This is a genomic window from Phormidium tenue FACHB-1050 (genome assembly GCF_014696925.1).
Taxonomy (GTDB): Bacteria; Cyanobacteriota; Cyanobacteriia; order Pseudanabaenales; family Pseudanabaenaceae; genus Pseudanabaena.
Genome location: NZ_JACJQY010000030.1, coordinates 1 through 57671, shown reverse-complemented (window position 1 = coordinate 57671; position 57671 = coordinate 1). Strand labels below are relative to the sequence as shown.

The 57671-nt window shown below is 41.7% G+C and carries 36 protein-coding genes (1 of these 36 running past the window's edge); 18 read left to right on the top strand and 18 right to left on the bottom strand.

Features of this window, described 5'->3' with window-relative positions; genetic code table 11:
• Positions 1-520 carry the 3' portion of a phosphoribosylanthranilate isomerase gene (locus H6G05_RS16910; RefSeq protein ID WP_190579600.1) on the top strand. The gene continues 194 nt to the left of window position 1, outside the view, so the window shows 520 of its 714 coding nt (coding positions 195-714); its start codon lies beyond the left edge, outside the window; the stop codon is at positions 518-520.
• A gap of 103 nt (positions 521-623) precedes the next feature.
• Here H6G05_RS16910 and H6G05_RS16905 read toward each other — a convergent pair whose 3' ends face one another.
• Positions 624-2090 carry a cryptochrome/photolyase family protein gene (locus H6G05_RS16905; RefSeq protein ID WP_190579599.1) on the bottom strand — a complete coding sequence of 489 codons (1467 nt, stop codon included), beginning with the start codon at positions 2088-2090 and terminating at the stop codon, positions 624-626.
• A gap of 124 nt (positions 2091-2214) precedes the next feature.
• Here H6G05_RS16905 and H6G05_RS16900 point away from each other — a divergent pair, with 124 nt between their 5' ends.
• On the top strand, positions 2215-2412 hold the full coding sequence (locus tag H6G05_RS16900; RefSeq protein WP_190579597.1) for a hypothetical protein: 198 nt from the start codon (positions 2215-2217) through the stop codon (positions 2410-2412).
• 201 nt (positions 2413-2613) lie between these two features.
• Here H6G05_RS16900 and H6G05_RS16895 read toward each other — a convergent pair whose 3' ends face one another.
• Entirely contained in the window at positions 2614-4428 is a 1815-nt protein-coding gene (locus H6G05_RS16895; protein WP_190579595.1) for a SpoIIE family protein phosphatase, read from the bottom strand.
• Between the two features lie 338 nt (positions 4429-4766).
• On the opposite strand from H6G05_RS16895, the gene H6G05_RS16890 reads away from it, so the two are divergent.
• From H6G05_RS16890 to H6G05_RS16875, 4 genes are all read left to right on the top strand, one after another.
• On the top strand, positions 4767-7301 hold the full coding sequence (locus H6G05_RS16890; RefSeq protein ID WP_190579592.1) for a glycogen/starch/alpha-glucan phosphorylase: 2535 nt from the start codon (positions 4767-4769) through the stop codon (positions 7299-7301).
• 263 nt (positions 7302-7564) lie between these two features.
• Positions 7565-10837 carry a PAS domain S-box protein gene (locus H6G05_RS16885; RefSeq protein ID WP_190579590.1) on the top strand — a complete coding sequence of 1091 codons (3273 nt, stop codon included), beginning with the start codon at positions 7565-7567 and terminating at the stop codon, positions 10835-10837.
• Between the two features lie 26 nt (positions 10838-10863).
• The gene (locus tag H6G05_RS16880) at positions 10864-11010 is read left to right on the top strand and encodes a hypothetical protein (RefSeq protein WP_190579589.1); all 147 of its coding nucleotides are present in this window, start codon (positions 10864-10866) and stop codon (positions 11008-11010) included.
• A gap of 92 nt (positions 11011-11102) precedes the next feature.
• Positions 11103-12116, top strand: a complete 1014-nt coding sequence (locus H6G05_RS16875) for a 2-hydroxyacid dehydrogenase (protein ID WP_190579587.1) — start codon at positions 11103-11105, stop codon at positions 12114-12116.
• 192 nt (positions 12117-12308) lie between these two features.
• On the opposite strand, the gene H6G05_RS16870 is transcribed toward H6G05_RS16875, so the two are convergent.
• From H6G05_RS16870 to ureE, 3 genes are all read right to left on the bottom strand, one after another.
• A complete protein-coding gene (locus tag H6G05_RS16870) occupies positions 12309-13157 on the bottom strand; it encodes a diguanylate cyclase (RefSeq protein ID WP_190579585.1) in 849 nt (282 codons plus the stop codon).
• A gap of 252 nt (positions 13158-13409) precedes the next feature.
• Complete coding sequence (locus H6G05_RS16865; protein ID WP_190579583.1) at positions 13410-14141, bottom strand: urease accessory protein UreF; 732 nt, start codon at positions 14139-14141, stop codon at positions 13410-13412.
• On the bottom strand, positions 14131-14598 hold the full coding sequence (gene ureE, locus H6G05_RS16860) for an urease accessory protein UreE (RefSeq protein WP_190579581.1): 468 nt from the start codon (positions 14596-14598) through the stop codon (positions 14131-14133). The genes H6G05_RS16865 and ureE overlap by 11 nt, the downstream gene beginning before the upstream one ends.
• Before the next feature lie 79 nt (positions 14599-14677).
• On the opposite strand from ureE, the gene ureG reads away from it, so the two are divergent.
• From ureG to H6G05_RS16840, 4 genes are all read left to right on the top strand, one after another.
• The gene (gene ureG, locus H6G05_RS16855; protein WP_190579579.1) at positions 14678-15271 is read left to right on the top strand and encodes an urease accessory protein UreG; all 594 of its coding nucleotides are present in this window, start codon (positions 14678-14680) and stop codon (positions 15269-15271) included.
• A gap of 269 nt (positions 15272-15540) precedes the next feature.
• The gene (locus H6G05_RS16850; RefSeq protein WP_190579577.1) at positions 15541-15990 is read left to right on the top strand and encodes an Hsp20/alpha crystallin family protein; all 450 of its coding nucleotides are present in this window, start codon (positions 15541-15543) and stop codon (positions 15988-15990) included.
• 262 nt (positions 15991-16252) lie between these two features.
• Positions 16253-17734, top strand: coding sequence for a glycosyl hydrolase family 57 (locus tag H6G05_RS16845; RefSeq protein ID WP_408962481.1), 1482 nt, complete (start codon positions 16253-16255; stop codon positions 17732-17734).
• A 298-nt stretch (positions 17735-18032) separates the two neighbouring features.
• Positions 18033-18914, top strand: a complete 882-nt coding sequence (locus tag H6G05_RS16840) for a bestrophin family protein (protein WP_190579573.1) — start codon at positions 18033-18035, stop codon at positions 18912-18914.
• A 241-nt stretch (positions 18915-19155) separates the two neighbouring features.
• Here H6G05_RS16840 and H6G05_RS16835 read toward each other — a convergent pair whose 3' ends face one another.
• The gene (locus H6G05_RS16835) at positions 19156-19551 is read right to left on the bottom strand and encodes a hypothetical protein (RefSeq protein WP_190579571.1); all 396 of its coding nucleotides are present in this window, start codon (positions 19549-19551) and stop codon (positions 19156-19158) included.
• Positions 19552-20016: 465 nt separating this feature from the next.
• On the opposite strand from H6G05_RS16835, the gene tatC reads away from it, so the two are divergent.
• Complete coding sequence (gene tatC / locus H6G05_RS16830) at positions 20017-20841, top strand: twin-arginine translocase subunit TatC (RefSeq protein ID WP_190579569.1); 825 nt, start codon at positions 20017-20019, stop codon at positions 20839-20841.
• Positions 20842-20893: 52 nt separating this feature from the next.
• Positions 20894-22504 (top strand): citramalate synthase, encoded by a 1611-nt coding sequence (gene cimA, locus H6G05_RS16825; RefSeq protein WP_190579567.1) that lies wholly within the window; start codon positions 20894-20896, stop codon positions 22502-22504.
• 197 nt (positions 22505-22701) lie between these two features.
• Here the strand turns inward: cimA and H6G05_RS16820 are convergent, their stop codons facing one another.
• From H6G05_RS16820 to H6G05_RS16790, 7 genes are all read right to left on the bottom strand, one after another.
• Positions 22702-25206 carry a CHAT domain-containing protein gene (locus H6G05_RS16820; RefSeq protein ID WP_190579565.1) on the bottom strand — a complete coding sequence of 835 codons (2505 nt, stop codon included), beginning with the start codon at positions 25204-25206 and terminating at the stop codon, positions 22702-22704.
• A gap of 155 nt (positions 25207-25361) precedes the next feature.
• Positions 25362-29771 carry a two-partner secretion domain-containing protein gene (locus tag H6G05_RS16815; protein ID WP_190579564.1) on the bottom strand — a complete coding sequence of 1470 codons (4410 nt, stop codon included), beginning with the start codon at positions 29769-29771 and terminating at the stop codon, positions 25362-25364.
• Between the two features lie 143 nt (positions 29772-29914).
• Positions 29915-35056 carry a beta strand repeat-containing protein gene (locus H6G05_RS16810; RefSeq protein WP_190579562.1) on the bottom strand — a complete coding sequence of 1714 codons (5142 nt, stop codon included), beginning with the start codon at positions 35054-35056 and terminating at the stop codon, positions 29915-29917.
• Between the two features lie 86 nt (positions 35057-35142).
• Positions 35143-36927 carry a ShlB/FhaC/HecB family hemolysin secretion/activation protein gene (locus H6G05_RS16805; protein WP_190579560.1) on the bottom strand — a complete coding sequence of 595 codons (1785 nt, stop codon included), beginning with the start codon at positions 36925-36927 and terminating at the stop codon, positions 35143-35145.
• 333 nt (positions 36928-37260) lie between these two features.
• The gene (locus H6G05_RS16800) at positions 37261-37791 is read right to left on the bottom strand and encodes a hypothetical protein (RefSeq protein WP_190579558.1); all 531 of its coding nucleotides are present in this window, start codon (positions 37789-37791) and stop codon (positions 37261-37263) included.
• A gap of 147 nt (positions 37792-37938) precedes the next feature.
• Positions 37939-38550, bottom strand: coding sequence for a LexA family protein (locus tag H6G05_RS16795; protein ID WP_322096383.1), 612 nt, complete (start codon positions 38548-38550; stop codon positions 37939-37941).
• A 303-nt stretch (positions 38551-38853) separates the two neighbouring features.
• Positions 38854-39012 carry a hypothetical protein gene (locus H6G05_RS16790; RefSeq protein ID WP_190579556.1) on the bottom strand — a complete coding sequence of 53 codons (159 nt, stop codon included), beginning with the start codon at positions 39010-39012 and terminating at the stop codon, positions 38854-38856.
• 321 nt (positions 39013-39333) lie between these two features.
• Here H6G05_RS16790 and H6G05_RS16785 point away from each other — a divergent pair, with 321 nt between their 5' ends.
• Together H6G05_RS16785 and H6G05_RS16780 are read left to right on the top strand one after the other, a co-directional pair.
• Positions 39334-40500 (top strand): alpha/beta fold hydrolase, encoded by a 1167-nt coding sequence (locus tag H6G05_RS16785; protein ID WP_190579554.1) that lies wholly within the window; start codon positions 39334-39336, stop codon positions 40498-40500.
• A 219-nt stretch (positions 40501-40719) separates the two neighbouring features.
• The gene (locus tag H6G05_RS16780; RefSeq protein WP_190579551.1) at positions 40720-41130 is read left to right on the top strand and encodes a nuclear transport factor 2 family protein; all 411 of its coding nucleotides are present in this window, start codon (positions 40720-40722) and stop codon (positions 41128-41130) included.
• A 30-nt stretch (positions 41131-41160) separates the two neighbouring features.
• On the opposite strand, the gene H6G05_RS16775 is transcribed toward H6G05_RS16780, so the two are convergent.
• Complete coding sequence (locus H6G05_RS16775) at positions 41161-43593, bottom strand: CHASE2 domain-containing protein (RefSeq protein ID WP_190579550.1); 2433 nt, start codon at positions 43591-43593, stop codon at positions 41161-41163.
• A 320-nt stretch (positions 43594-43913) separates the two neighbouring features.
• Positions 43914-45662 carry a ShlB/FhaC/HecB family hemolysin secretion/activation protein gene (locus tag H6G05_RS16770; RefSeq protein WP_322096382.1) on the bottom strand — a complete coding sequence of 583 codons (1749 nt, stop codon included), beginning with the start codon at positions 45660-45662 and terminating at the stop codon, positions 43914-43916.
• A 294-nt stretch (positions 45663-45956) separates the two neighbouring features.
• Between H6G05_RS16770 and H6G05_RS16765 the strand changes: the two genes are divergently transcribed.
• The 4 genes from H6G05_RS16765 (at position 45957) to H6G05_RS16750 (ending at position 55645) form a co-directional block, all read left to right on the top strand.
• Positions 45957-49808 (top strand): two-partner secretion domain-containing protein, encoded by a 3852-nt coding sequence (locus H6G05_RS16765; RefSeq protein ID WP_190579545.1) that lies wholly within the window; start codon positions 45957-45959, stop codon positions 49806-49808.
• An 88-nt stretch (positions 49809-49896) separates the two neighbouring features.
• The gene (locus H6G05_RS16760) at positions 49897-52518 is read left to right on the top strand and encodes a CHAT domain-containing protein (protein ID WP_190579543.1); all 2622 of its coding nucleotides are present in this window, start codon (positions 49897-49899) and stop codon (positions 52516-52518) included.
• Positions 52519-53107: 589 nt separating this feature from the next.
• Positions 53108-53857, top strand: a complete 750-nt coding sequence (locus H6G05_RS16755) for a DUF928 domain-containing protein (protein WP_190579541.1) — start codon at positions 53108-53110, stop codon at positions 53855-53857.
• A gap of 126 nt (positions 53858-53983) precedes the next feature.
• Positions 53984-55645, top strand: a complete 1662-nt coding sequence (locus H6G05_RS16750; RefSeq protein ID WP_190579540.1) for an ATP-binding response regulator — start codon at positions 53984-53986, stop codon at positions 55643-55645.
• Positions 55646-55684: 39 nt separating this feature from the next.
• On the opposite strand, the gene H6G05_RS16745 is transcribed toward H6G05_RS16750, so the two are convergent.
• From H6G05_RS16745 to H6G05_RS16735, 3 genes are read right to left on the bottom strand one after another with little or no spacing between them, the layout of a single operon-like run.
• Complete coding sequence (locus H6G05_RS16745; protein WP_190579538.1) at positions 55685-56545, bottom strand: class I SAM-dependent methyltransferase family protein; 861 nt, start codon at positions 56543-56545, stop codon at positions 55685-55687.
• 44 nt (positions 56546-56589) lie between these two features.
• Positions 56590-57243, bottom strand: a complete 654-nt coding sequence (locus H6G05_RS16740; protein ID WP_190579536.1) for a lysophospholipid acyltransferase family protein — start codon at positions 57241-57243, stop codon at positions 56590-56592.
• Positions 57240-57563, bottom strand: a complete 324-nt coding sequence (locus tag H6G05_RS16735; RefSeq protein WP_322096384.1) for a phosphatidate cytidylyltransferase — start codon at positions 57561-57563, stop codon at positions 57240-57242. The genes H6G05_RS16740 and H6G05_RS16735 overlap by 4 nt, the downstream gene beginning before the upstream one ends.
• Positions 57564-57671 lie beyond the last annotated feature (108 nt).

Sequence of the window (57671 nt, the reverse complement as noted above, 5' to 3'; positions counted from 1 at the left end):
GCTAGATTTGATTGGCGTATTTCTCAATGCAAGTTTTAGTGAAATTTGTGAAACAGTTACGCAAGCTGGACTGAATGCTGTGCAACTCCATGGTGATGAATCTCCAGAATTTTGTACTGAGATGCGATCGCATCTCAACATTATTAAACCGAAAATCAAGCTGATTAAAGCATTGCGAGTCAAGGATCAAGCTGGTTTAGAGCAAGCACATCTTTTTAGTAATGTTGTGGATGCAATTTTACTTGATGCTTACGATCCACATATGGCAGGAGGCACTGGCAAAACTCTTGATTGGCAGATGTTGCGCGATTTCCGCCCAGCTTGTGACTGGTGGTTAGCAGGAGGCTTATCACCTGAAAATGTTGCCGAGGCGATCGCTTTGGTAAAACCACATGGTTTAGATGTATCAAGTGGGGTCGAACGGACTGCTGGGGATAAAGATTTGTCGAAAGTTGAGAAGTTTATTCAAAGATGTATTGGCGATCGCACAGCATTAGCCCACCACTCAAGTGCTGGCTAAAAGCCCAAGTCTGCTGAAGCAGACTAAAAAATAATTTTTCATAACCCGTTTCAACGGGTTTTAGCTTTTAGCCAGCACTTGAGTGCAGGGCTTGAGTGCGAGCTTAGGGGCTAGCTTTGCAATCTTTATAGAGCTGCTTAAACTTTTGCTGTTGAATGCTGTGATCGACTATTGGCAAAGGGTAATCGCGTTTTTTACACTGATGCGGCGGAATGTTACCACTTAAAAGTTCGGCAGTCGTTAAGCCTTGCAGTTCAGGTAACCAGCGCAAAATATACTCACCTTCAGGATCATACTTACGGGCTTGCGAAGCAGGATTGAAGATTCTTAAGGGCTTTGGGTCCATGCCACTAGAGGCACTCCATTGCCAACCACCGTTATTTGCCGCCAGATCGCCATCTAGTAATTTCTGCATAAAATAGCGTTCGCCCCATTGCCAATTAATAATCAAATCTTTGGTTAGAAAACTAGCAACGATCATCCGACAACGGTTATGCATCCAGCCTGTTTGGTTAAGCTGACGCATGGCAGCATCGACAATCGGATAGCCTGTGCGCCCCTCACACCAAGCCACAAATTTTTCCTCATCATCATCCCAAGGAAAATTTCGCATCTGAGGACGATAGGCTCCCGTTTCTAGTTCAGGGAAGTAAAACAGCACATGCTGATAGAATTCGCGCCATGCAAGTTCTTGTTTCCATGTGGTGATCCCCGTGGCTTCCTCTTCACTACGGACAAGCTGCTCAGCCACGATCGCCTTTTCCCAAACCCTTCTAATCCCCACAGTTCCAAACCGCAAATGTGGGCTAAGAGTCGATGTACCCGCATGGGCAGGAAAATCCCGTTCAGTTTGATAGCGCAAGATCCCATTGCCATCACAAAAAGCTTCTAAAAGTTCTATAGCTGCGGCTTCACCAGCTTTTGGCAAAGTAATGTCATTGATAAATTTAAGTTCGCGCAAACTTGGTAAAGAAATTACAGGTAAATTCTCATAACTCGCTAAACCCGTCAATTTCTGAGGTGCATCAAAGGGTTTAGGCTTTAGTTTCGCCTGCCAATTGCGCCAAAAAGGAGTGTAAACCTTATAAGGTTCACCCGCTTGGGTCGCGATCGCATCGGGAGCAATCAAACCAATATCAATAAAACTCTGAACTTTAATTCCTAATTCTTGCAGAGCATTTGTTGCTTCGCGATCGCGTTTAATGGCAAAGGGTTCGACATCTTGATTAAAAAAGACATGACTTGCCTTAACCGCCTTGGCTAATTCACAAATCGAATTAACAGGCTGACCAAGCATGAATAACAAATCACTGCCTAATCGCCGATAGTTAGCTTGCAACTCCCGCAAACAACCCAGCATAAAGTCAACCTTGCTCCCCTCCGTTACTCCATCATCAAGAATATCAGGGTCAAAAATAAACACCCCCAGCACGATCCCCCGATCGCCTACTTGCGCGATCGCCTCACTCAGCGCAGGATTGTCATCAATTCGCAAATCCCGTCGATGCCATACCAAAGCGATCGGGTTTTGGGCGATCGGATTACCCAAATTACTGGCTGTTTTAGGCATAAATATCAATGTCTTTAAAAATATCTAAAAATTTTTCTATATGAGTCAGTTTAGCAAAAGCTTAGTGGAGCTTGGCTTTTGCTAAACTGAGGGAAGCGCAAAACGCTACACGCGCTCAAAATTCATGGTTGGGAAATTAGAGATTAGCCTATTTGAAGATGGCAAATACCTTAACTCCTCTGTTAGTAAAGCTTTCCCATCAGTGCCAGTCATAGAAGGAATTTCTCTATTTTTAGAAAAAAGTAAGGATCTGCCGATGAGTGCATTGCGACGAGAGTTTCGACAATGGCTACAAACATTATCCATAACTAAGCATAATTAAAACCTAGAAAGCTTTCCCGCCCGCGTAGCGGGCGGGAAAGCTTTCTAGGTTTTAATTATGGTGAGCTACTTAATTGCAAAGCATAACCCGTAAAGTTGCGCCCCTTCGGGGCGCAACTTTACGGGTTTTAGTAATTTATTTTGTAAAGTTATCTATAAATCTAAGCTACAAGTAGCGGCGCGAAGCGCCGCTACTTGTAGCTTAGATTTTACGTTTCATAACCATAAAAGTAATGTCATCATATACTTTGTGGGAGCCGATAAATTCACGGACATCTTTAATTACAATTTCTCTAATTTGATCAACAGGTTTTTTATGGACTTCACTGATTAATTGAATTAATCGTTTTAGCCCATAATGTTGTTTACTTTGGTTCTCAGCTTCAGGAATACCATCGGTATATAACAAGACTATATCTCCCAAATCCAAGTGGATTTCTAACTCAAAGATAAATTCAGTAATCTCATTAGTTAAGCCAATTGGAAAACCTAGAGAGTCTGTGTCAATAATTTCTACTTCACCATTTGATCTAATTACAATCACACTTTCGTGCTGCCCACTTAGATAAAGTTTATTATCATGATAATCCATAAGAATTAGACTTAAACTCTTATCGCAATTCATACGTTGCAGATTTTCATAAATAGTTTGATTAACCGTAGATAAAAATTTAACAGAATTCCCTTCTCCATTAATTAGTAAAGTACGGATCGCAGTTTGCACCATGATCATGATTACGCCACTTTCTAAGCCATGTCCTGTAACATCCCCAATCCCAATTTTGATTCGCCCATTGCGCTGTAAAACATCATAATAGTCGCCGCCCACTTCATCCGCAGGCTCCATAAATCCAACTATATCTAATTCTTTGATACTATTTAATTCTTTTGCTCTTGGTAAGATCATCTCTTGTAGCTTGCGAGTAACTGCTAACTCGGAACTCATCCGATAATTTTCTACAGTTAATCGTTGATTTAGAGAATTAATTTCTTGATTAGCTTCTATTAGTTCTTTGGTACGCTCATCAATGATATCTTCTAGATTCTTGTTGACTTGATCCAACTGAGTATAAGCTTTATCTTTGAGAATAACTTGTTCTTGTAGTTTTTCTGATGCTCGATTATTTTCAGCAACTAAGGCTAAGACAGCAATTGTAGTAATTAGCATTACCCCCATAAATAATTGCAAGAATATGAGAGAGTTACTCTCTTGAGAAACCTTATAAAAAACCCCAAATTTATAGGCAGTACTTATAGACGCAGCCATCGCGACTACCATTGTAATTAAGGTTGTAATTTTTGAGCCAAATCGAAAAGCCGACCATAGCAATGGTGGCAATAAAAAATACTCAATTGGTTGATTTTCTATCAGTACTAAATAGAAGGTTATTGCTAGTATTAACAAACATAAGATTAGTTCTTTCTTGTTAAATTTATTGTCAGGATTATCATTAAATTTTATACTTGATTGCTTGTTCCACCATGCACAAATCAAAGGCGCAAATAGTAATACCCCGATCGCATCGCCAACCCACCATCCCCATGTAACACTCCAATAGATATTCCACGGAATTAATCCTACCAAAGCTACTATTAATGATCCCAATAAAGCCTGTAGAACAGTGCCACTGAAAATAGCCGTAATACAAAACAAGACAAAATATTTAACATATCCGAAAAGATCATTTGTCTTGTTAAAATTTAGTACTAAAGTAGTAGATATTAGACTTCCTATTGTAGGTACAATTCCTGCACAAATCGCAAAAAGAAAAGGAACTTTAGAAGTAAGAAAACTATTTAAAGCTGCTCCCAAAAATATTCCTACCCATCGCGATCGCCCCCTTGACAATAAAGCTCCAACCGCAAGCCCAGCAGGGGGCCATACTGGAGAACCTAGCTGAGACTGTGGTAATTTCAAAACTAATGCACTTAATGCAAAATAACCCAATGCAATAATTAAGTTATCAATCCACCAAGCAGTGCTGATTGTTTTTTTAGTCTTTAGCAATAATTTCATTAGGTCACAATGTCAAATTTTTCTGATAGCACCCCCAAATGCTTTTGGGATGTTTGCTGCTCAAAATGTACTGTTTTAAGCACTAGTACTATGTTGATTGGGACTGCGATCTGGTGCAGCTATTCCCTATAATCTCCAAAAGATAAGGAGGTAAATTTTTCATAAAAAATTGAGCTAATGTCAGGAAACCGTAAATATTATGCCCATCAAACATAAATTATCAGTTAATAAATGACCAACAACTCAAAGTTTATGCTTGGATAGGACAGGGGCATTACCCTCAGCCTTAGGGTCAGCAGAACGGCAATAAGACAAAGTAACCATTCAGGAATAATTCTATGCAAACAAATGTTGCTAATCAAACCAGCAATATTACGGTAGAAGACGATCGCACAGGTTTAAGTATCGAAACCCTCAAGCGTGCCTTTGCCGACAACCTGTTCTACATACAAGGCAAACTCTCTATTCTCGCCAACTTCACCGACTATTACATGGCGTTGTCGTACACCACACGCGATCGCCTATTGCAACGTTGGCTGCAAACACTCAAGGTTTACCACGAGCAAGACATCAAGACTGTTTACTACCTGTCAGCCGAGTTTTTGATGGGGCGACATCTTGGTAATAGCTTGATCAACCTTGATCTCTACGAGTCGATCGAACAAGCCGTCAAAGAGTCAGGGCTAGACCTTACCGAAGTACTAGAGCAAGAACCCGATCCCGGACTTGGTAACGGCGGTCTCGGTCGTCTAGCGGCTTGCTTCCTTGACTCCCTTGCCACCTTAGAAATTCCTGCTATGGGCTATGGCATTCGCTACGAATTTGGGATTTTCAATCAATCAATTCAACATGGCTGGCAGGTAGAAATCCCTGACAAATGGTTAAAATGCGGCAACCCTTGGGAAGTCGTGCGCTACGAATCCACTGTCCAAGTTAAATTTGGTGGACATACTGAGGTCTACAACGATGATCGCGGTCGTCCTCATACCCGTTGGATTCCTAGTTTCACCGTTGAAGGTATTCCCCACGACACCCCTGTCCCTGGTTATCAAACTAATACCGTCAATACTCTTCGACTATGGAAAGCCGAAGCAGGCGAAGACTTTAACTTCCAAGCCTTTAACTCTGGCGACTATGATGGCGCAGTAGCTACCAAGATCAAATCAGAGACTATCTCCAAAGTTCTTTACCCCAACGACAACACCCCCCAAGGTCGTCAGTTGCGATTAGAGCAGCAGTTCTTCTTCGTTTCTTGTTCCCTCCAAGACATCATTCGTCGTCACCTCAAAAAATACGGTCGTCTAGATAACCTCGCTGATCATGCTGCGGTTCAGCTGAATGACACCCACCCTGCGATCAGCATTGCCGAAATGATGCGTTTGCTGGTAGATGATCATCAAATGTTCTGGGATGAAGCATGGCGAATTACTCAAAGCACCTTTGCTTACACCAACCATACCCTCATGCCTGAAGCGCTCGAAAAATGGGGAGTTCCCCTATTTGAGAGCTTGTTGCCTCGTCATTTGGAAATCATTTACGAAATCAATCACCGGTTCTTGCAAGATGTGCAAACTTGGTTCCCAGATGATAATGAATTGCTATTACGCCTATCGATCATCGAGGAAGGCGGCGGCAAGAAAGTACGGATGGCAAATCTCGCTACTATTGGCAGTCACGCAGTCAATGGTGTGGCTGCTCTGCATACCGAATTGCTAAAGCAAGATGTCTTAAGAGATTTCTATAAACTTTGGCCAGAGAAATTTAACAACAAAACTAATGGTGTCACCCCACGCCGTTGGGTATTGTTAGCCAATCCTACCTTCTCAGAATTGATTACCGAAAAAATCGGTGGTAGTTGGCTGAAACATCTTGACGAACTTCGCAAACTCGAAACCTTTATTGACGATCCAGAATTTCGCGATCGCTGGCGACAAATCAAGCAAGCCAACAAGCAAAAACTTGCTGATTACATCTTGGCTCACAATAGTGTAGAAGTTGATGTCAACTCGATTTTTGATATTCAAGTGAAGCGCATCCATGAGTACAAGCGTCAACATCTTGACCTCTTGCACATCATTGGACTTTATCTACGGATTAAGCAAAATCCAAATATCAAGATGACTCCCCGCACCTTTATTTTTGGAGGCAAAGCGGCTCCTGGATATTTCATGGCGAAGTTGATCATCAAAGCGATTAATGCTGTCGCCGATGTTGTCAATCGCGATCCTGATGTCCATGGACGGATTAAGGTTGTCTTCCTAGCTAACTTCAGTGCTTCCCTTGGACAACTAATTTATCCAGCTGCTGACCTGTCGGAGCAAATCTCCACCGCAGGTAAAGAAGCTTCGGGTACTGGCAACATGAAGTTCACCATGAACGGCGCGTTGACAATTGGGACTTTAGATGGAGCCAATATTGAAATTCGTGAAGAAGTTGGCGATGATAATTTCTTCCTCTTCGGTCTGACGGCGGCGGAAGTCGAGAAGATGAAGTATGAAGGTTACAATCCTCGTGACTACTACGACAGCAATGAAGAACTTCGCACCGTACTCGATCGCCTAGCGATGGGATATTTCTCTCCTGGTGAGAAGGACTTGTTCAAGCCTTTGGTTGACTCACTCTTACATCATGATGACTATATGTTGTTGGCTGATTATCAAGCCTATTCAGATTGTCAGGCTAAGGTTAGTGATGCTTACCAAGATATCGAACGCTGGACAACGATGAGTATTCTCAACGTCGCTCGTTCTGGAAAGTTCTCTTCTGATCGCACGATCAAAGAATACTGTGATGATATCTGGAATGTGAAACCAGTTAAGGTTGAATTGGAACCCTATGATCCTGCAAGGGCGACTCTCAATGTTGGTGGTTAATTCTAAAATCTAGACAATAATCGTAGGGGCAATTTATGAACAGCCTCTACGATTGCTTTATCCCAATTCCCAAAAGTGCGGCTACACTTTTGGGAATTAAAACCAAACCCAGTAAGGGTTTTCAAAACACAAAATGGCGTAGCCATTTTGTGTTTTGGTATTACTTTTTATAGCGGGTTTCATTTTGCTGTAGGCAAAATAAAACCCGCTATAATTTTAGAAAAAGTATGGGTACAGTTTTGTGAATTAAAAAGTCAAATTCAATGAAAAAGCAGTCTCATTTAGTATCTGGGCAGATTTCTCCAGAAGATTGGGACAACACACCAACTAGTGTCAAGCAACTGGTGGATGCACTTACTGCCAATGTGTCCTTGTTAATCAGTGAAAGCCGTCTGCTCCAATTTTTAGATGCGACACCGATGGGAATAGCTGTCTATGACGCAACAGGACAACTAATTTATATCAATAATATAGGGCGATCGCTACTTGGTACTAATCGCTACGCAGAATCTGAAACTGATCGCCTTGCAGAGTTTTTCCAAATATATCGTTCTGGCTCTGAAGAACCCTATCCGATTGAAGATTTACTCAGTAGTCTCGCCTTGTCAGGAGAAACCATTCAAGTTAGTGATTTAGAAATACATCGTCTTGATCGGGTAGTGCCTTTAGAAGTGACAGCTACACCTATTTGGGATCAGCAGGGACAGGTTATTTATGCGATCGCCACTTTTCAGGATATAAGCGATCGCCTAAATAATGAAGCCAAACGCAATCAAGCTGAGGTAGCCTTACAAGAGAGTGAACTCAAGCTACGCAATCTCACCGATGCGATACCAGGTGCTGTTTACCAATTTCGACTCAGCCCTGAAGGGGAATTCAGTATGCCATTCGTGAGTCAGGGCATTCAAGAATTAGCAGGGATTTCTCCAGAACATGCTATTAACGATATCCAAGTCATTTGGGACTTGATTTTTCCTGAAGACTGGGAATTATTACAGCAATCCATTGCTATTTCAGCTCAGACTTTAGAACCTTGGGATTTTGAATTTCGCATTCAAACTGCTAATGAAAAAATTAAGTGGGTTTTAGGAAAGTCCATTCCTCATCAGGAAGAAAGTGGGGCAATTATTTGGAATGGAATTTTGACAGATATTAGCGATCGTAAACAAGCCTCAGGCTTGTTAGAAAAAAGTGAGCAGAGATTTCGCAATCTATTTGAGTCTACCCCAAAAATCTCAGTCCAAGGTTACAACCGTGAACGTCAAGTAATTTACTGGAATGATGCAAGTGAACATCTTTATGGTTATACCAAGGCCGAGGCAATCGGTCAGCAACTTGAGGATCTGGTTATTCCTCTAGAAATGCGACAAGGTTTAATTGATGCAATTCAAAATTGGCTTATAAATGGGCAACTTATTCCAGCCGATGAACTGAACTTAATTCGTAAAGATGGTTCCAGAGTAACAGTTTATTCTAGTTACTTAATGTTGACTAACACTGAAGGAGAACAGGAACTCTATTGTTTAGATATTGACCTGAGTGAGCAAAAACAAACCGAAGAAAATCTACGGCAAGCTGTTGCCATCAATCAAGCCTTGATCGATGCAATTCCCGATCTCATTTTACGTGTGAGCCGTGATGGTTTCTATGTGGATGCAATTGCCTCTGATGAGATTGAGTTTGCAGTTTCCCCAGCACAAATGCTTGGTAAAAATATATTAGATGTGCTTGATCCAGAAATCTCACAACAGCGAATGTATTATATCGAACAAGCTTTTCAGACTGGAGAAATTCAACTCCATGAATACCAAATTTTGCTCAATGGCGAAATTCATTACGAGGAGGCTCGGATTGTTGTCTGTGGAGACAATGAAGCCACGATCCTGATTCGTGATATTAGCGATCGCAAGAAACTGGAACAGGAGTTAACCTACAGCCACGATCTACGAGAACTACTTTTTAATGAATCCACCGATGCACTGTTCTTACTCGATAGTAAGACTTCGCTCATATTTGACTGTAATCAGCAAGCCATCGAACTATTTGAAGCAGATCATAAAAACCAGTTACTTAACATTGTGGGTGGCAAACTTCACAAGCATACTCTCACCGCAAAGGAAATTGCATGGATTAATCAAGAAGTTAACCAAAAAGGATTTTGCCAGTTAGAGTTGGAATATGTCACTTTCAAAGGACATGAATTTTGGGGAGATCTTTTGCTTAAGAGAATTAATTTTGGAGAACGACATTTTAGTCTGGCTCGCATAGCTAATATTACCATTCGTAAACATGCTGAAATAGAACTACTCAAAGCTAAAGAAGCGGCCGAAGAAGCTACTAGAGCCAAAAGTGCATTTTTGGCTAATATGAGTCATGAAATTCGTACTCCTATGAATGGTGTGTTAGGAATGGTGCAACTGCTGGAAACTACGGAGCTAGATCAAGAACAAGTGAATTTTGTGAAAACAATCAAAGATAGTGGGGACTCGCTCTTAAACATAATTAACGATATTCTCGACTTCTCGAAAATTGAATCGGGAATGTTAGTCATAGAAGAATGGGAATTCAACTTAGAAGAGCTAATTAGTCGGGTTTGCCAACTCTTAAATAGTCAAGCGATCGCTAAGCAAATTAGCCTCCAATATGCGATCTTCCCTGATGTTCCGACTACGGTTTGTAGCGATCGCTTCCGTCTGCGGCAAATTTTGCTAAATCTCATTGGTAACGCCATTAAATTCACTCAAAGCGGTGCGGTGACAGTTTCCATCACTTCATCAAGTACTCCATCAAGCAACAAAAACATACTAAAGTTTGCGATCGCGGATACAGGTATTGGCATTCAGGGCGATCAGATCGACCAATTATTTCAACCATTTACTCAAGCTGATGTCTCCATCAACCGCAAATATGGGGGCACGGGACTGGGCTTAGCTATCAGTAAGCGCCTTGTGGAATTGTTGGGTGGTACGATTTGGGTAGAAAGTTTTGGTCGAATTGGTGGCAATCCAAGCCTAGATTGGAGTTCGGAGTCATCCACCGAATATTCAACCCAAGGTTCAATATTCCATTTTACGATCGCTATCTCAACTTCTGAAATCGAGAAAGATGAGATCGAAAAGATACAAATATCTCCAACCGCCCCTCTTGCGATCACCCCCAAATTAGCGGAAAAATTCCCCTTACAAATTTTATTAGTGGAAGATAACTCATTTAACCAGCTAATTGCCACCACCGTCCTTGAAAGATTAGGTTATCAAATAGATTTAGCGAAAAATGGTGTAGAAGCTTTACAAGCAGTTCAAACTAATGACTATGACTTAATCCTCATGGATATCCAAATGCCTGAAATGGATGGATTAATGGCAACAAAATTGATTCGTCAAAACCCTGAAAATTCTCACCTGCGGATCGTTGCCATGACAGCCAATGTACTGCCCGAAGATCGACAAGCCTGTTTTGATGCGGGTATGGATGATTACATCAGTAAACCTATTGACATCCAAGAAATTATTCAGCTAGTTTCAAGTCTAAAATAATCTATAACTGCGACGCTCTGCGTAACATGAGTTTAGCCAGTACAAACCCAAAACCAGAAGATGAGTTGCGGCGCTTCGCGCCGCAACTCATCTTCTGGTTTTATATCCTAATCAAACCTTGCATTGCTATAGAACTTAAGGTGATCGCCGAAGGGATTGAAACTACACAATAACTATAAGACTTACGCAAAAATTGATTAACCAGTGATAAAGTCTCACTAAGTGAGACTTTATCACTGGTAGAAAAACTTCTCTCAAGTTAATTATGAAAATCGCCTTTTTTAATACCAAATCCTACGATCGCCAATCGTTTAATACGGCGAACAAACAGCACCAACATGAAATAATTTTTTTTGAATGTCATCTCAGTCATGAGACTGTTTCCCTAGCCGCAGGATATTCTGCTGTCTGCATTTTCATTAATGATTACCTTGATGCTGAGATGTTAGAGAAGTTGGCTCAAGGTGGTACAAAATTAATTGCTTTGCGATCGGCGGGATTTAACCATGTGGATTTGGCTGCTGCATCACATTTAGGACTGGCGATTGTGCGTGTTCCCGCTTATTCTCCCTATGCAGTGGCCGAACATGCTGTTGCTTTAATTTTATCGCTCAATCGTAAAGTCCATCGCGCCTATAACCGTGTTAGAGAAGGTAATTTTTCCATTGAAGGATTGCTTGGTTTCGATCTACATGGGGCAACGGTTGGGGTAATTGGGACTGGTCGGATTGGGGCGATTTTTGCCCAGATTATGCGGGGATTTGGTTGTAAATTAATCGGCTATGATGCTTATCAGAATTCTGCTTGCTTAGAAATGGGAATGACCTATGTGCAAATAACCGAACTATTTGCCCAGTCAGATATTATTTCGCTCCATTGTCCACTGACACCTGACTCCCATCATTTGGTTAATGCGGAAGCGATCGCTCAGATGAAAACTGGCACAATGTTAATTAATACTAGTCGGGGTGGTTTGATTGATACTCAAGCCGCGATCGATGGGCTGAAATCAGGTGCAATCGGCTATCTCGGTATTGATGTATACGAGCAAGAAGCAGATTTGTTTTTTGAAGATTTATCCAATGAAGTTATTCAAGATGATACATTTCAACGCTTGTTAACTTTCCCCAATGTGATTGTGACGGGACATCAGGCTTTCTTTACCAGTCATGCTTTAGCTAATATTGCTGAAACCACACTCGCCAATATTACTGAATTTGAGCAAAATGGAAGTTGTCTAAATGAAGTCAAGATCGAACAGGCGATCGCCTCAAAATAAACTACAGCAAAGCAAGTTTTGCTTAGGACATAAAACCCCAGAATCGAGTGGCGGCGCGAAGCGCCGCCACTCGATTCTGAGGTTTTGGTTTGTACTAGCTAACTCTTTTTTTGCTATAGCTGTCGCCATTTAAACCCAAATAGTTTGAGGCGGTGCGAAGCGCCGCCTCAAACTATTTGGGTTTGGATATGGTTAATAGTTACTACTATATACAGCGCGATCGCGTCCTTGATTTTTGGCTAGATATAAACCCTTGTCCGCCGATTCAATGATGCTTCTTGGATGTACACTCCTCTCAGGCATAGCTGTAGATATACCAATACTGACGGAAACTCGATCTTTGACAAAAGAGGCTTCGTGGGGAATACGTAACTCGCCAATAGCATGACAAATTTCTTCAGCAATAAAGGTAGCCCCTTCTTTGAGAGTATTTGGCAAAATCACCGCAAACTCCTCACCACCATAGCGAGCTGCAAGATCGGCAGGACGACGAATACAAGCCTCGATCGCCTTGGCTACTGTCCGCAAGCAATCATCTCCCGCAGGATGTCCATAGCGATCATTATAGCGCTTAAAAAAATCTACATCGCACAATAACACAGATAGTGGTAGATGCTCTCTAGCTAAGCGTTGCCATTCTATTTCTAATCTTTGGTCAAAGGCTCGTCTATTCGCAATCTGGGTCAAACCGTCGATAGTAACTTCGCGGGCTAGGGATAAAGCTCGGTCGTAAAGCAGAGCTTCAATCGTGTCACTATGGGATGTGGTAGTATCCAGAATGATCTCCAGATCATTCATTTCACTAGAAAGTCGATCTAAAAGCAATCTCAAAGCAGTCTCTGTCTGTTGACGATCAATTATTTCCGTTTGCAGACGATGATTAGCTTGTGTTAGTTGTTCTCCTTGCGTAATTTTTGCATCTAAATGCTCTCTTAAAATAATATTCTGAGCTCGCAATAACTGTATTTCTTGCTCCAAACGCTCAACCTTAGCCAAGAAAAGGTGGTCAGTAGTAACTAGTTGGGGGTTTTCAGTTTCCATACTTTTCTAATCGATTGGCTTTAGCAATTCTAGAACAGCTTTAAAAAATTGCCAAATTTACACTATAGCTGTCGCCCAATGTATTAGGACATAAAGCCCAAAAGTGAATGGTGGCGAGTTGCAGGGCTATTAACTTTTGAGCTTGGTCTTTTTCTAAACATGGTTGACGACAGCTATACATAAGTTAATAAACCACTAATAATTTATTAAAACTGTTGTTTTACAACAGTTTTAATAAATTTCAGGCAATCATCAGCTACGAAATAATCGCGAATATTGAGTTTCGTGATTAGCACAAGCTAAACTCGCACCCCAGCCACACCATTCCAATTCGTCGTCTAAACGTTTTAAGGCTAATTGAGAACTACGAAGAATATCAGAACTAAGCCTGAATATGACTTGTTGCCCTGTGGTTTGTCCAAATGGAACCGATCTAACCGCAGCACTAACTAGATTAGATAGCCAACTATAAAGATAGCCAACTGTTGTATTACTAGCATCAATTCCTAAACTTGCAGCCACAATTCCAAAGGCGATCGCATAGTTACAACCTTGCCCTAGAGAATTCTCTTTAGCAGTTGGCAAAAGTTCATTGATCGATTTATTGATCGCTAATTGATCTTCTTGGTGATCTGGGAGTTGCCGCCATAACTTCATTAAAGACTGACCCATTTGCCAACTGGCAAGACGGACTTCTTCAGTTTCTCTAGTGGCAGACAGCCAATTATTCCAGTAGTTTAACGCGGTGATGTTGTCAGACATTAAGGCTTGATGAGCGCGTAGGGCGATCGCGGCTTCGTTAGTCACAAATCCAAAATGCATCTCTCTTTGTAACCAATCACACAGATCTGACTCAGTTTGAATAGTGCCATTGCTGCAAAGATATTCAATTCCTTCAGAATAGCTGTAAGCACCCACTGGCAAAGCTGGGCTAGTGAGCTGCAATAGTCGCAATAATTGATAAGAATCTGGATTAATGATCATGGTGATGATAAGCCCCTGACTCAGGCTGAAAAGGTTGAGTTTCGTGAGTTACGGTCAATCCCATATGTAAAACCATGTCTTCTAAAACTGAATCAGGTAATAGACGCAGATAGGTTTCCGTAATTTCTAATGAAATATGACGATTACCTAGATGATAGGCTGCTCTTAAAAATTCAAGGGGATGCTTAGCCGTGACCGTCACTACCGACTCAGGCTTAGCAACAACAATGGCGATCGCTTGACTATGCTCATCGGCGAGAATGTCCCCTTCTCTAAGTACTGTACCTCTTGGAAGCTGCAAATTAATCTCTTCTCCTTCAACAGTCATAAATCGGTGACGGCTGCGGGTTCTATCTTCAGCAATGAGTGCAAGTGTTAAGAGAGAATTTTGATCAACCAATTGCTTTCCGTCTGTTGATAAATCTGTTCTCGATAAACGTTGTGTAACAATGTGCATTGGCTAAAATTACAGTAAAGTAGAGACGACGCAAAGCGTCGTTTCTACTTTACCCTATATATAAGCAGGATAAATCCCAATGTCACCATTTCGTGTCGGAGTTGCTGGCCCAGTTGGGTCTGGAAAAACTGCCCTTGTTGATTCCCTTTGTAAATCGATGCGATCGCATTTCCAGATTGCCGTTGTCACCAATGACATTTATACGCAAGAAGATGCTCAATTTTTAGTTCGTAGTGAGGCTCTATCCCGCGATCGTATTGTGGGAGTTGAGACGGGTGGTTGCCCTCATACCGCTATTCGCGAAGATGCTTCGATGAATCTGGCGGCGATCGAGCAGTTAGAACTTCGCTTTACCGATTTAGATTTACTATTTGTAGAGAGCGGCGGTGATAATCTCGCTTCTACTTTTAGCCCTGAACTTGTAGATTTAACGCTTTACGTGATTGATGTTGCCGCAGGTGACAAAATCCCTCGCAAAGGTGGTCCTGGAATTACTAAATCTGATTTGTTAGTAATTAATAAGATTGACCTTGCCCCCTATGTTGGTGCAGATCTAGGTGTCATGGATCGTGATGCCCGTAAGATGCGCGGTGAGAAACCCTTTGTATTTAGTAATCTCAAAACCCAAGAAGGATTAGACAAAATTACAGAATTTATTATCAAAAAAATGTAAGTTTAGTGACAAATCAAAACCCAAGAAGTGAGGGGCGGCGCTTCGCGCCGCCCCTCACTTCTTGGGTTTTATGTCCTAATCCCAAAGCACAAACATATGTAGGGAGAACCACACTTAAAAAGTGTGGTTCTCCTGCTCCTCATAGCTTTGCAGCTATTTCATAATAATTCTGTGAACGAAAGCGAAGTACAAAACATCAAATTCTTTATCTACTTCCTAACGTTCATTGTTAACTCATTGTTGTTTTGAAATAGCTCAAGGTGATATTTATGTTAGTACGTTGGCAACCTTTCCAAGAAATGGAAGAAGTACGTCGTCAATTTGATCGCTTATTCCGCGAGTTTGCACCATTAGAGCAAGAAACATCACAAGGTGGATGGGTTCCTGCTAGTGAACTACGCGACGATGGTGACCACTTAACTCTGAGACTCTCACTTCCTGAAATCGAAGCCAAAGATCTCGATATCCAAGTAACCAAGGATTCCCTCTCAATTTCTGGCGAGCGTCATCTTCAACGTAAAGAAGAATCTGAAAAAGGCTACTACTGGAGTGAAATGAGCTATGGCAAATTCCGCCGAGTCTTTGCCTTACCTGTAGCGATCGAAAATGAACAAGTAAAAGCCGAATACACCAATGGCATCCTTACACTGACTTTGCCTAAAGCTAATGAAGTCAAAGCTTTTAAAGTCAACGTTGCTGCTGAGTTACCTGCTTCCTAATTAATGCCAAAGCACAAAATGGCTATGTCATTTTGTGCTTTTAAAGCCCTTAGTGGGGCTGGTTTTTATAGCTATCGCCAAGTTTATGAGGACATAAAACCCAAGAAGAGAATGGCGGCGTGAAGCGCCGCCATTCTCTTCACACAATCGACGGCAGCTATAATTCCCAAGTGCTGTCAGAATGTAATATAGCGGATTGGAGATTAGTCTGGACTAATCTCTAATCTGCTATAACTTTAATATTGAGGTTTTACAAGTTTTGATTACAACTACTCCGTCAAGCTTTGTTGCCTCTGATTTCCCCGCTATTTGCGGAAATGAAGACGTAATTCAACGTGCCGTCCAAGATGATGCACCTGTATTTTTAAACGATAATAATCTGCGCCTTGAAGAGATTCCCGCAGCCTTTGCCTGTGCATTACATATGCACCAACCGACGATTCCCGCAGGTGCAAATGGAGAGCTAATTTGTAACCTGCAAAATATGTTTGAACATCAGGGCGAAGGTGATAACCACAACGCTTCGGTATTTGCATGGTGCTATAGCCGCATGGGAGAATTTATCCCGCAATTAGTGGCGCAAGGCAGCAATCCTCGGATTATGTTGGACTATTCAGGAAATTTGCTCTGGGGATTGCAGCAGATGCAACGCCATGACATTTTGGACAATCTCAAACGCATTACCTGCGATCGCGAATATCAGCCCTATGTGGAATGGCTCGGTACAATGTGGAGTCATGCGGTAATTCCATCGACACCAATTCCTGACATAAAACTACATATTCAAGCATGGCAAAGTCATTTTGCTTCTATTTTTGGCATTGATGCTCTGAAGCGCGTTAAAGGTTTCTCACCACCTGAGATGCATCTTCCCAATCATCCCGATACACTCTATGAATATATAAAGGCTCTCAAAGAATGCGGCTATCGATGGCTAATGGTTCAGGAACATTCCGTAGAAAGTCTTGATGGCTCAGGACTAACTCAAGATCAGAAATATTTGCCTAATCGTTTAGTAGCGATGAATTCCACTGGCGAATCGATTAGTATCACTGCTTTGATTAAAACCCAAGGCTCAGATACGAAACTAGTCGCCCAAATGCAACCTTATCATGAGGCAAAAGGTCGGAGCAGACAGATGCTTGGTAATATTTCTGTACCTTCGCTAGTTACGCAAATTGCCGATGGTGAGAATGGCGGCGTGATGATGAATGAATTCCCTCGAGACTATCCGTTGGTATGGGATCAACTGAAGAATAATGGTCGTGGCAGTTCGGGAGTGGTGGGCTTAAATGGAACAGAGTATCTGGAGATGATTGAGGCGGCTGGAGTCAGTCCCCTTGACTACCCGACGATTCAAGCAGTGCAACAGCACAAGGTTTGGAATAAGCTTGATCAAAGTGGCGATCGCCATAATTTGAGTACAGCCGCCGTTGAGCAAGCAATCACTGAACTTAAAGCAAGTGACCATCAATTCCATATGGATGGCGCTTCATGGACAAATAGCATGAGTTGGGTGCATGGCTATGAAAACGTGTTGGAACCGATGAATAAACTCAGTGCCAAATTCCATGAAAAATATGATGCGCTTGTAGCCCAAGATCCTTCAGTTACTAAGCGATCGGACTATCAGCAGGCTCTACTTTACAATCTTTTAGTCCAAACTAGCTGCTTCCGTTATTGGGGACAGGGAACTTGGACAGACTATGCCCGCGAACTCTATCGACGTGGTGAAGCTTTGTAATTTATCGCGCTTAAGCCCAAACCAAGAAGATTCTTAAAAGTTTTGCTTCGCAAAACTTTTAAGAATCTTCTTGTGGTTCGATTGATCGGTAATTACTGTGAAGTTGTTACTATAGCGATCGCCAGTCTTGTTAGGACATCAAACCCCCAAAAAGCAAGAGGCGGCGTGAAGCGCTGTCTCTTGCTTTTTGGGGGTTTGATTGGTTTTAATACAAGTGACTAAAGCTATAAGTGCCAACTTTAAATTACAAAGCATTATACAATTCTTGAAGCCATCAACTTTCACGACTACCAAGATTATGACTTTGAAATGGTTCAATCTTGCATTTAAGCTTCAAGGATCTGTCGCTCCGATTATTTTACCAAGAGTTCTAATTTTTGCGGGATTTGCCTTCTTCGTGTCTCTGTTTCATTATTACGAGCCACAGATATCGCTCAAAGTTTTTGGTGATTTGACCAATAATGTTGTCTTTAATCTGGTTTTAGGATTGCTTTTGGTGTTTCGGACAAATGCTGCCTACGATCGCTATTGGGAAGGGCGCAAAGCATGGGGGACTTTGGTGGTGAATATTCGCAATTTAGCGAGATTAATGCAGATATCGACTAATTGTAGTGAAGGGGAAAAACTACAAAAAGAAAAATCGATCAAGTTATTAGCGGCTTTTGCGATCGCTACAAAACTTCATCTGCGAAGTGAAGCCATTGAGCAGGATTTGGATGAAATTCTTACTGAAAAGGAAATTATCGAATTACGGAACGCTAAACATGTTCCTCTAGAATTGACTCTTTGGTTAGGGGACTATTTGCAAAAACAAGTCCAAAGCGATCGCATTGACACTAATTATTTTGTAACTATGAATGGGCATCTTAATGCTTTGGTAGAAGGGCTAACCAGTTGTGAACGCATTCTTAAGACCCCTCTCCCACCTGCCTATTGCATCTATTTAAAGCGCTTGATTTTGATTTACTGCCTGGGGTTGCCGTTCCATCTCGTGACTGAGATCGATTGGCTAGCAGCGATCGCGGTAGGGTTAGTGAGTTTTATCTTATTAGGTGTAGAACAAATTGGTAACGAAATCGAAAATCCCTTTGGGCATGATTTTAACGATTTGCCAATTGATGAGATTTGTACAAGTGTCTCCGCAAATGTCGAACAAGCGATCGCTTATTCTCTCAAATAGAAAGAGGGATTTGCGCTTTTTTAACCCAAATAGGACTTACGCAAAAACGCCTTAAAATCCTCATTTTATCGTAGGGGAAATTCATGAATTTCCCCTACTCGGTCTTTTGCGTAAGCCCTACCAAAATGAAAAGTGGCAGCGCTTCGCGCTGCCACTTTTCATTTTGAGAAAGAGTTAATGACGCTCGAATTCCCACAAAAAAGAAAGTTGCAAAGCAACTTTCTTTTTTGTGGGAATTTAGTTAATTTTCGCCTTTAATGCGATTGATAGCTTCAAACATCTGACTATCAGAGACTATCTGCTGACGTTGGTTAAGCTTAAACTCTTCAACGCGATCGCCCATTGTTTTCTCTGCCGTGGTTCCTATATCTTCTGAGGGCTGCCAATTAAACAAGCGGTCTAAACCTTCTAGGGGTGCAAACGAGACGTTGTTCTCTGTAAACCTTAATAACTGCATACTGCCCCCACCAACCGTAGGCGCATTAGTCTGTCTCATGTCCATGAGAATTTGCTGAGCAGGTGACAAGCCGCTAGGCTGACTAGCACCAATAGTCACTTGAGCGTTAATACTTACTGCATCTAAGGAAAATACAGAACCAGCGATCGCCAATAATCCTAAAACTTTGTATGAAGCCATTTACTTACCCTGAAATTTCACATGGTGTATTTCAACATGAAACATTTCTTTAACCCCATCATTAAATCTAACATTCTTGTTATTTAGACACCGCTAAATGTCAGAAAGTTCACATAAATTAAGCCTAAATATAGCTGTCGCCATTCTTGTTAGGACATAAAACCCAAATAGTGTGAGGCGGCGCGAAGCGCCACCTCACACTATTTGGGTTTTGATCTGTCCTGATACAGGTGGCTATAGCTATAAAAAGGATAAGTTAAAGTTCTTAACATCAAATCCCTCAGAGTCTTAGCAAAAGATGAGTGGCGGCGCTTCGCGCCGTCACTCATCTTTTGCATTGCTATATCAGTCTCAAAACGCCAAAGTCGGATTTGGTTGCTATAGTATCGATAGGCTTCGATTATTTGATAAGTTTGTTAAGCAATCGGGTTAAGCAATCGACAAGTAGATTTTAGTAACGACACCATGCTAGAGACGGTAAGTGAAGCAGAGCAACCACAGGATTTGTCCACAGAACCTATTGAGGACGTAAATGAGTCTGCGATCGCAATTGTTGATCCCTCTGTCGATGAGGAGGAGCTTGATGCAATCGATGATGTTGAGATGTCGCTATTCGATCATCTTGAAGAGTTTCGATCTCGCATTTTCTATGCCTTAATCGCCGTGATTGTGGGGGTGATTGGTTGCTTTGCCTTCGTCAACAAGATTGTGGCTCTATTAGAGATTCCTGCTCAGGGCGTGAAATTTTTACAACTTGCACCTGGGGAATACTTTTTTGTATCGATCAAAGTGGCTGGCTATAGCGGATTATTGGTAGCTAGTCCTGCAATCTTGTACCAAATCGTGCGCTTTATTTTGCCAGGACTAACACGTAAGGAAAAACGCGCGATCGCGCCAATTGTATTTGGCTCTAGCATTTTATTTGTTTTGGGGATTGTGTTTGCTTACGAGTTGCTGATCCCTGCCGCCCTCAATTTCTTTATTAGCTATGGTGGTGATGTAGTTGAGCAGTTTTGGTCAATTGATCGCTATTTTGAATTTGTACTGTTGTTGTTATTTAGTACAGGCTTAGCATTCCAGATTCCTGTAATTCAAGCACTATTAGCAATGACTGGTATTGTCAACTCGGCAAGAATGCTCGCAGGTTGGCGCTATGTTGTCCTTGGGGCTGTGATCCTTGGCGCTGTGCTTACTCCATCGACAGATCCGATGACTCAAAGTTTGCTAGCAGGAGCAGTTGGTATTTTGTACTTTGGTGGCATTTTCTTAGTTAAGGCTATGGGTAAATAAACAGTAAAAGTGCGTCAAAGGCGTACTTTTACCGAAATCGAAAATTTTAAATATGGAAAATCAAAATATTTTGATCTACGACACGACCCTTCGCGATGGCACTCAGCGCGAAGGGTTATCACTGTCTGTGGAAGATAAAGTACGCATCGCCGATCGCCTTGATCGGATGGGAGTTGCCTTTATCGAAGGTGGTTGGGCAGGAGCAAATCCTAAAGACGGCGAATTTTTTCGGCGAATGCAGGAATATCGCCTTAGCAGTGCCGAACTCGTGGTTTTCTGCTCGACTAGACGCGCAGGGATCAAAGCTAAAGACGATCCAATGCTTGTGCCAATTCTGGCGGCGGAGACTAAGTGGATCACTATTTTTGGCAAATCTTGGGATCTGCATGTGATTGAAGGCTTACGCACTACCCTTGAAGAAAATCTGGCGATGATCAGCGATACGATCGCCTATCTCAAAAGTTGCGATCGCCGCGTGAGCTACGATGCCGAGCATTGGTTTGATGGCTATAAAAATAATCCAGACTATGCCATCCAAACCTTAAAAGCTGCCTTTGAAGCTGGAGCAGAATGGTTTGTGCTCTGTGACACTAATGGCGGCACGATGCCCGATGAAGTGGCTAAAATTACGAAAGTTGTGTATGACTCACTGCGTCAATGGGGCAGTGAGTCACCGCAAATTGGCATTCATACCCACAATGATGCTGGCTTAGCTGTTGCCAATGCGATCGCGGGCGTACAGCATGGCGCAACGATGGTACAAGGCACGATTAACGGCTATGGTGAACGCTGCGGCAATGCCAATCTCTGTACTGTGATTCCCAATTTGCAGCTAAAAATGGGCTATGAATGCATCGCTCCTGCCAAGTTATCTCAACTTACCGAAGTCTCGCGCCAAGTCAGCGAAATCGTTAATCTTGCTCCCGATGACCACGCTCCCTTTGTCGGTGCTTCTGCCTTTGCCCATAAGGGTGGCATTCATGTCAGTGCCGTACAGCGCAATCCCCTGACTTACGAACATGTCACTCCCGAAAGTATCGGCAACAATCGTCGTATCGTCATCTCTGAGCAAGCAGGACTCAGCAATGTGATCTCCAAAGTAGAAACCTTTGGTATTTGTCTACGCAAAGAAGATCCTGCCTGTCGGCAAATCTTGCAAAAGACCAAAGAACTCGAACAAATTGGTTATCAGTTTGAGTCAGCCGAGGCAAGTTTTGAATTGTTAGTACGCGAAGCTTTAGGCGATCGCCCCGAATTTTTTACAATCAGTAGTTTTCATGTTTACTGCACCACCGATGCCACTCACATTGATGGAGGCGTGAATTCCCAAGCCACGGTAAAGGTAATGGTCAAAGATGAAGAACATCTCACTGCCGCCGAAGGTAATGGTCCCGTAGCGGCGCTCGATGTCGCCCTTCGTAAAGCCCTGATTAGTTTCTATCCTGAAATCGCGAATTTTTATCTCACCGATTATAAAGTACGGATTCTCAATAGTGATTCTGGAACTCAAGCAACCACTAGAGTCTTAATCGAATTCAGTAATGGCAAAAGGCGCTGGTCAACGGCGGGAGTATCAAACAATATTATCGATGCTTCTTGTAAAGCCCTTGGCGAAGGTATCGAGTATGGGCTTCTCTCCGCAGTGCGTCATACCAAAGTTTAAAAGCAAAGAAGTGCCGAGCGTCGCTCGGCACTTCTTTGCTTTTTTATATCTATAGCAAAACTTGCTTTGCTATAGATATAAAACCAGAAGCTAGTGGCGGCGCTTCGCGCCGCCACTAGCTTCTGGGGTTTGCTAAACCTCAAACAAATGAAGGCGGCGCAAAGCGCCGCCTTCATTTGTTTGGGTTTGGACAATTGCTATAGCCAGTTACCGAGCAATACAAAGGGAGACCAATAAAAGGGATGATCGTATTTTGCATTTTTGAGCAGAGCCTGTTGGGCGAGTCTTAAGGATTCAGCTCTGGTGACATTGGCTGAGGATAAACTTTGATAGAGAGCAATCATAAACTTAGAAGTAGCTTCATCATCAACCGACCAGAGCGAGGCGATCGTACTTCTCGCACCTGCACGCACCGCCATTCCCGCTAAGCCCAGAGCCGCACGCTTATCTCCTACAGCCGTTTGACATGCACTCAAAATCAATAACTCAATTGGTTCTAAATCACTGCGGTTATTAGAACGTAACAACTGATAAAGATTTTCAATGGTTAATTTTCCATCATAAGTAAGCAAATAAGTGTTTTCAGCTTCAGAGCTAAAGTTGCCATGAGTAGCAAGATGAATGATCGGGAAAGTCAGGGAGGTCAGTGTTTGGGTAAGATTTTGCTTCGTAAAACTAGAATTAAGAAAGGTCGAACTCGAAGGAACTTGTTTGTTAATTTCCTGTAATTCGCCTTTGACATTTGGTAATGCTGAATATCCTTGTCTTGCCTCACTCAATCCACCAATTAGGGCGGTAACTTTTTGCTTAGCGATCGGTTTGGGGTCGAGGAGTTGCAAGCTTGGCGTAAGGGCAATGCTGTAATTCTCAACTAAAAACTGCTTCCCATCATGCAGCACGGACATGGGAATATTTCTTAAAGAACCGTCTAAAACAAAAACAATGGTTTTGACATTACTTTGGGCGATCGCACTAGTAGCAGGACGAATCAACCAATCATAAATACTTTGAGCGCTCGAAAGATAATCCTCTGAGGATGGGTCGCGCAGGTTTAGGCGTAAATCGATGACCATATCATCGATTTCTGAGGCTGTGACTTTGCTAGCATAATGACGGAGTGGTTGATTGGGCAGACTGAGAATCACCTCTAATCGATCTTCGAGAATGATTGGATAAACGACCGCCGCAGTTCTATCAATTTGATTAATATCCACTTGGGCAGCATTGAGACAGTCAGAACGAAAGAAATTAACTAGTTCGGCAATTTGCAATGATTCGATCGCTGCTTGCGCTGTGATTAAGTTTTTTTGTTTATCACCTGTATCGTCTTGCAGTAATAAACTCACGAGTTGCCGATAAACAGGCTCAACGGTTTCTCGAAATGAGAATTGGACATTAGGATTCACAAATACGAGGTCGCTGCGTAATTGGCGTAACCCATTGACGGCTTCGGTATAGGCAAGGATCGCGCCCTTGATATCGCCCTTAGCTTTGAGCAGTCTACCTAATTGCCACTGCCAACGATAGGCGATGTCAGTGGCATTGATACTTTGAGCGATCGCTAAAGCTTGTTGAGTGAGTTTTTGAGATTCTTCGATTTGTTTGCTTTGTTCGTAAGCATTACCAAGACTACCGATCGCATAGGCAAGCGTGCGGCTATCGTTGATGGATTGAGCCTGTTGGACTGAAACTGCTAATGTTTGGGCGGCTTCAGCCAGTAGAGAATCGGCTACCGTTTGAGGAACTAACTTCGTGAGTCTCAGTAAGCTCTCACCATAATTGATTCTTACAAAGATAGCCTCGCGACTTGTTTCTAGATCTGATAATAGGGGCGCAATTTGCGATCGCATTTCTACCGCTTCTGACACATCATTAGAATCAATTAACAAACTAAACAGATTCAATTGGGCTTGTAAACTTGTAAGCGATCGCCCTGCTGTTTGAGCAGACTGTTTATAAAATTCTGCGGCTTTTTTAGAAACACCTTCCAGTCGGGCGAGATTTCCCTGTCTTAGCAGCACAATGCTCTTTTGCTCATTGTTATTAATGCGTTCAAGAATTCCCCAACTCTTGTCTAAAGGTGGATGCGCCTGTTTGAGATCGCCAACTGTGGTCAACATATCACCGTAGTTATGAAGGACAGTTGCCGTCAGTAGATCATCAGAAATTTTTGGCAATAATGCTTGAATTGATTCTAAAGTTTGCAGCGATCGCCGAAAAAAACCTTGAGTTTTCAGAGCTTGAGCTTGATTAAGCACATTACGAATCTGATGATCCAGATCGCCAAGTCGAGAATGCAAAATCGCGGCTTCTTGCCAAGCCGTGATCGCCTCTTCATCTTTGCCTAGGTTTAAATATAGATTTCCCTGAGTATCTAGAGCCTGTGCGATCGCTCTTTGACTTGCGGGATTAACTTCTAGCGATCGGGCTATTTGCAAACTTTGGGCGATCGTGCGATCGGCTTCTTGCCATTGTCCTAGTTTTTGATGAGCTAGGGATAAATTACTGAACGTTATTGCTAAATCTAAGGAATTATTTTGCTGTTGATAGAGTTTTACGGCTTGTTCCCAAGCTTGAATGGCTTCTTGCCATTGTCCTAATTGATAAAACGACTTGCCACGATTAAATAATGTATTTGGCTGTTCTGAATTTACTTGAACTATTTGAGAACTATGCGGCGAAGTAATGGCAACTGCCAACATGGGTTGAATAAGTACAGTCAGAAAAAATAATAGAAGGAACAAACCTAAATTTTTGATAAAAGCAACGCGAAGCGCTACTTTTATCAAAAATTTAATGATTCGGGATTTTGCAACCCTTGGTAATAATCGCTTCATATCTGTATTGTCTCGAATGGTTAACGGCATTGTAATTGTCTAGCCCAAGTCGGCGCAGCTATAGCTTTAGGGACTTCTGCTACCAGAGAAACTTCACCATAGGGATTGATTGTCCATCCTTGCGCCTCAACTATGCGATCGGGTAGATCATGAGTTTGATTTGAATGGAGTTGTCTAGCCCAAGATGAAGTTGGTACAGTTTGTAAAGACTCCGTCACTGCAACTTCACCATAAGGATTAATTGTCCTTTTGCTCGTTTCAGCTATGCGCTCTGGATTAGTCGGCGCACCCAGATTTTCTTGTAAATTATTACCACTGATTACATCAGCAGGACTAGCAGGAATGCCACCTCGACCTGTGATCACAAACGCGCTATCTTGGCGATCGGCTAAGCATTTTTGAGAGACAAGTTTGCTGGCATCGCCAATATCTACAGGTAAATTCGTTAATCCTTTACTAGGATCAACCCCAGGGGTATTAATATTTACCGTTCCATTAACACCAAAATCAGAACTAGCGGTAATGTCGCTCAAAGGAGTCAATCGTGGACGGAACTGCATTCCAAAAATTGCTTGGGTAGTAATTCGGATGTTGCCACCTTTCCCTTTAAAAGCGTTGGCGGTAATGTCACTGTTATCTTTAGCAAATGCCAAGATAAAGTTTGCACTCAAATCAATGTTGCCGCCATTGCCATCATTGCCAGCCGTGGCACTAATGAGACTGCCATTTCGTAACCATAGTAAGTCTCGCACTTGCAAAACAATGTTGCCGCCTTCACCGCTTGCTGTCTCGGCAATAATCTGTGAACCTGTATCAAGGGATAGTAGTCCTGCAATTAATTGAATGTTACCACCATTGCCTTTGCCAAGACTGCTCACAGAAATTTTTGCACCATTCGTCAAAGTTACAAGTTCAGGATCAATAAAAATTGTGCCACTTCTACCTGTGGATACAGATGTAGTTCCTGCAAAAATACCACTATCAGTTCCATCTATTTTTAATAGATCAGTAAGGAATAGTGAGATATTACCTGCTGCACCACTGCTAGAGGTAGTAGTACGCAACTGTGAACCACCAGCAATTTCTAAGCTATTGGAAGTAACAGTAATATTTCCACCCCTATTTGCACTAGCCGTAGAAGCACTCAAATCTGATTGATTTTCAAGGCGCAAAGTATTTGCAAAAACATCTAAATTACCGCCATCCCCTTGACCAGTTGCGTTAACATTACTGCGAATTGACCCATTATTTAAAGATATTGCATCGCTAGCTCGAATTACAATTTTTCCAGCGTTGCCTATTCCTTCTGTTGTTGCGCTAATAACCGCACTATTTAATATCTCAAGGTTACGAGTCCTAACATCTAAACTACCTGCATTACCCATAGCATTACTCTCTACCGACGTAAAAATACCACTGGTTACATTCTGTTGAAAGACGATACCTTTTCCATCTAGTTTAATTGTGTCAGAACTGATGCGAATTTGACCACCATCGCCTTTACCAAAGACTCCCGCTGCAATTTGAGCACCATTTAGAATTTGCAAAGAATTTGTTGTAATTGAGAGGTCGCCACCATTGCCTTTAGCATTAGGATTTACACTCACTGAGACTAAACTTCCATCTAATATAATTGTATTGCTAATAGGGCTAGTAGACAGACTAGGTGCGATGTTGATATTGCCAGCATTACCGACACCATCAGTAAATGCTTCTAAAGTAGAACTATTACTCAAAGATAGTGACTGCGTGAATAAGTTGAGATTACCTGCATTCCCTAGTCCAAAAGTCTTTACACTAATTTTAGAACCATTTCCAAGAGAAATTGATGGTGAATTGATACTTAGATTACCTCCATTCCCCTGTCCTGTCCTGTTAATGAAGTTATCAAGACTGCTATCATTAATAACAACTGATTCTGTGGCTAGAATATCAATATTACCTGTATTTCCCTTACCGTTGTTTGCCGCAGAAATAAATGCACCATCTGTAAGCGTCAGAAGGCGAGTTTTTAGATCAATATCACCTGCATTGCCGATCGCGGTACTTCTCTCAACGGTAGTGGCGATCGCACTACCAAAAAGATTTTTGCCGCTAAGAGAGATGGCATCAGCTTGAATCGTTATTTTGCCACCATCACCGATACCGAATACTCCAGCTCCTACCTGAGCGCCATTGAGTAGCTGCAATGTCCTTGCAGAAATAAATAAATCCCCTCCCTTACCGACTCCACTAAGATTAATAGATGAAGAAGCCGTACTGCGATCAAAAATGACATCGCCAGTCGCAATGATTCTCAACTCGCCAGCATTCCCATTGCCTGAATTAAGCGTACTAATCTGTCCTTCATTTGTTACGTTTAGCGTACCTACATTTAAAGTTAGTTTGCCGCCATTAGCATTGGCTGTAGGTCTAACTTGGTTATTGATCGCACTGCCAACTCCATTAATACTAACTGTGTTTGCAATAATATCAACATCTCCCGATTTTCCTAACCCTTCTGTTACAGAGTTAATTTGAGCACCACTCTGGAGATTTAGCTCTCCTGCATTAACTTTGACAATCCCACCGTTACCTGTCGCACCTTGAGAAACGCTACTTACCACTTGAGTTGGGAAGTTATTATTAATTACACCGTCAAACGTCGCATTTCCACTGATATTCAGTGTAATGTTGCCAGCGTTGGCTGTACCTGAAGTACTCGTCTTTACTAGAGAAGGGTTTACAGAAGAATTTGTCAGAAATAATGATGCGGCTGTAATGTTAATATCACCACTATTACCAGACGTTCCTGAAGATCCTAAACTTTCACTAAGTATAGATAATCCTTTCCCAAATATCAATCCACCAGCTTTAATGTCAATTTTCCCACTCTTTAACAAGCTACTAGCACCTATTAGAAAATTGTCTCCAAATTGAATATTATTATTTGCTAGTAAAGTAACATTCCCTCCATTAGCATTGGAGTTTACTAGAATACCTCCTGCTACATTAATCGATTCTTGTGAGTCAATAAAGACATTCCCTCCATTGCTAATTCCGCTAGCAGCATAGATCCCCCCTGATGGAACACCCAAAAGACCAGGGATTTGACCAAAAAGCCCTGTTCCTGTAATGGTAATATTTTCACTTGCGAGGGAAGTATTTGGCTTGTAATTATTTGTAAGTAATACAATCCCATTTGGCACAAAAAATGCAATATCTCCAACTGTTATTCCTGTACCTGTCGATGCTAGATTTGTACTTGGAGGAGGTACTAAAAAACTACCAAAAGGATCGGTAAATGTTCCAGTCCCTGTTATTCCAGTTATACCAATATCAGATGGATTCATCCCCGCCCGAATGTCCAGAGTAGGTCGCGTACTGCCATTAATAGTTAGTGTTTCACCATTGGATAGAGTTACATTTGCTAGAGTTGGCGTATTAGTTGGATTAATTGTATTGCCTATTGTATCTGCTCCAAAAATGATGACAGTGCCAATATTGACTCTACCACCAGCAAGGATATGGAGCGAACTGCCCTGATAAAGTCCAAATGTTACATCACCAGCAGAACGAATGATGGGATCATTAGGACTTTCGAGATTGCCTAAAGAGCCGTCTAGTTGCTCGATTTTAAAATTTCCGCCTGCATAATAATGAACATCGCCGATTACAGAATTAGGCGATCGCAACAACATATTCCCACCCGAAAACAAACCGCTCTGTCTATTATTCAGCGCAAAAATATCAACCGATTGATTTCCCTGCACTAGTAAATCTCTACCCGCCGCCGCCACAAATGGACTAATAGAAGTATCTCGAATCTGAATCCGATCTTGTGCCTTCAGCGTGAGATCTCTCCCCGCTTGTAGCTGTCCTTGCAAATCTAATTTGTCAGCATTTAAGATTAAGTCTTGACCTGTTACCAAGTTTGCTTGATTGGTAATTGTGGCTCCTGTATTGCTCACACCATACTGTAAACCTAGTGGCACATTTACAGTCAGTACTGGCGGCGATTGAGGATTAGTAGCACTAAACTCGCTACCATCGGGAAACTTCAAACTTGTTGCAGTGCTAGCACTAAACGAACCACCAATTTCTAACTTGGCATTCTTCCCAAATAAAAAGCCATTGGGATTAATCAAGTATAGATTTGCAGCACCATTAGCTTTAATTAAACCATCAATATCAGAAATATTAGACCCAGTAATCCGCCCAATCACATTTGTCGTTTGAGCAGAGTTATTGAAATGTGCAGTGTTACTAGTAGGTACTGAAAAATTTTGAAAACTGTGGAACTGATTTGCCCCAGACTGTGTGCCACCTGTGATCGTATAGGTTTTATCTACACTATTAAAATCAACTGAAGTATTGACTGGGAGCGTATTGTCTGGCGCGATCGCATTTTGAGCAAAACTCGATTGGGAGAAAAAACTAAAACTTATCATCGAAAAAGCTGAAGCGATCATTATGACTTTCAGCTTGTTTTTGCTCACTGTTTCTCTCATAACAATACGATTGTTTTAATCTTAATTTTGCAGAGTATAGCACTAGTAAATAATTAATGAAGCCGCAAAATTACTAATATTGATTAACGGCATTGTATTTGTCTAACCCAACTTGGCGAAGGTATTGCTTTAGGTATTTCTGCTACCAGAGAAACTTCACCATAGGGATTAATAGTCCATCCTTGCGCCTCAATTATGCGATCGGTATTAACCTGTTGCTTTGGGGATTGGCTCATTAATTTGCTGGACGGACTCGCTAATTGATTGCTCAATTGATCGCTAGGAGTACCCAGATTTTCTTGTAAATTATTACCACTGATTACATCAGCAGGACTAGCAGGAATGCCACCGCGACCTGTGATCACAAACGCACTATCTTGGCGATCGGCTAAGCATTTTTGAGAGACAAGTTTACTCGCATCACCAATATCTACAGGTAAATTCGTTAATCCTTTACTAGGATCAACCCCAGGAGTATTAATATTTACCGTTCCATTAACACCAAATTGAGAACTAGCGGCAATGTCGCTCAAAGTAGTGAGAACAGGGCGGAATTCTAGTCCAAAGATCCCGTTAGTCGTAAGATTAATATTGCCGCCGTTACCTGTAAATGCATTGGCGAAGATGTCACTATTTTCCTTGGGTAAAGCAACGATAAAACCTGCGGTGATATTGACATTCCCACCGTTACCACCTGCAAGAGCTGTGCCTGCGGTGGTGCTAATCTGGCTACCATAACGCAACAGCAAGATAGAGGGAATACTAAGGGTAATATTACCTCCATTAGCACTAGCTGTTTCGGCAGTGATAGAGGAATCATTTAACAGGGTGAGAAAGTTAGATATGAGGGTGATATTGCCACCAATACCTGCACCGAGGCTGCCAACGGCTATTTGCGCTCCATCCCGAAGAGTAACAGATACAGGGTCGATAAAGATATCGCCACCCCGACCTGTGGAATTGGCTAAAGTATTCGCAAACAAGCCTGTTTTCGAGCCTGAGAGATTAAATTGATTCACCACCCTCACATCGATTGTGCCTGAGTCTCCAATACTCGATGTCGCAGTTTGGATCTGTGCGCTATTGGAGATGGTAAAGTCATCGGCTCTTACAAAGATATCGCCTGCTTTGCCTCTTCCCGATGTGGAAGCAGATACTAAAACTCCATCGCTGAGAGTAAGCTGTTTGGTCGTAAATGTGATGTTTCCTGCTTTGCCTGCATTGTCCATCAGCCCTGTTGTCTCGACCGCAAGTTTTCCTTGTCCTGCGATCGCAATTGATTGGGGAGCCGTGACAAACAAGTCACCACCATTGCCAATGCTAGAAGTGGAAGCTGAGATTTGAGAATTAGGTGCTAAGGCAATGTTGAGATAGCCAAGATTGTTATAGGGATTGAGTCTTAAAGTTCCTGCGGGGGATATGCCTTGGGTTTCAGCAAATACGCCGACTGTGCCGAAAAGATTCATTTGGGAGGCATTGAGAGTAATACTACCGCCGCCATTGGGATTGGTGGCGGTGGCGCTAGCAGTAGCAGTAATCCTTGCCCTGTCGGTGAGGGTGAGGGTTGGGGTATTAATGACGATGCTACCTGCTTTGCCTGCGTTATTGGTTTGGACTGATAGAATTGGAAATGCATCGAGTAATCGCGTTAAGTCAACAGATGAAGGAGCATTGATCGTAATATTGCCGCCTGTTCCTGTGCCATTAGTTTCAGCTAATAATTTGGAATTGTCGTTAATTTTGACTATAGGAGCATTAATAGATATGTCTCCTGCTTTACCTTGAGCATTGGTTGTGGCAATGACATTACTATTGTTTTGGAAGGTTATCATCGTCGGGCTGGAGATGATGATGTTACCCGCAGGATCTTTACTTTGAGTGACGGTGTTGATCTTAGTTTGGTCAAAGGTGAGACTGCCTACTGAATTAGCGATCGCTACATCTCCCGATATGCCACTTTCCCCAACTTCAAAAGTGATTGGACCAGTAAAGGGAGCATCAAAACTTACATTTTGACTTGTGCTAATCTGCAAATTAGTGATAGCGAGATCTCCAGTTCCATCAATTTTTACTGCGCCAGCTTGTCCCGTAGAAGATTGAGTCAAGATTTCAAAATTACTGATTTGATCTTTAGCAACTAGTTTAATGTCACCGCCAGAACCACTTTCTCCCAGTTTTGATATTGCGGTGGCTAGCAAGTATCGCCTTGCGCCAGTTGTAGTGATACTGCCATTGGACGCAAACAAGAAAATCTCTCCCGCATTTCCCACATTGCCATTAGTCGAATTGGTGAATGAATATGATGCTGATCTAATGAGAGAGATATTACCATTAGAAGTGAAGAAAGAAACTGCTCCGCCATTTCCTGCATTACCAACATTTGTAATCGAGTACGCAAAAGATGCCGAGTTGGTGAGCGAGATATTACCGTTAGGGGTATAAAAAGAAATCGCTCCCCCGATTCCTGCATTGCCAAAAGAAGATTGTGAGTATGCGGAAGAAAATGAGTTGTTGAGCGAAATATTACCGTTAGAGGTAGAGTATGATATTTCCCCTGCATTGCCTGCATTGCCAGAGTTCGAGCTTGAGTATGATGACGGACTTGAGCTTTCTAGTGAAATATTGCCATTGGAAGTAAAGAAAGAAATCGCACCGCCATTGCCTGCATTACCAGAGTCAGATTGCGAGTATGAGTATAAGGGTGATACATCTAGTGATATATTGCCATTGGCGTTAGAAAATGAAATCATACCGCCATTTCCTGAGTCACTAGTATTAGATTGCGAATTTGAGGAAAAAACCGATCTGGTGAATGAGATATTGCCGTTGGTATTAGAGAAAGAAATTGCTCCTCCATTCCCAGAGATAGATAAAGTCGAACTAATAAGCGAACCTGTTATATCACCGTTGTTGTTAGAGATGGAAATAGCACCTCCGTCTCCCCCATTTATAGAGGTAGAATTAGAGCGTAAAACTAATCCAGAAAGAAGGATATTACCATTAGAGTTGGTGAAAGAAATTGCACCTCCATCTTTACCATCAACGATCGCACTAGATCCAGTTAGGTAGATATTGCCGTTGGAGTTAAAAAAAGAAATTGCGCCTCCATTTCCCACATCGCCTGACCTAGACTGCGAGTTCGCAACCGATGTTGAATTATCAAGGGTAATATTGCCGTTAGAGGTAGAAAAAGAAATTGCGCCTCCATTTCCCGCATTGCCAGAGCCGAACTCGGCAAGTGATTGAGTAAGGGTAAGTGAATTAATTAGCGAGATATTACCATTAGAAGTAGAGAAGGTGACAGCCCCTCCATTCCCAGCATTGCCTGTGCCTGTTCTTGCTGTTGAATACGAAGAAGGGTTGGAGTTATTAAGCGATATATTACCGTTAGCAGATGATAAGGAGATCGATCCTCCGCTCCCAGCATTGTCAAAGATTGATTGGGAGTAAGATCTTAAATCAGAGTCAGTAAGGGAGATATTACCATTAGCAGAAGATAAGGAGATCGCGCCTCCCTCTCTAGAACTGTTGCCAAAGACTGAGGAGGAGAATGAAGATAAGAATGAGTTAGTTAACTCAATGCCACCATTTAATGCAGAAAGAGAAATCGCCCCTCCATTTCCTGTGTTAGCGTAGACCGATACATATGTATCTAGGTTCGAGTTAGTGAGTGAGATATTCCCATTACTAGTAGAGAAAGAAATTGCTCCACCATTTCCAGCATTTTCAAAAACCGATACGTACGATCGCAAAGCAGCATTGGAGATCGCAATATCCCCCCGTCCATCAATAGTAATATCACCACCATTTACTCCAGACAAATTAGTACTGGTATCGATACCTCTAGCTGAGATTGTCCCTGTTAAGGCATTAGGGAGAAACTGATTAGTCAACAACACCAATCCATTGGGCTGCGACACCCGAATATTGCCATTTATCGTAATATTTGCATTACTAGGAGTCGCCGCATAAGTTGGGGCTGTATTTGGTAGCGCAAAAGTTCCAAGAACCTGATTAGTTGATAAACCTCCCAACTGTGACCAATCTACACCTGCTCTTACATCCAAAGTCGCCTGCTGACTGCCATCAATCGTTATAGAAGGCGCACCTAATGCACCTCCATAAGTCGCAAGATCTGCATAAGTATTCGTAGCATTAAATAGAGTTGTATTATTCGGGTTGATTGTAGTCGCAACAGTCCCAGTACTATCAATCGTGACATTACCAAGCGTAACGCTTCCACCCGATAAAATATGCAATGATGCACCTGTATAGTCACCTAAGGACACATCACCATTCGCCAAAATAACTGGATCATTAGGACTAATTAAATTCCCTAAACTTCCATTTAGCTTCTCAATCTTTAAGTTCTTACCTGCATAAAAATGAGCATCGCCAATAACAGGATTTTGCGATCGCAACAACATATTCCCACCCGACCAAAATCCACTATTGCGATGGTTGAAAGTAAAAATGTCAACTAATTGATTACCCTGAATTAGTAAATCACGCCCAGCTACAGCAAAAAATGGACTAGTAGAAGTATCACGAATCTTCACCAAGTCCTGAGCTTGCAGCGTTAAGTCTCTTCCTGCTTGCAAAGCCCCCTGCAAATCCAACCTATCCGCATTCAAAACCAAATCTTGACCCGCCACAAGATTACCACTATTACTAATTGTTGCCCCCGCATTGCTATTCCCATACTGCAAGCCCAGAGGCACATTTACATTTAACAAAGGCGGCGCTTGGGGATTAGTGGCGCTAAACTCACTACCGTCAAAAAACTTAACACTATTAGCCGTACTCGCGCTAAACGAACCCGCAATATCTAACTTGGCATTTGCCCCAAAAGTAATACCGTTAGGATTAACTAAATATAAATTTGTTGTTCCATTAGTTCTCAATATCCCATCAATATTCGAGATATTAGAGCCTGTCACTCGCCCGATTACATTAGTAGTTGTCAGTGCATTATCAAAATGTGCAGTATTGCTAGTCGGCACTGAAAAATCTTGAAAGCTATGAAACTGATTTCCCCCAACCTGTGTACCACCTGTAATCGTGTAGGTTTGATTGGCACTGTTGAAATTAACTGATGTGTTGCCTGGAAGAGTATTGTCAGGCGCGATCGCATTCTGAGCAGAACTTGCATGGGAGAAAAGACTAAAGCTAATTATTGAAATTACTGATGCGATCGCTGCCTTTTTAAAGTTATGTTCTCTCATATACTTCATATTTTGAGATACTATCTCATGCTGATATGTTTAGAATACAGCACTTTATTTAACTGCTTACAGGAAGTTACTATATCTTAAAACCCTGTAAAATTGAGATTGAAGTAAAGCCCATTTTCTTGGGCTGTGTTACGACTATTTGGCACTGAAATTAAAGGAATACCATAATCGAGCCGAAGATCTAAAGTATTGCCAACTCGCCAACGCAAGCCCAAACCAGTACCTAACAATGTATTGGAACTAGAGTTTGCTTCTCCTGAACTTGTCCATACGGCGGCGGCATCAACAAATGGCACAAGCTGCAATAGTCCTTCCCATTCAGGAACACGCAAGATCGGTAATCGCAACTCTGCGGATAGATTCAATCCATTATCTCCTAGCAACACATCTTGACGATAGCCGCGCAGAGTGTCTTGTCCTCCAAACCCAATTTGCTCAGAAGGTAGCAGGGCGCGATCGCCTAATTGCAAATCCCCACGGAGTAATAAAAAAGTATCAGGTGCAAGTAAATTTACATATTGCGACTGTCCACGCCATGAAACAAATCGACTATCAGGGAATCTAGTATTTACATTGGAACCGAATACACCACCTAGTCCAACGTTAAACTGCGATCGCAAAGAGATGACTGACTGACTAGAGCGCTGTGTAAATTCTTGAAAAGCCCGTAAAACTGTAGTTTTAGTTACGCCATTATCATCTGCTCCTGCGGACAAAGGAAATGGAATCTTTAACAAACTAGTTAAACTTTCACGATAGGAAGCCGTGAAACCTAGTGCTATTTCTTGACTAGGGGTTTGCTCAATGGGCTGGCGAAAAGTAAAGTCGTAGGATGTGGAATTCGCGTAGATATCCAATATATTAAAAGGCTTTTCCAAAACGTTGCTATTGCCATTATTAAACGCAAATGCGATCGTGCCATTATAAGGATTAATCGGTAATGTATAGCTGAGATCATAGGAATTACTTCCATCGGTATTGCTATAGGCAACATTTAGCGTATCGCCCAATCCTGTTAAATTTGCTTCACTAATTTGGACTTTACGACGCAATGAACCAACACTAGGAGCGCGGTTGTTATCCAGAGATAGTTGCGCTTCTAAAGATTTTGCTTCTTTAATCCGCACTTCCAGAATGTTCTGCCCAGCTCTCGTACCTGCTGATAGCTCTGCCGATATACTGGCAATCAGGGGATTGATTTGGAGAACTTGAAGGGCTTGAATCAAGCGATCGCGATTCAATGGAGCGCCTGTCGCAATGTTCATCCGCGATCGCACATAGTCTGGACTTAACCGTTCAACCCCAGTTACTTTTATATCTTCCAGCCCTCCTTCAATTACCTGAATCTGCACTACTCCATTCTGTAAGTTTTGGGTAGGGATAAAGGCTCCTGATGTTATATATCCTCGGCTTGTATATAAATCTGTAATCTGCGATCGCGCTTTCAGCAGTTCTGAAAAAGTGATTGGTCGCTTAGTAAAAGAGTTCAGAATCTGATCAAGTTCTGCTTTCGTAAATACGGTGCTTCCTAACACCTCAAATTGATTGACCGTAATCGTTCCAGTTACGGGTACTTCTTTTTGAGGAGCGACAGGCTCACGAGAAGGGTTTAACAATTCGTCAGGTGAGGGGAGAGGTGCTGGTGTCTGGTCTGGTAATTGTGGCGAAGGCGATCGCAGGGTGGGCGTAATAATTTGTGGTGTTAAGGAGTTAGCTCGATTTGTTTGCGCCGATATTGGCAGCGTAAACGCTACAAAGCTAGTTAAGCCTAATCCTGTGTAACCTAACCCTGTACAAATTGCTGATCTAAAAATCGTTAATTTTTTTTTCTGCAAGCCCAACCATCCATGAAGCTCCAACATAACAACAAGCACCTACATAACTGCAATAGTGGATTGGTTAGTCAGCAATTTACTAGGACTTAGTCATTTGAGCAAGTATTTGAGTAAACAAGGGGCTTAAAGCCCCTTGTTTACTCAAATACTTGACACACCATGCAAATTTTCACCCCCCTCTAACTCCCCCTTTCAAGGGGGAAAGCCTAAGTTCTCCCCCTTGAAAGGGGGAGTTAGAGGGGGTTCTAGAATTTGGTGCATCAAGTATATCAACGTCTTGTTAAAACCCAAGAAACCCTTAAAAGTTTTGCTTTGCAAAACTTTTAAGGGTTTCTTGGGTCGGATTTAAGCGCAAAGCGCTTAATTAATTTGGCGGGTCATCAAATTAGCAAGATTAGCTAAAGCCTTGAAACCGCGTTTCATTTTTTGCTTACGTTGAATCTTGCGAAGAATATTGACCACAGCCTCTAGGTCATGGGCATCGTCTGGAGGTTTTTTGGCGCGGATCTGCTTGAAGGGCAAAATAATTCCAAAATGAACAGCCGCATTGCAAAAAGCATTGAGCATAGCTCGTTCAGGCGCATGAATCCCAATCGTTGAAGATCCCACCTGAATTAAACAGCCTTTATCACTACCTGTCGCCTCACGGGTGATTTCACCTACGGTGAGTAAACAGCGCATTGTAATGTAGTCCGATACTGCCACAGGCGAAGAAAAACTAACCTGCCAATTATCTTTGCGTGCATCTAGTCGTGAGCAAAGCATTTGCCAAACCGCAAAGAACTCAGATGAAGCGTTTTTGCCGACAATATTCTCAGATATACCAAAGGAACGAGCCTTAGAAGCTGACAAAGATAGGATCGGTGCGGAGGAATCAGGAAAGCGAGCCATAGACAAAACCAAAAACTCTTTGATTAATGTACGTTAATCAAAGCTAAATGTCATCTCTTATTTACAGCCAAAATCTTGCTTTAAATTGCTTAATCAATATTTTTAATGCTTTTTTCTAGCTCTGTATCTCTATAGCTTAGATTCTTACTACAAAGCATGAATTACATTAGTAACTACTCCCCAAATATGTAATTCCACATTTTCGTCAATTTCAATGGGCTGAAAACTAGGATTTTCGGGCATCAACCATAATTTATTGCGATGCTTACGCAAGCGCTTTACAGTTAACTCTCCATTGACGACAGCAATGACAACTTTGCCGCTAATCGGCTCAAGGGCGCGATCGACTACCAGTAAGTCACGCGGATGAATACCTGCATCTTGCATCGAATCCCCAACTACGCGCACTAAAAACGTAGATTCGGGATGTTTAACAAGATGGTGATTGAGATCAATTTTGCCTTCGATATAATCCTCTGTAGGAGCAGGAAATCCTGCAGCAACGGGATTGAGATAAAGAGGCACGCGGCATTTAATATTATTGTTGTCCGTCTTAAAGATAGATGAGACAATAGTTGATGGTTCCACCTGCTGAGGATCTCTAGCAAGAGCTTCTAAAATTTCATCAGCAAGGCTGACGGGTAAACGAACGGCTTTAGTTGTTTCGTTATATTTGCCAGTACCCACAGGACGACCTGCTCCCTGACGTTTACCACCTCGCGGCATAGTATTTCTCCCAAATTTATTAGCATTTGTCACTGCGATCGCTACAGTTTCATGAATATTGTACGCTAATCATATAATTTAACTATCTAAAAATGATAGATATTACATCTGTCGCCAATCTTCAAACCCAAGAAGCGAGTGGTGGCGCTTCGCGCCGCCACTCGCTTCTTGGGTGTTGATTTCCTAATACAAAGGGCGACAGCTATAAGTGCTTTTCTAAAATATAGCTGTCGCCTTTCTTGTTAGGACATAAAACCCAAATAGCGTGAGGCGGCGCTTCGCGCCGCCTCACGCTATTTGGGTTTTGATTTGTCCTGATACAACAGGTGGCTATAGCTATAAATTACTAAAATCCAGTAAAAATCTCGCGATATATCCTTGAGGTGCAATGGAGATTAACTGATGCTCCTTGAGATAAAAATATGTGCCAAAACCTAAACCAAGCACAATGAAAATACTGGAAAGAATCACACGAATCCATCGAATAATATTCATAAAATTTAGTTGGTAATCTGGTAAATGATTTTGGGGTAATGAAGAAAAAATGCGCGATCGCTTTTATAGCTGTCGCCAAGTGTATGAGGGCATAAAACCCAAGAAGAGAATGGCGGCGCTTCGCGCCGCCATTCTCTTCTTGGGTTTTGATTTTGTCCTAACACAATCGACGGTAGCTATATTTTCTTATACCAATGCACAAAATGGCGTAGCCATTTTTAGTTTTTAGAACTTATACTGAGTTTGGTTTTAATTCACAAAAATGTTGACACACTTTCGTGAATTGGTATAAATCTCTATTCACAGCAGGAGCCTCTTGATATGAGTCAAATTATTCCAACCGCCGCGCAAATTAATCAGACCAAGGAGGCGATCAACACCTATATTCGCAGTATTGATAGTAACCCCGATCGTCGGGTAGGGGCTTATCCGTATTACCTGTTTCATGCTCCCGATCAACCGATTCAGGGAACAGTGTTGATTTTTCATGGTTTTAGCGCTAAGCCTCACCAGACTTGGCGCTTAGCCGATTATTTATTTCGCAATGGGTTTAATGTCTATCAACCCTCCCTCGCTGGACATGTTTACATCAATCCAGCCAGAACTTGGCCCCAGATTGACCTAAAGCCTGAAATCGCCAATCCCCTAAAAGCCAAAGTTCAACAAGACCCAGTACTGCGAAACTACCTAACCAACGTTTCCAGTAAGGCTGAAGGCTTTACTCATCCTGGTTTTAACCAGCGGCTAGCTCTGATTGCACGCTTGATAAAAATTGAACCGCGCTTGCTAGATATTGTGCAATCGATTGAGCGTCCGAATGATCCAGACTTTGACAAGTACTTTGATTCGTCTCACCGTGACTATTTACTCAATGCTGAAGCCCGCCTCAACGAGTTAACAGCAATTCCTGGACCGATTTATACCGTTGGACTCTCTGTAGGAGGAGCCGTTGCTTTAGGCTTGGCAGGGGCTCGTCCAGACCGAGTTAAGCGAGTCGTGGCTTACGCACCGCTACTACAAATCTTCGGCGAAGACAACCTGAAATATATCAATCTGGCAGGACCTCTCGATATTAAAGAATCGGGTTGGGACCCTAATTTGCAGTTTCCAGTCGGTTGCTTGACCGCAACCAATCGCTTTGGCAGTAGAGAAGTGCAAAGTAAGGACTCAATTCAGTCGCTAAAAAATATCCCTCTCTTTTTAGTGCTGACTGCTAATGAAGATGCCGCTGATATTAAGACCAATCAAGATTTCTTTGCTAAAGTCGGTGGTGAAGCCAGTGGCAAAAAATATTTCATTTACGAGAGGGATATGTTAGTCCCGCACCCAATGATAGACCCCACCGAAGTGAGTCAAAATATGAGTAACCGTTACTGGAAGAGTCTCTATCAAGAAACCCTTCGTTTTTTAACAGACGGAGATGTGGATTACAACAACCTGACAAACGTGGAAGAGAACGCAGATCTACCTTCTGTGCCTTCTCTTTGAGAAATCTAATCCTTTCCCACTCAAAGATTAGCTGTGCGGCGCTTCGCGCCGCACAGCTAATCTTTGAGTTTTAATGTCTATTTTTAGATTGTGAATGGAGTAAGCCCAAAGCATAAAATGGCTACGCTATTTTATGCTTTGGGCTTACTGGATTTGGTTTTCAATTCAGGAAAGTGTGTCCACACTTTCCTGAATTGGTATGAGCGAGGTCGCTAAATTATGGATCAAAATAAAAATATGAATATGAATATGGAAGAAATAATTCAAGAACTTGAAGAACGTATCCGTAAAGCTCAACTCTCAAATGATGTAACTACCCTAAATGAATTGATTTCTAATGAGTTACAATTTGTCTTTCTAGACGGATCTGTAGCAACAAAATCTGACGATTTAGAAGCACACAGAAACAAATTAGTTATCTTTCACAGCATCACTTTCACAGATCAAATCATTAAAACCTTTGAAAATATAGCTACCGTAACCGTTAAGGCTGAAATCAGCGCCACTATGAATGGTCAATCTTTTCATGGCTACTATCGATATGGAAGAACTTGGGCGAGGCTAAATGACCAATGGCAACTCATCGCAGGTGGCGTGGTTCAATTGCCTGAGTCTAAATCTTCTAACTAAACGTAATCCGCTTTACCCATCCTCCGATCGCTACTTTTGGTCACAGCTTAAATCAACTGGTAAGGCGATCGTAAACTTTGTGCCAACATTGATTTCACTTTCACAAAAAATCGTTCCCTTAAGATTTTGGGTCACAAGATTATAGATAATATGCAGACCCAAACCGCTCCCACCTTTATCTCTAGCTGTCGTGAAAAAAGGCTCAAAAATTTTGGCTAAACTTTCGGAAGGAATGCCTTTGCCATCATCAGAATAGATAATGAGAACTTGATCATCTTGCTGAATAAGTTCAAATTGTAACCGTCCACTTTTATCTAAATCAATATAAGCATGAGTCAAAGAATTCATGACTAAATTGGTGACAATTTGCGAAAAAGCCCCTGGATAGCTGCGGATCATGATTGCATCATCTCCATAGACATTAATCCTATGCTGGGTACGTTGGATTTGTGGCGCTAGACTAATCAAGATTGTTTCAATATAATTTTTTACTTGAAAGCTACGCTGTTCTAAACTTGATTGATCGACAGCAACTTGCTTAAAGTTTTGAACGAGTTCCGCTGCACGGTGCAAGTTAACTAGTAGAATCTCGCTGCTACTTTGGGCTTTTTCAAAATAAGTCTGCAAGCTCGATTTTTTGAGTTCACCACGATCAAAAAATCCCTTAAATTTATTGGTCGCACTATCAAGAATGGAAGCTGCCATTAAGCTATTGCCAATAGGTGTATTCACTTCATGGGCAACACCAGCGACCATGCTACCAAGGGCGGCATACTTTTCGGACTCAATCAGTTGCTTTTGGGTCGTTTTCAGTTCATCTAATGTAGTAGCTAATTCAGCATTCTTTTTATAAATTGCTAATTCCGCTTGTTTACGATCGCTAATATTGCGAATCATAAATAGCACTTCATTGCGACCACTTACAACAATACGCACTTCCTCATCTTGGCAAATATTATTAATACAGATTTGCTGTTCATAAATCTGGATCTGTCCAGTAGTCAAAGCCTGCCGAATATGATAAAGGTGGCGATCGCTGATTTCGGTCGGTAAGATTTGGGAAAGATGCTTACCAATATTCTCCAAGTCAGGAATAGCTAACTTGATCGTCCTCTCATAGTTAATCAGCCCTAAATAAATGCCATCGCCGCTAACATTGAACATCAAATCAGGAATAACGGAAAGAATAGCGCGTTTACGGGCTTCGTTAGCACTGAGGGCTGTATAACTTTTAACTATGATCGCTGAGCTAATTAGTGCTAATAAAGACGGTATGAAAGGAATCCACCATCCCCATAGAAAAACAATATAACTTGTGGTAAATAGACCTCCTCCTAGAAAGGAGATCGCTAGAGTGACCCAAGGTAGACGCAAAGAAATTTTTGATTGGGTGATTGGTCTCGCATAACGACTATTCCAGCATAGTAAACCGCCCGCGATCGCAAACATGGCAATCCACAAAATCTCTAAGGGTTTTGCCCAAACTTTTAAGGTTGGTCGTCCGTCAATGGCATTGGCAATTAATTGACTAGAAATACTCGCATGAAGCTCGACTCCACTAGTGGCTGAGAAAGAGCCTTTCACAATTGTGCCATTGTATGGAGTGATAAAATAATCACTACTACTTTCGGCGGTAATCCCAATCACAACAAGGCGATCGCGAAATATATTCTCAGGAATATTTCCATTGAGGACATTAGTTAGGGAAACTGTACGAAAACCACTCTGAAAATTACGGTAGTTCGATAATATTTGATAGCCTCCCAAGACTTCGTGGGTATAGCCGCCATCATGTTCTTGAAGTGGCGAAAATATTGCTTTACCTAATCTATATGTCTGTACTTTTGGATCAATAACTTCAAGATTGATATTTTCCTTTTGAAGGTAGCGAATGGCTAAGGCTGCACTCAAACTAGGTATTGTCTTACCTTGCTTATTTTTTAGAGATAGAAGTATACGGCGAACTTTACCATCACCATCTAGCGAAAAGTCATTGGCGGCTACTTGATTAAGCTTTTCGAGAACTGGTGAAGCATCAACATCACTACCATCTTGATTTGCAACCACTTTGCGAATGCCAATCAGATTTGGGGTAGATTCAAATATATTAACTAACTCTTGATATTCGGAGCCATATTTTTGAGGAACTGGTAAATCACGGTAGATATCTAGCCCAATGACTCTAGGTTGTTGCTGTTTAATTAAAGTGAGGAGTTTAGCAAGGGTATCGTCAGTAATAGGAGAACCAAATTTCTTGATATCTGGTTCCTCAATCGCCACAATCACGATACGCTCATCGATTGGTTCAGATGGTCGCCACTGAAAAAACAAATCATATACAGATAGTTCTAACGGTTGCAGGATTCCCATAAAGCGAATCCATAGTAAAACTCCTGTTGTTGCAGGCACAACGGCAAAGACCCCACGCCATTTCCAAATTCGCCTTTTTAGATTGATCCACATAGGTAAATTTTAACGTAAGTAGCTCGGCATAGTTATAAACAAAACCCAGATTGCCATGTCGCCCGCGTAGCGGGCGACATGGCAATCTGGGTTTTAAGTTTGCTTATGCTTAACTACTTATATAGCAGTCCTATATCATTTGTGGATTTTTTTGGTTTGTGGAAGGACACCCCCGATGGGGTGTCCTTCCACAAACCATTTAGGATTTCTATAGCTGCCGTCGATAGTGTTAGGACAAAAGCAAAACCTAAGAAGAGAAAGGCGGCGCGAAGCGCCGCCTTTCTCTTCTTAGGTCATACACTTGGCGACAGCTATACATTCTAAAAGGGGTTAGCAACTATTGAAAAATAAATCCCATTTTCTTGTAAGGTCTTTTTCTCAGCAGAAATTCGGCTCAGGGGAATCCCCACATCAAGACGAACAGTCAGGCGATCGCTTATTTGAAATCGTAATCCCATTCCTATCGAAGCAAGCGCACTAGGATCGGGTTGATTAGAGGCTTGATGATTCCAAGCTTTACCAAAATCAAAGAATGGTACAACCTGTAAAAGTCCGCCAATTTCAGGAATTCGCATGATCGGAATTCGCACTTCGGCGGATACTAGCAATCCATTATCACTTAGGAGCGCATCTTGCCGAAATCCACGCAGGGTGTTTTGTCCACCAAAACTAATCTGCTCCTGTGACAGCATCGGGCGATCGCTAAGTTGTAAATCAGCACTAAGAAACAAAAGAGTTTCGGGTGCTAACAGGCGTACATATTGAGTTTGCCCACGCCAAGCCAAAAATTGACTATCGGGAGATACAGCATTAATCGTTGAACCAAAGGCCTTAATCCCTAAACTCAGTTGGGAACGCAATGCTAGGACTTCTTCAGTACTCCGTTGCACATAATCTTGAAAGAAGCGTAGGGCGGTAACCTTAGTCTGTCCATCAGCATCCGCTCCAAGGGAAGGAAAAGGAATTGCACCACCTAATAATGATGCTGTGCTTTGACGATGGCTTAAGGTTAAGCCTAGAGCAAATTCTTGAGCAGTATTTTGGAGCAAAGGTTGACGAATTGATAATTCATAATTACGAGAGCTAGAAATAATATCAAGGATATTAAATGGTATTTCCACCACATTACTCGCAGAATTGCCAAAGTTGAGGCTAATCGTCCCATTATGAGGATTAATGGGAACTGTATAACTAGCATCAAAAGCATTACTACCATTGGTATTTGCATAGGACAGGCTCAAGCGATCGCCTAATCCCGTGAGATTGGCTTCGACAAGCTGAATTTGGCGGCGATCGGAGCCAACACTGGGAGTTCGACTGTTATCAAAGGTGATCGGCAAGCTAAAGGTTTTTGATTCAGTTACCTTGACTTCTAAATTGTTTAATCCAGCTTGCAAACTCGGCGATAGATTTGCCGATATGCTCTCAATGAGGGGATTGATTTGCAATAGTTGTAGCGCCTCTAGCAATCGATTACGATTGAGAGGCTTGGCGGTGGCAATCTCAATTCGTGATTGGATATACCCTGAATTGAGCCTATTCAAGCCTGTGATCTGAATTTCATCCAGTCCACCTTCAACAATCTGGATTTTAACTACTCCTGTTTGCAAATCTTGTTCTGGCAGATATGCACCAGAGGTAATATATCCACGGTTTAAATACAGTTCAGTGATTTTGGTTCTGGCTTGAAATAAATCAATAATCGAGATTGCTCGGTTAAGGTAAGACTCAGTAACTTTTTCAAGTTCTTGTTCACTAAAAACACTACTACCAATTACTTCAAACTTTTTGACTACTATGGATTCAGATGATTCAAAATTGTCATTACTAGGAGATGGAGGGAGTTGGGGGCTTGGGGCAAATAGGAGGTCGGGAGAAGGAAGTTTAAAAGGTTCAGTCAGGTTGTTTGGAGGGAGTTTGGGGTTGAGATCGTCAGGAATTGTGGGAGCAGTGGAAGTGGTTTGAGCAAAGATTGATGTTGTATAGGAACTGAGAGCGATCGCTAGAACCGCTATATTTTTCTTTTTCCCTCTCAAGAGAATCAGGATTTCCTCATACAATAACTTCACAATAATTACTCTCAACTCTCACTAAAAGCTTTTAAACTGACTCCTATTTTATAGCGATTTTCATTTTGCCTACGGCAAAATGAAAATCGCTATAAAATAATGAGGATTCTCACAATTAAAATTAATTTAAAGTTTTTAAAAATCTCACTATTAAAAACTTTACGATTTCTTTACCCACTAAGTCGGTATTATAAGACTGGCAAATATTTTCAGAATAAATACATTTACTATTACTTAAACTTGCTTGATGTCCACCTTTGATTTCTTAAATGAATGCTAAGCGGAATTTAAGCCATGAAACTCGCTACTCGCTATATCTATATTTCTGGTGTATTTGCCGTAAGCTATTTAAGTGCTATATTCTCGGCAGTAGCCCAGATTGTCCCTGATCAAACTCTGCCTACAAACTCTACAGTAACTCTAGACGGATTAACACATACAATTAACGGTGGGACGGCTAACGGTGTTAATCTGTATCACAGTTTTCAAGATTTCTCAGTTCCGACAAATAATACTGTTCATTTTAATAATGCAGCTAATATCCAGAATATTTTAACGCGAGTGACGGGGAACTCTATTTCTAATATTGATGGGATCGTTAGCGCTAATGGTAATGCGAATCTCTTTTTACTCAATCCCAATGGAATTGCGTTTGGTGCAAATGCGAAGTTAGATATTGGTGGTACTTTTGTTGGGAGTACGGCAACTAGTTTCAAGTTTTCAGATGGAAGCGAGTTTAGTGCTGCAAATCCTCAAGCACCGCCTTTATTAACGACGAACATTACTCTGGGGTTGCAGTATGGTACAAGCAATGCAGGGGCGACAATTAGTAATCGTGGAAATCTCTCTACAGGGCATGATTTAATCCTAAATGCTGACAGGTTGGACTTACAGGGGCAATTGCTTGCCGCTAGAGATCTCACATTGCAAGCTCAAGATATTACTATTCGCGATATTGCGAACAATCCATTTATGGCAATTTCTGGTAAGGAATTGCTGTTGCAAGGTGATCAATCTGTCGATATTTTTGCTTTAAGCAATCCTAATAGCGGTTTATGGTCGGGTGGAAATATGCTGTTGCGATCGCAAAATCCTGTGATTGGTGATACTCATTTCTATGCTGGAGGGAACTTAAATGTTGAGAACTTAAATGGAACTATCGGTGATTTAATTAGTCCTAACGATCCAGTTATTCTCGCCAGTGGTAATGTCACTTTAGGGAACTATACAGGCGCATCGCTGCATATTTTAGCAGGAGGCAGCGTTACGCTCAATAATGTCACGATCAATAATACAGGCGCTATTAATACGACAATTAACCCTAATAATGCAGTTTTATTTAATGCCTCAAGGAGCTATGCAGATCTAGCAACATTTAGTTTGTCTGACTATCAAGCGATTAGAAATAGTGATGGCTCAATTCAGGATGTTGTCCCAGTACAACTTCCAATTACAATTAATGGAAGTACTCAGGCGACTTTGGATGTAAGAGCTGGCATAGACTGGGCTCGATTAGGTGGACTGCCGACTAGTCCAATAGTTTCAGGTGCGATCCCCCCTACAGCCACCTATACAAATACTCCTGCTAGAGCCAATATTACCGTAAATGGAAATATTCGAGTGAGTCAGCCCAGTGGATTAGTACTATTGACTAATCAGTTTATGCCCAATGCCTTACAAGGCAAAATCTCAACTCAAGAAATTAATACTGGTACAAATATTGTCGGAGCTAAGGCTGGTGATATTCGTGTCTATGGGCGAGGTGATATTGCCCTGAATGCCAACTTAATCGCATACTCAGAGCCAACCTTTGGCAATGCAGGGAATGGTGGCTCCGTTGCTATTTCTTCTTATTCTGGCAATATTACGATGGATAGTGATTTGTACACTGACTCGTTCACACTCTCTGGAAATACGAGCAATGGCGGTAAGATCTCATTCTCTTCTTATTCAGGGAATATTATCTTAAATGAGATATACATTGAATCATCCTCTTTCGCTTATTCTGGCAACTCTGCAAATGCAGGAGCAGTTTCTTTAACCACCTACTCTGGTGATATTACGATCACTCGTCCAATTTGGAAGTCTCCATCAGTTTCCTTAGCATTAGGCTCCTCAGGCAATGGTGGAGACGTATCCTTTGCTACTTATTCGGGTGATATTACGATTAAAGATGTCAGAAGCTTCTTTGGTGACACTGGTACTTATTTGGACTCTGGTACTTACTCAGGAGCGAGATCTTCTGGCAATGGTGGAGCATTTTCTTTAGCTTCTAATTCTGGCAATATTTCGCTAATTAATGCACCGATAAACTCCTCCACGGCTTCCTATTCATTATCAAACTTAGAATATGCTGGAAATGGTGGTGATATCTCTTTGGCTACTTCCTCTGGAAATATTATGCTGGATGATTTGACCTTGTACTCATACTCATTCGCAAAATCTGCTAATTCTCGCAATGGAGGCGCAATTTCTCTATATTCTGGGTCTGGAAATATTCATCTAAACAATTCTACGTTGTCAGCTTATTCACTTGCTTCTTTGGCAAGTTCTCAGAACGGAGGAATGGTATCTATATCAGCCCCAAATGGCAAAATTACTAGTGCTTTAACGAGTTATATATTATCGTTCTCAATTTCTAAGTTAGGAGCTAATAGTGGTAATGGTGGAGAAATCAACTTAGTCGCGAAAAGTCAGATTAGTAATCTCGGTCTTTTTACATCGTCAGCTTTTGGTCAAGCAGGAACCGTAGATATTAATGGATTAGATGATTTAGCGATCGCCAATCTTCAGGTGATTACGAGTAAGACCGTCAATTTTCCTAAACGCGCCTACGATATTAATGACCCCAACACTTTTATCACCACGATTTTTGGCTCTGGACAAAGTGGGCGATCAGGAGACGTGGTTATTACAGGTTTGAGAAATCTCATCTTTGACAATACCCTTATCTTGAGTACAACCCAAGGAATTTATCCTGCTGGTAATATTTCCATCATTAGCCCCAACTTCATCAACTTCCAAAACAATAGTCAAATCCTCAGCAATACCAATAGTATCGGTAATGCGGGAAATATCAACATTAATGCAGGTCAAGGCATTACTTTTAAAGACAATAGTAAGGTTACGGCTCAGACTAGTAGTGATGGTAAAGCGGGTAATATTGATCTTAGGGCAGGATATTCCATTCTCTTTGCTGCGGGTACAGGTTTGTTTGCGAATACAACAGAAGGATCTACAGGAGATGGTGGCAATATTACAATCGATCCCCAGTATGTCACCCTTGAAGATGGAGCAACAATCGCTGTTGGTAGTCTAGGCTCTGGACTGGGCGGCAATATTAGCATATTAGCTAATTATCTTTCTCTTATTAATGGTTCTTCCATTACCGCTTCAACTGCCAATACTAATGGTGGAAATATCGATTTGAATGTTCCATCAATACTACTTTTGCGCTACGCCAGTAATATCACCACGACCGCAGGGAAGGCAAGTGCAGGGGGCAATGGTGGCAACATTAACATTAAGGCGGGTTTTATCGTTGGGGTCAAGGGTGAAAATAGCGATATCTCGGCTAATGCTTTTACAGGCAATGGCGGCAATATTAACATCACAACTAATGGTATTTATGGATTGGAGTTCCGTCAGCAACTGTCTTCCTCTAGCGACATTACAGCTAGTTCTCAGTTCGGGTTACAAGGAAATGTGCTGGTTACTACTCCTGAAATTGATCCTAGTCGTGGACTAACCACTTTACCTCTCAATCTTGCTGATCCTTCTAAGCAAGTTAATCAAAGTTGTGCTGTTGGTGGGAAGTTATCTAATCACGAAAATCGCTTTACGATTTCTGGAAAAGGTGGTTTGCCAAAGAGCCCTAGCGATGAGCTTTCTAGTATTCAACCTTTAGTGGAGTTAGCGGAACTTGTGCCAAGTACAGCAGAATGGTCAGCGCGAAGTGCCAACCATTCTATACCAGAACAGAGACAGGAATTAGTAAAGAAATCTTCAAAATCTATTGTTGAGGCGAATACGATCGCTAGAGATCGTCATGGCAGACTGCGACTGATAGCCGATTCGACACCCCACAGTCCTGCTATACCTCAGATTTCTTGTAAGGTCATCTCCCCACTTTCGGCAGGGAAATGATTTGAAATATCCTAAAATATGAACATTGCTTCTCGGAGTGAAATCTATAACGTAAACCAAACGAATTTAATGATCATAGGAAAAATCGATGTTCTTTTGGCATTCCATTTTAAATCTAAATTCCAAAATATCTAAATTGCTGGGCTATATCATTATTGGTGTTTGTACGACCATACTTATATTGCTTTTAGGATGGAATCCTCAACCTACTATTGCCAAAAACTTATCTGTAGCCTCAAAATCCTCAACTGATATAGTTCTTGCTCATCCTTTATCAAATAATCCTGCAACTCTCTTCCAGAATGGTAAACAGCACTATCATGCAGGGCAATATGCTAAGGCGATCGCCAATTGGCGACAAGCTTCAGATATGTATGCAAAGCAAGGCGATCGCCTCAATCATGCCATTGTGCTTAATAATCTCGCCTTAGCCCATCAACAACTTGGTCAGTGGAAAGAGGCAGATCAGGCGATCGCCTTGAGTCTAGAAATTCTACAATCCGAGCCACAACAGGAAAAATTAGTAGCACAGTCTCTGAACATTCAAGGCAGTATCCAACTCGCTCAAGGTAAAGCCCAAGAAGCATTAACAACTTGGCAAAGAGCTACAGCAAATTATGAAATATCAGGGGACAAAGATGGAGCCATTCGTAGCAAGATTAATCAGAGCCAAGCATTGCGATCGCTAGGTTTATATCCTAAAGCGACAAACATGCTTCAGCAAGTCCAAATAGAACTAAAGGAGCAGCCAGCATCTTCCCTTAAGGCGGCAAGTTTGCTCAATCTTGGTGATACCTTACAACTGAGTGGTGATCTTGAAGATGCCAAAGTTGTGTTGCAAGAAAGTCTAGCGATCGCCAAGGAACTAGGCGATGTGATGATGATTGCAGATACACTGCTAAGTCTAGGAAATACTGCCTATAGCTTGCAGCAAACTGCCGAAGCGATCAGCTACTATCAGCAATCTATCCAAGCTACCACATCTCCGATTCAAAGAGTGCAAGCTCAGCTCAACCAATTACGACTCCAGATTGAATCCCAACCAACTGAATCAGCGCGACTATTACTCGCAGATATCCAAACGCAACTGCCTAAACTTCCATCCAGCCGAGCATCGGTTTATGCAAGAATCAACTTTGCCCAAAGTCTCACAAAGCTTAATCCCACATCAAGCGATCGCCAAGCCGCTGCCCAAATTCTCGCCCTAGCAGCCCAGCAAGCAAAAGATATGGGAGATCCTAGAGCTGAGTCCTATGCGATTGGATATTTGGGAAAAATCTATGAACAAAATCAGCAATTCTCAGAAGCCCAAAATCTAACTGAAAAGGCACTCATCCTAGCTCAAACTAATAACGCTTCAGACATTGCCTATCGGTGGCAATGGCAACTCGGACGAGTTCTCAAGTCTAAAGGGCTAAATTCTAAAGCGATCGCAGCTTATAGCGAAGCTGTGAGTACACTTGCTTCAATTCGTGGCGATCTTGTATCGAGTAAAGCTGATATTCAATTTTCTTTCCGTGATAGTGTCGAGCCTGTCTACCGTCAGCTTGTAGCTCTACTACTGACCCATGATGATGGTAAACCCATCAGTCAAGAAAATCTCAAATCTGCGCGTACCGTCATCGAATCTCTACAGGTAGCAGAATTAGATAACTTCCTAAAAGAAGCTTGTCTGACAGGGCTTACCACCCAAATTGATGAGGTTGATCCGCTAGCAGCCGTCATCTATCCAATTATTTTGTCTGACAGGATAGAAGTTATTATTTCACTCCCCGATCGCTCATTACAGAACCATACTAGTAAAATCTCTCAAGCTCAACTAGAGAGTCTCTTGAGCAAATTGAGGCGATCGCTCCGTCGCACCTCTCTGGAGGCAGAAATCCAAGAAGTCTCTCAGGAAGTCTATAATCTCTTAATTGGGAAAGAAATAGAGTCTATCCTAGCTGCCAATAAAATTAAAACCTTAGCATTTGTTCTAGATGGCTCTTTGAGGAACTTGCCGATGGCAGTTCTCTACGATGGACAGCATTACTTGATGGAAAAATACAATCTGGCGATCGCGCCCGGATTACAGCTAATTGATCCTCAACCTCTCAAACGCCAACAACTAACAGTATTCATCGGAGGTGTAAGTAAAGAAACACAGGATTTTACAGCTCTACCGAATGTCGAAAGAGAAGTTCAGCAAATAGCTACCCTTGTATCAACTCAATCGCCATTACTGAATGAAATGTTTATTAGCGAGTCTATTCAAAAACAAATTAGTAAAATCCCCTTTAGAGTAGTTCATTTAGCTACCCACGGAGAATTTAGTTCTCAGGCTGAAAAAACCTTTGTTTTGACTTGGAATAGTCGTCTGGGGATCAAGCAGCTAGGAGCATTACTCCAAACTAGAAATCAAGATGGTAGAACTCCAATAGAGTTATTAGTACTCAGTGCTTGCAAAACTGCTAAAGGTGATAATCGTGCTGCATTAGGATTAGCTGGTATGGCAGTGCGATCGGGGGCAAGGAGTACGATCGCCAGTCTGTGGTCAGTTGAGGATAGTGCCACCGCTACATTAATGGAAAATTTTTATCAAGAATTAGCAACTCTCGGCACAACTAAAGCGGATGCTCTCCGCAAGGCTCAGATCAGCCTTCTAAAAAAACCACAATTTACTCACCCTTTTTACTGGTCTCCATTCGTTCTCGTTGGAAATTGGCTGTAAAGAAAATAAAAGGGCGCAAAGCGCCCTTTTATTTTCTATTGTTTCAAATGTGAAAGAACATTGTCAGCAATTCTCATTATAAAAATCGGTTTTTTGAAAGCCCGCTGTCGGCGGGCTTTCAAAAAACCGATTTAGGTGTTTCCAGCGTCTTCGGCGCTGGAAACACCTAAATCAGTTTCATAATGAGAATTGCTGAAACATAGTATTTAGGTATATAGATAACTTAAATCATGTGTAAGATAGGCAAGGGGCTTAAGCCCTTTGTTATAAGCTTTAGATTCTCACGATTCATTTAGGATTGCTATAGTTCTCTACAAACTATTTAGGATTGTTATATACTATTTGATAAAGCTTTTGCTATGGATTTTGAAATCTATAACAAAAGGGCAAATGCTTCACTTAGTGCCACCTTTAACTTTTGGATTTTGATTAGTCCTAATAGTATTGGCTGTAGCTACAAGTGCAGAAAAAAGATAGTATGTTATTCAATTTTCATCGATTCTTTGGATTTTGCTACCGCTAATTTTGCACATTTTTGGCACATTAGAAAAGCAGTCTCTGATCCTTTACTGCTTCTAGGAATAAGGCTATGTTCTCCAAATATTCTTATCGATACTTTTCCTTCTTGGCGATCGCTACATTCTGTCAAACAAGCACATTTCCTGCTTATTTATCAGGTGCTAGCGCTCAAACATTTGAACCACCTATTAGCAACCCTGCCCCAACATCGACTATCGGGGGAGGGAGAAGAGGTAGTGATGGTCAATGCCTAAAGGATCGAGCTACACAGCCTAGAAAGGACAAAAATAAAAGGTTTGTAGAACAACAACTTATTCCCTTGCTACCGCCAAACAAGTTTGGTCTTACCATTTCGGCTAATCCCACATTTTTTGCTTACGTTCCTAAAACTTCGGCGATCGCTGTAGAGTTTACTCTTGAAAATCAACAAGGCAAGGGAATTGATCGCCAAAGAATAGCACTAACAAATACTCCTAGTATTGTGAGTATGCAATTTGAAAAAACACCACTGGAAGTTGGAAAAGAATATAAATGGTTAATCTCTGTAGTATGCGAAACTGGAGATCCTGAGGACGCATTCTCAGAAGGAATCATCCGTCGTATCCAACCAGAAACAGCTTTGCTCAAGCAATTAGAGAAAGCTTCAGGGATCGAGCGAGTACATATTTACGCAAAATTTGGGATTTGGCATGAGGCGATCGCTGACTTAGCAAATTTGCGTTTATCACAGCCCAACAACACCGATTTAAAAGTTAGCTGGCAGACTTTACTCAAATCCTCTAGCCTAGAACCTATAGCAGATATATCTCTCAAGAACTAAACTAAATTATACCAAAACACAAAATGACTACGCTATTTTATGTTTTGAAAACCCTTACTGGGTTTGGGTTTTAATTACCAAAAGTGTTGCCACACTTTCGTGAACTGGTGTTATTAGTGCAGAAAAATGTCTACAGATTCCGATGAGCTAATTTTCATAGCAGAAGATGGAGAATTATCTTGTTTAAATGAAGATCCCCAAAATATCCCTATTCCAGAGAACCAGCACAATGAATCTCTTGCTGGTCACCAATTCACGTCATTGCATGATAGACCCACATGGAAGGTCTTAATCTGCGATGACGATTTTTCTGTTCATGCAGTTACCAAGTTAGCTCTCGAAGAATTTAAGTTTGCAGGTAAAGAATTAGAGATAATTTCAGCCTTTTCTGGTGCTGAAGGGATCAAAATTGTTGAACAGAATCCTGACATCGCGATCATCCTACAAGATGTGATCATGGAAACTAACGATGCAGGTTTGCAGGCTATCAAATATATTCGTGAAGTTCTCAAAAATCAATTTGTAAGAATTATTCTTCGTACAGGACAACCCGCAGACTTTCCTGAATCTTCAGTGATTTTGAGCTACGACATTAATGATTACCGATCAAAAATAGAACTAACAGAACAGAAGTTATTTACAACTCTAGTTTCGAGCTTGAGAGCCTATAGCATGATGATCAGTCTGGCGGAAAGTCGTCAAAATCTAGCCATGCTGAATACACAGCTCCAAGAATTTAATCAGAATTTAGAGCAACTTGTGCAAGAGCGTACTAATGAACTGAAAATTGCTAAAGAAGCCGCAGATAGTGCTAATCAAGCAAAAAGTCAGTTTCTTGCGAATATGAGTCATGAACTACGCACCCCTCTCAATGGAATTCTTGGTTATACTCAAGTTCTCAAGTTGAGTAAAGACCCTGTCATGCATCAAAGTGGGTTAGATATTATCCAACGTAGTGGGGAGCATTTGCTGACATTAATTAACGACATTCTTGATCTTTCTAAGATTGAAGCAGGTAAATTAGATCTTTATTATGATTTGTTTAATTTAGATGAATTTCTTGACAGGCTAATCGATATATTTCGAGTACAGGCTAGCAGTCAAGATATAGAGATAAACTATCAAACTATTGGTCAAATCCCTAAACTTGTTTACGGTGATGCCAAGCGAATTCGCCAAGTTTTATTTAATCTAGTGGGTAATGCCATTAAGTTTACGAACAAAGGTTCAGTGACTTTACTCGTTCAAAACTCTACTAACAACAAAATTCGTTTTGATGTAATTGATAGCGGTGTGGGCATTGCATCGGAGGATTTACCTAAGATCTTTCAATCTTTTGAGCAAGTCGGAAACCATGAAAAAAAGCAGTCAGGAACAGGTTTAGGTTTGCCGATAAGTAAGCGACTTGTAGAGATGATGGGAGGAGAGCTAAATGTGATCAGCACGTTAGGTAAAGGGAGTAATTTTTGGTTGGAAATTGATTTGCCTGCCTATGTAAAGTCAGTTCAACCCATTGCAGGACAAGCTTATCAAGATTCTGCTGATTCTGCGATCGCTTCCCATAGCTCTTTAGCAAGTGGCAAAATTCCATTGCCTGATCAAGAAATAATATTAGAGTTAATGGAACTAGCAGAAATGGGTCGCATGAGGCCTCTTCATGAACGTGTTAAACATTTAGAACAGTCTGACGCTGAATTACAAGTTTTCACGGGGGAACTCATGGTTCTAATCAAAAGTTTGCAAATTCATAAGATTCTAAATTATCTAAAAGCACAAATGGAAGCATAAGCAATTCTTGCGGCGATTTGCGCCGCAAGAATTGCTTTGTTATGGCTTTTCAGCCGTCACAACTCCAAAAATCTCATTTGGTTCCATTTGCACCTGAAAGTTTTGAAATCCAGCCGCTTCAGCCCATTGGCGAATCAGTTCCCAAGAGCGTACCCGCATCACCCAAGGAAGTCCCGTATGCGCTGGCAAAGTCCGCGCGATCATTTCTAGTTGGGGATGCTGCGGCTGAATCGTAAAGATCAATGTGCCTGATTTATCAAGAATCCGATAGAGTTGCTGAAAGTGATGCTTAATCAGTTGATCATTGGGCAAAATCTCATGTAATCCCGAAACAACTACTACATTTGGTCTAGGCAACACCCGTTCAAGATCTTGATCATTAAAAGCATCGGCTTGCTCGATCTGGGCTGTAACTCCAAATTGAGTCGCTAACTGGCTAGCCTTGGTGACATTTTCTAGTTTGTAATCGCGCAGAGTTGCCGCGATCGCCCCCGACTCAAACTCCCGTAACACCTCTAAATCATAACGACCACCACCACAAGCAACATCCAACAAATGACAAGGGACATTTTGCTGTTGATAGGACTGCAATACTTGGCGGAGTGTGGTTTTCATTAGCTGCGATCGCTCTCTAATGCCGCACCATCCCTGAGAGTTAAGATAGAACCAGTCAATGAGCATTCCTAGAGGTGTAATTCCACTTGGTTTATTCTTATAAACATATTCCAGCATCACACCTGAATCAAAACCATACTGAAAGCCGATCTGAATTCCTTTTGATAGTTTGCCAATCGTTTGGAGTGAGAGATTCATCAATCCGTAGTACCAAGCTTTAGGATTCCAGATTGGTAGAGGACGAAGAAGTTGCTCGTAAGTGGGGGCTGATTTTTGTAGTAACATTTTGAACTCCTAAAAAAGAAAAAAGTTGATTGTTGAGTGTTTATTTAGAAAGAGAGCTTTCTTTCTTCTGATAATTTCTGGATACGCTCTGTCAGTTGTTGGAGAAAGACTTGCTTCTGTCCATTCCAGTAAAGTGATTCACCGATACAGATCCAACATAGTAAGGGAACAGGTAGGAAGTCACCTTTGGGAAGTGATTTGCCAAGCCCATGTAGAAAAATGGGAATAATCGGCACGTCAGGATGTTGTTTAGCTAGATGGGCGATACCACTTCTGAACTCACCAAGGCTTTCAGGTGTGCCTCTTGTGCCTTCAGGATAGAGAATCAGGATCTGATTTTGTGCGATCGCTTCAGCACAGTGTTTAAAGAAGTTGCGATGATGCGAACCATTTTCGCGGCAGTTACCTGCATCAGTCGAAACAGGAATAATATTCAGGATGTGACGCGCAAACCACTCTAAACAGGGATTTTGTTGCAGGAAATACTGCTCGTTTGCTATGGGGCGGAGGTGCTGCACCTTTGATAATGGGAATAGTGATAAGAGAACAAGGGTGTCTAGATGACTATTATGGTTAGCGACCAGAATCGCCGCTCCTGATGTGGGTAATCTCTCTCGATGTTGGATGCGTAGTCCCAAAAGAACTAAGACGATGATTTTTGTGGTCAGAAAGAAAATGATCCTCAGAATTCGCTTCATAGCAATTGTCCTTGATAGTAGAAATAAACGGTGAAGTGGAAAAAGAGAGGAGCAGTGTAAGTCAGGCTATCAATGCGATCCAAAATGCCGCCATGTCCAGGGAGAATTGTGCCGCTATCCTTAATCCCTAAATCTCGCTTCACCGCCGAAATATTCACATCACCGATAAATCCTGTCAGGCTAAGGAGTAACCCTAAACAAGCGGAATGGATTAAATCAAAGGGAGTTAGCCAAGGAGCTAAGGAGATCGCTAGCCCTGTGGTTGTTAAAACTCCGCCGAGCAAACCTTCAACGGTTTTATTAGGGCTGACCTTGGGAATAATTTTGGTAATTGCTCAACCTATAGCAAACAATGATTTGAGAGGATTCAAAGCGATAAGAATGGACTCAAAAGCGGAAAAGCCTTTTCTTTTTCCAGTATTGACAAT

Coding starts and splice junctions, on each gene's coding strand:
- H6G05_RS16740 (WP_190579536.1), bottom strand. CDS start 57,243: ATGAAGCGAATTCTGAGGATCATTTTCTTTCTGACCACAAAAATCATC.
- tatC (WP_190579569.1), top strand. CDS start 20,017: ATGCTAGAGACGGTAAGTGAAGCAGAGCAACCACAGGATTTGTCCACA.
- H6G05_RS16755 (WP_190579541.1), top strand. CDS start 53,108: ATGTTCTCCAAATATTCTTATCGATACTTTTCCTTCTTGGCGATCGCT.
- H6G05_RS16820 (WP_190579565.1), bottom strand. CDS start 25,206: ATGTTGGCAGTTGCCATTACTTCGCCGCATAGTTCTCAAATAGTTCAA.
- ureE (WP_190579581.1), bottom strand. CDS start 14,598: ATGCACATTGTTACACAACGTTTATCGAGAACAGATTTATCAACAGAC.
- H6G05_RS16765 (WP_190579545.1), top strand. CDS start 45,957: ATGAAACTCGCTACTCGCTATATCTATATTTCTGGTGTATTTGCCGTA.
- H6G05_RS16890 (WP_190579592.1), top strand. CDS start 4,767: ATGCAAACAAATGTTGCTAATCAAACCAGCAATATTACGGTAGAAGAC.
- cimA (WP_190579567.1), top strand. CDS start 20,894: ATGGAAAATCAAAATATTTTGATCTACGACACGACCCTTCGCGATGGC.
- H6G05_RS16785 (WP_190579554.1), top strand. CDS start 39,334: ATGAGTCAAATTATTCCAACCGCCGCGCAAATTAATCAGACCAAGGAG.
- H6G05_RS16760 (WP_190579543.1), top strand. CDS start 49,897: ATGTTCTTTTGGCATTCCATTTTAAATCTAAATTCCAAAATATCTAAA.
- H6G05_RS16775 (WP_190579550.1), bottom strand. CDS start 43,593: ATGTGGATCAATCTAAAAAGGCGAATTTGGAAATGGCGTGGGGTCTTT.
- H6G05_RS16905 (WP_190579599.1), bottom strand. CDS start 2,090: ATGCCTAAAACAGCCAGTAATTTGGGTAATCCGATCGCCCAAAACCCG.
- H6G05_RS16840 (WP_190579573.1), top strand. CDS start 18,033: ATGACTTTGAAATGGTTCAATCTTGCATTTAAGCTTCAAGGATCTGTC.
- H6G05_RS16875 (WP_190579587.1), top strand. CDS start 11,103: ATGAAAATCGCCTTTTTTAATACCAAATCCTACGATCGCCAATCGTTT.
- H6G05_RS16850 (WP_190579577.1), top strand. CDS start 15,541: ATGTTAGTACGTTGGCAACCTTTCCAAGAAATGGAAGAAGTACGTCGT.
- H6G05_RS16780 (WP_190579551.1), top strand. CDS start 40,720: ATGGATCAAAATAAAAATATGAATATGAATATGGAAGAAATAATTCAA.
- H6G05_RS16835 (WP_190579571.1), bottom strand. CDS start 19,551: ATGGCTTCATACAAAGTTTTAGGATTATTGGCGATCGCTGGTTCTGTA.
- H6G05_RS16815 (WP_190579564.1), bottom strand. CDS start 29,771: ATGATAAGTTTTAGTTTTTTCTCCCAATCGAGTTTTGCTCAAAATGCG.
- H6G05_RS16810 (WP_190579562.1), bottom strand. CDS start 35,056: ATGAGAGAACATAACTTTAAAAAGGCAGCGATCGCATCAGTAATTTCA.
- H6G05_RS16805 (WP_190579560.1), bottom strand. CDS start 36,927: ATGTTGGAGCTTCATGGATGGTTGGGCTTGCAGAAAAAAAAATTAACG.
- ureG (WP_190579579.1), top strand. CDS start 14,678: ATGTCACCATTTCGTGTCGGAGTTGCTGGCCCAGTTGGGTCTGGAAAA.
- H6G05_RS16800 (WP_190579558.1), bottom strand. CDS start 37,791: ATGGCTCGCTTTCCTGATTCCTCCGCACCGATCCTATCTTTGTCAGCT.
- H6G05_RS16870 (WP_190579585.1), bottom strand. CDS start 13,157: ATGGAAACTGAAAACCCCCAACTAGTTACTACTGACCACCTTTTCTTG.
- H6G05_RS16885 (WP_190579590.1), top strand. CDS start 7,565: ATGAAAAAGCAGTCTCATTTAGTATCTGGGCAGATTTCTCCAGAAGAT.
- H6G05_RS16880 (WP_190579589.1), top strand. CDS start 10,864: ATGAGTTTAGCCAGTACAAACCCAAAACCAGAAGATGAGTTGCGGCGC.
- H6G05_RS16790 (WP_190579556.1), bottom strand. CDS start 39,012: ATGAATATTATTCGATGGATTCGTGTGATTCTTTCCAGTATTTTCATT.
- H6G05_RS16895 (WP_190579595.1), bottom strand. CDS start 4,428: ATGAAATTATTGCTAAAGACTAAAAAAACAATCAGCACTGCTTGGTGG.
- H6G05_RS16865 (WP_190579583.1), bottom strand. CDS start 14,141: ATGATCATTAATCCAGATTCTTATCAATTATTGCGACTATTGCAGCTC.
- H6G05_RS16750 (WP_190579540.1), top strand. CDS start 53,984: ATGTCTACAGATTCCGATGAGCTAATTTTCATAGCAGAAGATGGAGAA.
- H6G05_RS16900 (WP_190579597.1), top strand. CDS start 2,215: ATGGTTGGGAAATTAGAGATTAGCCTATTTGAAGATGGCAAATACCTT.
- H6G05_RS16745 (WP_190579538.1), bottom strand. CDS start 56,545: ATGTTACTACAAAAATCAGCCCCCACTTACGAGCAACTTCTTCGTCCT.